The organism is Vibrio ruber DSM 16370 (assembly GCF_900163965.1).
Classification (GTDB): Bacteria; Pseudomonadota; Gammaproteobacteria; order Enterobacterales; family Vibrionaceae; genus Vibrio; species Vibrio ruber.
Map to the genome: position 1 here is coordinate 57,672 of NZ_FULE01000047.1, position 56,455 is coordinate 114,126.

General features: G+C 47.7%; 49 protein-coding genes and 1 other RNA gene (1 of these 50 running past the window's edge). 26 read left to right on the forward strand and 24 right to left on the reverse strand.

Going from position 1 to position 56,455, the window contains the following annotated elements; all coding sequences use genetic code 11:
* The 5 genes from narH to nirB form a co-directional block, all read right to left on the reverse strand.
* Nucleotides 1-98: the beginning of a nitrate reductase subunit beta gene (gene narH / locus VR7878_RS16770; protein WP_077337187.1), read on the reverse strand. The gene continues 1,429 nt to the left of window position 1, outside the view; the window shows 98 of its 1,527 coding nt (coding positions 1-98); its start codon is at nt 96-98; its stop codon lies off the left edge, out of view.
* A gap of 10 nt (nt 99-108) precedes the next feature.
* Nucleotides 109-3,873, reverse strand: a complete 3,765-nt coding sequence (locus VR7878_RS16775; RefSeq protein WP_077337188.1) for a nitrate reductase subunit alpha — start codon at nt 3,871-3,873, stop codon at nt 109-111.
* Between the two features lie 136 nt (nt 3,874-4,009).
* A complete protein-coding gene (locus VR7878_RS16780; protein ID WP_077337189.1) occupies nt 4,010-5,431 on the reverse strand; it encodes a NarK family nitrate/nitrite MFS transporter in 1,422 nt (473 codons plus the stop codon).
* A 554-nt stretch (nt 5,432-5,985) separates the two neighbouring features.
* Complete coding sequence (gene nirD / locus VR7878_RS16785) at nt 5,986-6,315, reverse strand: nitrite reductase small subunit NirD (protein ID WP_059120388.1); 330 nt, start codon at nt 6,313-6,315, stop codon at nt 5,986-5,988.
* The gene (gene nirB, locus VR7878_RS16790; protein WP_077337190.1) at nt 6,315-8,879 is read right to left on the reverse strand and encodes a nitrite reductase large subunit NirB; all 2,565 of its coding nucleotides are present in this window, start codon (nt 8,877-8,879) and stop codon (nt 6,315-6,317) included. The genes nirD and nirB overlap by 1 nt, the downstream gene beginning before the upstream one ends.
* A 251-nt stretch (nt 8,880-9,130) precedes the next feature.
* Between nirB and VR7878_RS16795 the strand changes: the two genes are divergently transcribed.
* The 7 genes from VR7878_RS16795 to VR7878_RS16825 all read left to right on the forward strand — a co-directional run bounded on the left by VR7878_RS16795 (nt 9,131) and on the right by VR7878_RS16825 (nt 15,804).
* Entirely contained in the window at nt 9,131-9,796 is a 666-nt protein-coding gene (locus tag VR7878_RS16795) for a helix-turn-helix transcriptional regulator (protein ID WP_077337191.1), read from the forward strand.
* Nucleotides 9,797-9,988: 192 nt separating this feature from the next.
* Entirely contained in the window at nt 9,989-10,213 is a 225-nt protein-coding gene (locus tag VR7878_RS16800; RefSeq protein WP_077337192.1) for a tautomerase family protein, read from the forward strand.
* 60 nt (nt 10,214-10,273) lie between these two features.
* Nucleotides 10,274-11,167, forward strand: a complete 894-nt coding sequence (locus VR7878_RS16805) for a maleate cis-trans isomerase family protein (protein WP_077337193.1) — start codon at nt 10,274-10,276, stop codon at nt 11,165-11,167.
* 16 nt (nt 11,168-11,183) lie between these two features.
* Nucleotides 11,184-12,077 (forward strand): DMT family transporter, encoded by an 894-nt coding sequence (locus tag VR7878_RS16810; protein WP_077337194.1) that lies wholly within the window; start codon nt 11,184-11,186, stop codon nt 12,075-12,077.
* A 371-nt stretch (nt 12,078-12,448) separates the two neighbouring features.
* Nucleotides 12,449-13,768, forward strand: coding sequence for a PAAR domain-containing protein (locus tag VR7878_RS21430; protein ID WP_235862905.1), 1,320 nt, complete (start codon nt 12,449-12,451; stop codon nt 13,766-13,768).
* Nucleotides 13,752-14,192, forward strand: a complete 441-nt coding sequence (locus VR7878_RS16820; protein WP_077337195.1) for a DUF1240 domain-containing protein — start codon at nt 13,752-13,754, stop codon at nt 14,190-14,192. Before VR7878_RS21430 ends, VR7878_RS16820 begins: the two co-directional genes overlap by 17 nt.
* A gap of 718 nt (nt 14,193-14,910) precedes the next feature.
* The gene (locus VR7878_RS16825) at nt 14,911-15,804 is read left to right on the forward strand and encodes an alpha/beta hydrolase family protein (RefSeq protein ID WP_139344129.1); all 894 of its coding nucleotides are present in this window, start codon (nt 14,911-14,913) and stop codon (nt 15,802-15,804) included.
* 480 nt (nt 15,805-16,284) lie between these two features.
* On the opposite strand, the gene VR7878_RS16830 is transcribed toward VR7878_RS16825, so the two are convergent.
* The 4 genes from VR7878_RS16830 to VR7878_RS21125 form a co-directional block, all read right to left on the reverse strand.
* Nucleotides 16,285-16,920: a hypothetical protein gene (locus VR7878_RS16830; RefSeq protein WP_077337197.1), complete on the reverse strand. Its 636-nt coding sequence runs from the start codon at nt 16,918-16,920 to the stop codon at nt 16,285-16,287.
* A 101-nt stretch (nt 16,921-17,021) separates the two neighbouring features.
* Complete coding sequence (locus VR7878_RS16835) at nt 17,022-17,615, reverse strand: hypothetical protein (protein ID WP_139344130.1); 594 nt, start codon at nt 17,613-17,615, stop codon at nt 17,022-17,024.
* Between the two features lie 206 nt (nt 17,616-17,821).
* Nucleotides 17,822-17,998, reverse strand: coding sequence for a hypothetical protein (locus VR7878_RS21120; RefSeq protein ID WP_159440495.1), 177 nt, complete (start codon nt 17,996-17,998; stop codon nt 17,822-17,824).
* Between the two features lie 11 nt (nt 17,999-18,009).
* Entirely contained in the window at nt 18,010-18,159 is a 150-nt protein-coding gene (locus tag VR7878_RS21125; RefSeq protein ID WP_159440496.1) for a hypothetical protein, read from the reverse strand.
* Between the two features lie 202 nt (nt 18,160-18,361).
* On the opposite strand from VR7878_RS21125, the gene VR7878_RS16840 reads away from it, so the two are divergent.
* Nucleotides 18,362-19,240 (forward strand): HEPN domain-containing protein, encoded by an 879-nt coding sequence (locus tag VR7878_RS16840; protein ID WP_077337199.1) that lies wholly within the window; start codon nt 18,362-18,364, stop codon nt 19,238-19,240.
* A 25-nt stretch (nt 19,241-19,265) separates the two neighbouring features.
* Nucleotides 19,266-19,835: an RNA 2'-phosphotransferase gene (locus tag VR7878_RS16845; RefSeq protein ID WP_077337200.1), complete on the forward strand. Its 570-nt coding sequence runs from the start codon at nt 19,266-19,268 to the stop codon at nt 19,833-19,835.
* Between the two features lie 304 nt (nt 19,836-20,139).
* Here VR7878_RS16845 and ffs read toward each other — a convergent pair.
* Nucleotides 20,140-20,236: signal recognition particle sRNA small type (gene ffs / locus VR7878_RS16850), an RNA gene on the reverse strand.
* A 281-nt stretch (nt 20,237-20,517) separates the two neighbouring features.
* On the opposite strand from ffs, the gene VR7878_RS16855 reads away from it, so the two are divergent.
* Nucleotides 20,518-20,850: an MGMT family protein gene (locus VR7878_RS16855; protein ID WP_059120384.1), complete on the forward strand. Its 333-nt coding sequence runs from the start codon at nt 20,518-20,520 to the stop codon at nt 20,848-20,850.
* Here the strand turns inward: VR7878_RS16855 and VR7878_RS16860 are convergent.
* Nucleotides 20,839-21,243, reverse strand: a complete 405-nt coding sequence (locus VR7878_RS16860; RefSeq protein WP_159440497.1) for a YbaY family lipoprotein — start codon at nt 21,241-21,243, stop codon at nt 20,839-20,841. The genes VR7878_RS16855 and VR7878_RS16860 overlap by 12 nt on opposite strands.
* A gap of 158 nt (nt 21,244-21,401) precedes the next feature.
* Between VR7878_RS16860 and tesB the strand changes: the two genes are divergently transcribed.
* Nucleotides 21,402-22,292: an acyl-CoA thioesterase II gene (gene tesB, locus VR7878_RS16865; RefSeq protein WP_077337202.1), complete on the forward strand. Its 891-nt coding sequence runs from the start codon at nt 21,402-21,404 to the stop codon at nt 22,290-22,292.
* Nucleotides 22,293-22,672: 380 nt separating this feature from the next.
* On the opposite strand, the gene VR7878_RS16870 is transcribed toward tesB, so the two are convergent.
* The gene (locus VR7878_RS16870) at nt 22,673-23,134 is read right to left on the reverse strand and encodes an Lrp/AsnC family transcriptional regulator (protein WP_077337203.1); all 462 of its coding nucleotides are present in this window, start codon (nt 23,132-23,134) and stop codon (nt 22,673-22,675) included.
* Between the two features lie 141 nt (nt 23,135-23,275).
* On the opposite strand from VR7878_RS16870, the gene VR7878_RS16875 reads away from it, so the two are divergent.
* Nucleotides 23,276-24,394, forward strand: coding sequence for a PLP-dependent cysteine synthase family protein (locus tag VR7878_RS16875; RefSeq protein ID WP_077337204.1), 1,119 nt, complete (start codon nt 23,276-23,278; stop codon nt 24,392-24,394).
* Between the two features lie 32 nt (nt 24,395-24,426).
* Nucleotides 24,427-24,990 carry a hydrolase gene (locus VR7878_RS16880; RefSeq protein ID WP_077337205.1) on the forward strand — a complete coding sequence of 188 codons (564 nt, stop codon included), beginning with the start codon at nt 24,427-24,429 and terminating at the stop codon, nt 24,988-24,990.
* 121 nt (nt 24,991-25,111) lie between these two features.
* Here the strand turns inward: VR7878_RS16880 and VR7878_RS16885 are convergent, their stop codons facing one another.
* The gene (locus VR7878_RS16885; protein WP_077337206.1) at nt 25,112-25,978 is read right to left on the reverse strand and encodes a Tim44 domain-containing protein; all 867 of its coding nucleotides are present in this window, start codon (nt 25,976-25,978) and stop codon (nt 25,112-25,114) included.
* A gap of 158 nt (nt 25,979-26,136) precedes the next feature.
* Here VR7878_RS16885 and VR7878_RS16890 point away from each other — a divergent pair, with 158 nt between their 5' ends.
* The 3 genes from VR7878_RS16890 (at nt 26,137) to VR7878_RS16900 (ending at nt 29,837) form a co-directional block, all read left to right on the forward strand.
* Entirely contained in the window at nt 26,137-26,727 is a 591-nt protein-coding gene (locus VR7878_RS16890; RefSeq protein WP_077337207.1) for a TetR/AcrR family transcriptional regulator, read from the forward strand.
* A gap of 52 nt (nt 26,728-26,779) precedes the next feature.
* Nucleotides 26,780-28,651: an MFS transporter gene (locus tag VR7878_RS16895; RefSeq protein WP_077337208.1), complete on the forward strand. Its 1,872-nt coding sequence runs from the start codon at nt 26,780-26,782 to the stop codon at nt 28,649-28,651.
* Nucleotides 28,652-28,844: 193 nt separating this feature from the next.
* Entirely contained in the window at nt 28,845-29,837 is a 993-nt protein-coding gene (locus VR7878_RS16900; RefSeq protein ID WP_077337209.1) for a YeiH family protein, read from the forward strand.
* Between the two features lie 28 nt (nt 29,838-29,865).
* On the opposite strand, the gene VR7878_RS21255 is transcribed toward VR7878_RS16900, so the two are convergent.
* The 7 genes from VR7878_RS21255 to VR7878_RS16930 form a co-directional block, all read right to left on the reverse strand.
* On the reverse strand, nt 29,866-30,033 hold the full coding sequence (locus VR7878_RS21255) for a hypothetical protein (protein ID WP_162841945.1): 168 nt from the start codon (nt 30,031-30,033) through the stop codon (nt 29,866-29,868).
* An 80-nt stretch (nt 30,034-30,113) separates the two neighbouring features.
* Nucleotides 30,114-31,547 (reverse strand): o-succinylbenzoate--CoA ligase, encoded by a 1,434-nt coding sequence (gene menE, locus VR7878_RS16905; RefSeq protein WP_077337210.1) that lies wholly within the window; start codon nt 31,545-31,547, stop codon nt 30,114-30,116.
* Nucleotides 31,547-32,530 (reverse strand): o-succinylbenzoate synthase, encoded by a 984-nt coding sequence (gene menC, locus VR7878_RS16910; RefSeq protein ID WP_077337211.1) that lies wholly within the window; start codon nt 32,528-32,530, stop codon nt 31,547-31,549. The genes menE and menC overlap by 1 nt, the downstream gene beginning before the upstream one ends.
* Before the next feature lie 86 nt (nt 32,531-32,616).
* Nucleotides 32,617-33,483, reverse strand: a complete 867-nt coding sequence (gene menB, locus VR7878_RS16915) for a 1,4-dihydroxy-2-naphthoyl-CoA synthase (protein ID WP_021018876.1) — start codon at nt 33,481-33,483, stop codon at nt 32,617-32,619.
* A gap of 24 nt (nt 33,484-33,507) precedes the next feature.
* On the reverse strand, nt 33,508-34,302 hold the full coding sequence (menH, locus tag VR7878_RS16920; RefSeq protein WP_059120374.1) for a 2-succinyl-6-hydroxy-2,4-cyclohexadiene-1-carboxylate synthase: 795 nt from the start codon (nt 34,300-34,302) through the stop codon (nt 33,508-33,510).
* Complete coding sequence (gene menD / locus VR7878_RS16925) at nt 34,286-36,061, reverse strand: 2-succinyl-5-enolpyruvyl-6-hydroxy-3-cyclohexene-1-carboxylic-acid synthase (RefSeq protein WP_077337212.1); 1,776 nt, start codon at nt 36,059-36,061, stop codon at nt 34,286-34,288. Before menD ends, menH begins: the two co-directional genes overlap by 17 nt.
* On the reverse strand, nt 36,058-37,362 hold the full coding sequence (locus VR7878_RS16930; RefSeq protein ID WP_077337213.1) for an isochorismate synthase: 1,305 nt from the start codon (nt 37,360-37,362) through the stop codon (nt 36,058-36,060). The genes menD and VR7878_RS16930 overlap by 4 nt, the downstream gene beginning before the upstream one ends.
* A 195-nt stretch (nt 37,363-37,557) precedes the next feature.
* Here VR7878_RS16930 and VR7878_RS16935 point away from each other — a divergent pair, with 195 nt between their 5' ends.
* Nucleotides 37,558-38,772, forward strand: coding sequence for a pyridoxal phosphate-dependent aminotransferase (locus VR7878_RS16935; RefSeq protein WP_077337214.1), 1,215 nt, complete (start codon nt 37,558-37,560; stop codon nt 38,770-38,772).
* A 99-nt stretch (nt 38,773-38,871) separates the two neighbouring features.
* Here the strand turns inward: VR7878_RS16935 and VR7878_RS16940 are convergent, their stop codons facing one another.
* From VR7878_RS16940 to VR7878_RS16955, 4 genes are read right to left on the reverse strand one after another with little or no spacing between them, the layout of a single operon-like run.
* On the reverse strand, nt 38,872-40,323 hold the full coding sequence (locus VR7878_RS16940) for an ABC transporter ATP-binding protein (RefSeq protein ID WP_077337215.1): 1,452 nt from the start codon (nt 40,321-40,323) through the stop codon (nt 38,872-38,874).
* Nucleotides 40,320-41,108: an ABC transporter permease gene (locus VR7878_RS16945; protein ID WP_077337216.1), complete on the reverse strand. Its 789-nt coding sequence runs from the start codon at nt 41,106-41,108 to the stop codon at nt 40,320-40,322. Before VR7878_RS16945 ends, VR7878_RS16940 begins: the two co-directional genes overlap by 4 nt.
* Nucleotides 41,105-42,058: an ABC transporter permease gene (locus VR7878_RS16950; protein ID WP_059120369.1), complete on the reverse strand. Its 954-nt coding sequence runs from the start codon at nt 42,056-42,058 to the stop codon at nt 41,105-41,107. The genes VR7878_RS16945 and VR7878_RS16950 overlap by 4 nt, the downstream gene beginning before the upstream one ends.
* Nucleotides 42,051-43,604: an ABC transporter substrate-binding protein gene (locus VR7878_RS16955; protein ID WP_077337217.1), complete on the reverse strand. Its 1,554-nt coding sequence runs from the start codon at nt 43,602-43,604 to the stop codon at nt 42,051-42,053. The genes VR7878_RS16950 and VR7878_RS16955 overlap by 8 nt, the downstream gene beginning before the upstream one ends.
* Before the next feature lie 299 nt (nt 43,605-43,903).
* Here VR7878_RS16955 and VR7878_RS16960 point away from each other — a divergent pair, with 299 nt between their 5' ends.
* The 9 genes from VR7878_RS16960 to VR7878_RS17015 all read left to right on the forward strand — a co-directional run bounded on the left by VR7878_RS16960 (nt 43,904) and on the right by VR7878_RS17015 (nt 55,886).
* Nucleotides 43,904-45,217 (forward strand): right-handed parallel beta-helix repeat-containing protein, encoded by a 1,314-nt coding sequence (locus tag VR7878_RS16960; RefSeq protein ID WP_162841946.1) that lies wholly within the window; start codon nt 43,904-43,906, stop codon nt 45,215-45,217.
* A 126-nt stretch (nt 45,218-45,343) separates the two neighbouring features.
* The gene (locus VR7878_RS16965; protein ID WP_077337218.1) at nt 45,344-45,709 is read left to right on the forward strand and encodes a hypothetical protein; all 366 of its coding nucleotides are present in this window, start codon (nt 45,344-45,346) and stop codon (nt 45,707-45,709) included.
* A gap of 161 nt (nt 45,710-45,870) precedes the next feature.
* On the forward strand, nt 45,871-47,502 hold the full coding sequence (locus VR7878_RS16970) for a methyl-accepting chemotaxis protein (RefSeq protein ID WP_077337219.1): 1,632 nt from the start codon (nt 45,871-45,873) through the stop codon (nt 47,500-47,502).
* A gap of 398 nt (nt 47,503-47,900) precedes the next feature.
* Nucleotides 47,901-49,031, forward strand: coding sequence for a linear amide C-N hydrolase (locus tag VR7878_RS16975; RefSeq protein ID WP_077337220.1), 1,131 nt, complete (start codon nt 47,901-47,903; stop codon nt 49,029-49,031).
* 165 nt (nt 49,032-49,196) lie between these two features.
* Nucleotides 49,197-50,261, forward strand: a complete 1,065-nt coding sequence (locus VR7878_RS16980; RefSeq protein WP_077337221.1) for a peptidase M42 — start codon at nt 49,197-49,199, stop codon at nt 50,259-50,261.
* A 2,244-nt stretch (nt 50,262-52,505) separates the two neighbouring features.
* Nucleotides 52,506-53,105 (forward strand): hypothetical protein, encoded by a 600-nt coding sequence (locus VR7878_RS16995; protein ID WP_077337224.1) that lies wholly within the window; start codon nt 52,506-52,508, stop codon nt 53,103-53,105.
* A 363-nt stretch (nt 53,106-53,468) separates the two neighbouring features.
* Nucleotides 53,469-54,878: a poly(ethylene terephthalate) hydrolase family protein gene (locus VR7878_RS17005; protein ID WP_077337226.1), complete on the forward strand. Its 1,410-nt coding sequence runs from the start codon at nt 53,469-53,471 to the stop codon at nt 54,876-54,878.
* Nucleotides 54,878-55,213: a hypothetical protein gene (locus tag VR7878_RS17010; RefSeq protein WP_077337227.1), complete on the forward strand. Its 336-nt coding sequence runs from the start codon at nt 54,878-54,880 to the stop codon at nt 55,211-55,213. Before VR7878_RS17005 ends, VR7878_RS17010 begins: the two co-directional genes overlap by 1 nt.
* Nucleotides 55,214-55,586: 373 nt before the next feature.
* Nucleotides 55,587-55,886 carry a hypothetical protein gene (locus VR7878_RS17015; protein WP_077337228.1) on the forward strand — a complete coding sequence of 100 codons (300 nt, stop codon included), beginning with the start codon at nt 55,587-55,589 and terminating at the stop codon, nt 55,884-55,886.
* Nucleotides 55,887-56,455: the final 569 nt, after the last annotated feature.

Consider the following 56,455-nt stretch of genomic DNA (forward strand, 5'->3'; position numbering starts at 1 on the left):
CGACTCGTCCAGATGTTTTTACAAGTGACGGAGCAGGTATGGCAGCCAATACATTTATCCAGGTTCAGCACCATGGCAACTTGCGAACGAATTTTCATACCCTTTCTCCTACTGACTGATTGGCTGAGTTGTGGCGTGATTTGATGTCTGTTCATCATCGAGCCAATCGACACGATCCATCCGCCGAATCACGACGAATTCATCCCGGTTAGAACCGACGGTTCCGTAATAATTGAAGCCATACGCCTGCTGGGCGTATCCGCCGATCATATGGGTCGGTTTAGGGCAGATACGTGTCACTGAATTGTGGATACCACCACGTTGTCCTGTCACCTCTGAGCCGGGCAGATTGATTAACCGCTCTTGTGCGTGATACATCATCACCATGCCTTGAGGTACACGTTGACTGACTACGGCACGTGCCGTTAATGCGCCATTGGCGTTGTAGGCTTCAATCCAGTCGTTATCTTTGATGTTCAGGGTTTGCGCATCGGCTTCACTGAGCCAGACAATCGGCCCGCCCCGTGATAACGTCAGCATGAGTAAGTTGTCACTGTAGGTTGAGTGAATCCCCCATTTTTGGTGCGGGGTAATGAAATTCAGCGCCAGTTCGGGCTGACCGTTATGATGGCGTTGCTCGATTTGCTGAACCGCCCGGGTATCAATCGGAGGCCGATAAACGACCAGGCTTTCACCGAAATCTCTCATCCAGGCATGATCTTGATAAAGCTGCTGACGCCCGGTCAGCGTGCGCCACGGAATCAGCTCATGAACATTGGTGTAACAGGCATTGTATGACACATGTTCATCTTCAATACCTGACCATGTCGGGCTGGAAATGATCTTGCGCGGTTGTGCCTGAATATCGCGAAAGCGTATTTTCTCATCGGCTTTGCTCCGGGCTAAATGGGTATGATCCCGCCCGGTGACTTGGCTTAACGCCTGCCATGCTTTGACTGCGACTTCACCATTGGTTTCCGGGGCGAGGGTCAGAATCATTTCTGCCGCATCAATTGCAGACGCCAGTTTTGGCCGGCCTTGGGTCGCACCGGATTGATGCACCTGATTTAATTTCTTGAGAAGCGTGAGCTCCGACTCGGTATTCCAGGCGATCCCTTTGCCGCCGTTGCCTAATTCTTCAAGCTTCGGACCAATTGAAGAGAAACGGGCACCGGTGTTCGGATAATCACGCTCAACCGGAATAATTTTGGGTGCTGTTTTACCCGGGATCAGCTCACACTCGCCATGACGCCAGTCTTTGCCACCGAATGCCTGCGCAATTTCGCTGTCACTGTCGTGTTGATTGGCTAGGGTTACGATATCCGTTTCAACGCCTAAGTGGCCGGGACAAACTTGCGAGAAGCTTTGCGCGATATCCCGGAAAATATCCCAGTCCGATTTGGCCTCCCAAGCGGGATCAACGGCCTTCGAAAACGGATGAATAAACGGGTGCATGTCTGACGTATTCATGTCGTTTTTTTCATACCATGTTGCCGTCGGTAACACGATATCGGAATACAAACAGGTGCTCGACATGCGAAAGTCTAAGGTCACCACCAAATCAAGCTTGCCTTCCGTGGGTTGGTCTTCCCAATCCAGCTCTTGGGGTTTGGTCTTGGCGTAACTGCCTAAATCTTTCCCTTGAATGCCATGCTCGGTTCCCAGCAGGTACTTCAGCATATACTCATGCCCTTTGCCGGATGAACCCAGTAAATTGCTCCGCCAGATAAACATATTGCGCGGATAATGTTGTTCCGGTTGCTCACAGGCAAAACGAATCGAGCCCTCTTTTAACGCAGAAACCGTATAATCCACCGGATCCATATTGTGCTGCTTGGCCATGCTGGCAATGGTCAACGGGTTGACATTTAATTGCGGTGCCGATGGCAACCATCCCATCCGTTCCGCTTTAATATTTAAATCAATCAGATGGGCGCTATAGCGCTCTTTTTTCGCCAATGGGGACAATAGATCATGGGTTTGCACGGTCTCATAGCGCCATTGGCTGGAATGATTATAAAAATAAGATGTGGTATTCATTTGCCGTGGCGGGCGTTGCCAGTCTAGTGCAAAGCTCAGCGGTAACCACCCTGTCTGCGGACGCAACTTTTCTTGTCCGACATAGTGAGACCAACCGCCACCGCTTTGTCCGACACAGCCACAAAATACCAGCATATTAATCATTGCCCGATACGACATATCCATGTGATACCAGTGGTTCACCCCGGCACCGACAATGATCATTGAACGGCCCCGCGTTTTTTCTGCATTGTGTGCAAACTCTCGGGCAATCTGGATAATCCGATGACGATCCACCCCGGTGATCGCTTCAGCCCATGCCGGAGAGTATGCTTTCACTTCATCATAAGATGCCGCGGCAGACCCATCACTCAACCCACGATCACCCCCGCGACGATCAACCCCATAGTTGGCCAGCATTAAGTCATAGACCGTCGTCACTTTAGCAATGTTACCGTTGGCTAAAGTGACCGATTTGACCGGCAAGGTGTGCTCAATAATGTCGGACAACGGCACAGAATCAAAATGCTCTGACTCAATCCCGCCAAAATAAGGAAACTGAACACATGCGTATTCATCCGTATCGGCAATGCCCAGCGCCAAGGTTGTTTCTTGCCGGTGTTCGCCAGCTACAGATTCTAAATTCCAGCGGCCCTTCTCACCCCAGCGGAATCCAATCGATCCCTGCGGAACGACCATCTGATTGGTTTTGCTGTCAATCGCGATGGTTTTCCATTCAGGATTGTTATGTTCGCCTAAATCATCAACCAGATCAGCGGCGCGTAAAAAGCGCCCGGCGGTATATGTGCCGGATTGGGTTTCTTCCAGCATGACCAGCATTGGCATATCGGAATAACGACGCAGATATTCCTGAAAGTATTCAACTTTTCTCTGCTGATGGAACTCAGTTAAAATCACATGACCCATGGCCAGTGCCAGTGCACTGTCGGTGCCCTGTTTCGGATGAAGCCATTCATCACTCAGTTTGGCGACTTCTGAATAATCAGGGCTTACGGCAACGGTTTTGGTGCCTTTGTAACGCACCTCAGTGAAGAAATGGGCATCCGGTGTGCGTGTCTGAGGGACATTCGATCCCCATGCCATGATATAGCCAGCGTTGTACCAGTCCGCCGATTCCGGAACATCGGTCTGCTCACCCCAAGTCATCGGAGAGGCCGGCGGTAAGTCACAATACCAGTCATAGAAACTTAAGGCGGTGCCGCCAATCAATGATAAATAGCGGGCTCCTGAAGAATAGGACACCATCGACATCGCCGGAATCGGAGAAAACCCGACAATCCGATCCGGGCCGTGCGTTTTGGTGGTATACACGTTTGCTGCCGCAATCAATTCGTTAAGCTCTTGCCACGTTGAGCGGATCATGCCGCCGCGCCCCCGGGCTTTTTTATACCGTTCGGTTTGCTGTTTATCTTCAACAATCGATGCCCATGCCGCGACCGGATCAGTCTGTTGCGTTTTTGCCTGACGCCAGAGCTCTAATAATTCTTGGCGAATCATCGGGTATTTCACCCGGTTCGCACTGTAGAGATACCATGAATAACTGGCACCACGCGGACACCCGCGCGGCTCATGATTCGGCATGTCCGGACGAGTACGGGGATAATCCGTTTGCTGCATTTCCCATGTCACGAGCCCGTTTTTGACAAAAATCTGCCAGCTACATGAACCGGTGCAGTTGACACCATGCGTTGAACGGACAACTTTATCGTGCTGCCACCGATTGCGATATGCACTTTCCCAGTCTCGGTTCACGTCATATGACTGCCCGTGCCCATCTGAAAAGGTTTCGCCTCGCTGTTTAAAATAACGGAAACGGTCCAGAAATTTACTCATTGAGCTTTCTCCTTTGCTTTTGATAGCCTGACGCTATCTCACGTTGCTTATTGGTGATGACTGATTCGTCATTCCTTATTGGTATTAACTTCTTATTGGTATTAACTTACTGGCATAAGCTTATTGCTATCGGGCGTCAGACTTTCGCTGCGGCTTTTTTCGTGGCTAACCGATCAAGATTACGGCCGTAAACAAACCAAGTAATGAATACGCAACCCACATAAAAAATGAGAAATACTTTCATCGCCGTGAGCGGCGAACCGGTTAATGACAGCGACAGACCAAACGCTCTGGGAATGAAAAATCCGCCGATAGCGCCGATTGCAGAAATAAATCCCAAAGCGGCAGCCGTATCGGTCGAGGCTTTTCTCAGCGAAATTTCAGGAGTCATGCCTTGCTTGGCGGCTTTACTCAGTGAAATTTTGCGGAAAATCACAGCAATCATCTGAAACGTAGAACCACTGCCTAACCCGGAAGCAGCAAAGAGCCCCATAAAGGTGGCGAAGAACAGATAAAAGGATCCTTGGCTTGATGCCGATGGCAGGGTGACAAACACGGCACCGGTCAGTATCGCCATGACAACAAAGTTGACCAGTGTTACCCGAATCCCGCCGAGCCGGTCAGAAAGGGCGCCGCCTAACGGACGGGCCAGTGCGCCGACCAAAGGCCCGAAGAACATATAAGATAAGATGTCATGTGCCGGAAACTGTGTTTTAGACAGCATAGAAAAACCGGCAGAGAAACCGATAAAAGAGCCGAATGTAGCTAAGTAAAGAATACTTAACCCCCACAAGTGCGGTTCTTTTAACACCGGTAGCTGTGCTTTGATCGATGTCTGTGCGGACTTGAGGTCATTCATGCCAAACCAGGCAACCACAGACAAAATGCACAGTAAAGGAACCCAGACTAACGCTGCATTGGCGAGATAAAGCACTTTCCCCGAAGGTTGAATCACCCCCGTAGAAAGACCACCGAACACCCCGGCTGACACCACCAGCGGTACAACGAGCTGCATGACACTCACGCCGAGGTTGCCCAGTCCGCCATTTAATCCAAGCGCTTTGCCCTGTTGTTCTTTGGGATAAAAAAAGCTGATATTCGCCATACTGGACGCAAAATTAGCACCGGCAATCCCGCACAGCAGCGCAATCATGACGAACTGTTCGAATGGTGTATCCGGATGCTCAACGGCATATGCCAGCCATAAGCATGGAATGGTCAAAATCAACGTACTGAACACCGTCCACTTACGCCCTCCGACAACCGGGACAATAAATGCATACGGAATCCGGCCAATCGCCCCTGACACGGCGGGTAAAGCCGTTAATAAAAACAGCTGATCCGTTGAAAAGTGGAATCCGACTTGATTGAGGTTGACCGCAACGGCAGAAAATAGCATCCAAACACAAAATGAGAGTAATAAGCATGGAATGGATATCCATAAGTTGCGATTCGCAATGGTTTTACCACTTTCGGCCCAAAACTGAGGATCTTCCGGATGCCATTGCGTGAGCATTTTCGATTTCACATCACAAGCGTTAGAGTTGGCATGAGACATGTTTACGTCCTTCATATTGATGAATAGGCGTTCACTTTTACCGATTGCGCAGGCGTGCTTGTTGACCGATATCAATATCAAATAGGAACTCTATCAATACGAATCAGGGTTATACTCCCAAAGGAGTAGGACAAAAATAAAATATAATCTATAATTATCAATTAGTTAAAAAACCATATTATTAATATGGTATAAAAATCTTGTATCGGGACTATTTAGGAGTACACCCCATCGTCTCGCATCATCAACCCGAAAAATCCGCACAAAAATGCAGTCAACCGGGATGTTGCTCAACCCGGCATCGGTCTAAATCATTGGATTGGACGGATACGCAAGAGATGCATCTGATAAGCAGGTCGTCCGGCTCAGCGTCTATAGCTCTGTCCGCATCCGTGTTGAGGAGAAAGATAGGAATGAGGAGAAATACAGCAGCGTTTGTTGGTTGTATTTTGGGGCTGAATTTTTACTTCACGCTTTTATTGCCAGCCTTTACTTCAAGGAACGGGCAGGCATCAGAAACAGCAACGGGATGCTGCCTCCGATGCTGACGGATATCAGGTTGTTAATACCTCAATGGTATGGTCAACAACCCGGACATCATAAGCGCGAATATTGAATTGCTCATCTTCCAGACAGCGCCCATCGCTGAGATTAAACCGCTGCTTTTTAACCGGGCTTGCGACCCAAAGCTCGGCCAGATGTTCACAGATGATCCCCCGGGATAAGACATTGGCTTGTGCAATCGGATCATAATTATCGATAGCAAATACTCGCTCATCCGCATAGGGGCGGAAAAGTGCCACTTGTGTCTGATTGACTAAGGCACAAACACCGGTACCGGGAATAATTGCGTTGACCTCACATATTTTCTGCCACTGGCTCATCACTCAACCTCCCGTTCAATATGTAAAATTTCACCTTTAATGTGCGGATGCTTCTCCAGATAAGTCGCAGGACGATGTTGCTGACGTTGCGAGACAAACTGGATATTGTCATCCCGTAAATCGCTATTCACGAAATGGGAGAATCGTGGTAACAACTCAGGCTCATCCAGCGTTTGTTGCCATTCACAACGATAATTTTCAATCAGTCTGGCCATGTCAGCTTCGAGTTGTTGGTTGAGCCCCAACTTGTCATCAATAATCACCGCCTGCAGATATTCGATACCGCCTTCAAGATTCTCCAGCCAGACGGATGTGCGCTGTTGTTTGTCCGCAGTCCGAATATAAAACATCATAAAGCGGTCAATATATTTGAATAAGGTTGGCTCATCTAAACCGGCTGCAAATAAATCAGCGTGTCTCGGCTTCATTCCCCCATTCCCACAGATGTACATATTCCAGCCGGAATCGGTGGCAATAATCCCGAGATCTTTTCCCTGCGCTTCCGAGCATTCCCGGGTACACCCGGAAACCCCCATTTTCATCTTATGGGGTGTCCGAATCCCTTTATAGCGATTTTCAATCCGGACTCCGAGTCCAAGGCTATCTTTCACCCCGAAGCGGCACCAAGTGCTCCCGACGCAGCTTTTCACCATTCGCAACGCTTTGGCATAAGCCTGACCGGTTTCAAACCCTGCGGCGATCAGTTGTCGCCATATTGCCGGCAGGTCATCTTTCTGCGCACCAAATAATGCAATGCGTTGTGCACCGGTAATTTTGGTGTAGAGCCCATACTGTTGTGCCACCGTTGCTAACGCGTGTAATGCCGCCGGTGTCACCTCTCCTCCCGCCATTCTCGGAATGACGGAATATGTGCCGTCTTTTTGCATATTGCCGAGGAAGTTGTCGTTGGTATCATGTAGTCCGACTCGCTGAGGATTTAAAATATGCTCCCCCCAGCAAGACGCGAGAATCGAACCGACTGTCGGCTTACAAATTTCACAACCATAACCATGGCCGTATGTCTCGATTAATTGCTCAAAGCTTTTGATGCCGTGTGTTCTGATGATGTGGAACAGCTCCTGCCGCGAGTAGGCAAAATGTTCACACAGATGATGACTGACCGCGATGCCCGCTTTTGCCAGTTCAGCATTGAGCACAGAGCTGATCAGGGGGAGACAGCCGCCACAGCCGTTGCCGGCATTGGTCGCAGCCTTCACTTCAGCCAGTGTATGTTTACCCTCACTAATTGCGGTGATGATCTGCCCTTTGGTCACATCAAAACATGAACACAGCACCGCCGAATCAGGTAACGCATCCGCACCGAGGGCGGGCTTTTCGGCTCCCGCGTAAGCAGGAAGAATCAGGCTATCCGGATGTTCAGGCAGTTCGATACGATTCAGTTTGAGTTGTAACAGATGACCATAATCCGCGGTATCACCGACGAGTACAGCCCCCAGTAAGTGTTTCTCATCCTGTGACACAATGACGCGCTTATAAATCCCCTCAGCTTCATTGAGATACACATAACTTTTGCTGCCCGGAGTCTGACCGTTTGCATCCCCGATACTGCCGACATCGACCCCCAACAACTTCAATTTGGCACTCATATCGGCACCTTCAAACTGACTACGCTCTCCCAGTAAGTGGTCAACCGCGATGGTCGCCATTTTATAACCCGGCGCAACGAGCCCGAAGAAATGCCCTTGCCATGAGGCACATTCACCAATCGCGTAAATATTGGGGTTTGAGGTCTGACAATGATCATTAATCACCACGCCACCGCGTGGTGCAATTGCCAGCCCGGCTGCTTTCGCCACACTGTCTTGCGGCCGGATACCGGTTGAAAAGACAATAAAATCAACCTCCAGTGCCGTGCCGTCTGCAAAATTGAGTGTATGACGGGCTGAGGTGCCTGAATCGACAATTCCGAGGGTATTCTTACTGGTATGCACCTGAACGCCGATACTTTCTATTTTCCGGCGAAGGAGTTCACCGCCTTGTTTATCCAGCTGTTCCGCCATTAATACCGGTGCAAACTCAACCACGTGGGTTTCAACACCCAACGCTCTTAAGGCTCCCGCAGCTTCGAGGCCCAGTAATCCACCGCCAATCACAGCACCTTTCTTACTGTGGTCTGCACACGCTTTGATCGCATCGAGATCGTCGATTGTCCGATACACAAAACAATCGGGGTTATCGGCACCCGGAATGGGGGGAACCCAAGGATATGACCCGGTCGCAAGAATTAACTTGTCAAAAGCAATCTGTTCCCCGCTTGCAGCCACTACAAATTGCTTTTCACAATCAATCCTGACGGCCCGATCTCCGAGCAATACCTGAATTTGATGTTCGCGATAAAAACCCGTAGAAACTAACGTTAATGCATCTGCATTGTTGTTTTCAAAGTAAGAAGACAGATGGACACGGTCATAAGCAAGGCGGGGTTCTTCACTCAGAACCGTCATCTCGATGTGATTCGCACCATCTCTGCGCATCAGGTCTTCAATAAATCGATGCCCCACCATCCCATTACCAATGACCACCAGTTTGTTCTTTTGCTGCATAAATATGCTCTGCCTGTAATCCATAACTTGCCGCCAGTCTAATGAAATAAATCCAGTTATTTTTTGATATAAAACAAGGTTGGTATTTAGCTACTCCTAAGGGAGTAGACCGTCGGACACTTGCATTTTATACCGTCAGTGAATGGTTATTTTTTGCATAAAAAATGGTAAAGACTCAGATAGAGACGCCTCAGACCATTGCGCAACATGAGGCATAATGGTAGGGTATTTTATACTTAAGAGAGGTTGATATGATTTTATCTTCAGACTTAATTTCATTCTGGGACAGTTTGGATTGGCCATGTGGATTGAAAGATACGTCCTCCAGATTTATTTATGTAAATGAGGCTTACCGACGCATACAAAACCTACCCAAATCATATGATATAGTAGGGCGAGATCACGGTGAATTACCGACTGAAAGCAGTCAATACAGAGATGAATTCCAAAATCACGACCGGTTAGTATTAGAAACAAAAGAAATCAAAAGCTCTATCGAGATTCATCCTGTTGGAAAAGAAAAAATATTAGAAGGTTGGATTCTCCACAAAAGACCCTTTTTTTATAACAATGAAATTATCGGAGTTTATTTTTGGGGAGAGCCTGCCCAAAAACTAGATCTCGAGGTTTATACAATATTTGGTAAAAAACCAGGCAGTATAACGTTAACCCCTCCCAATTCGACCCTCTCCAAAAGAGAGTGGGAAGTCCTGTACTTTTTACTGAATGGGGCGAACATTAAAAGAATATCAAAAGAGATAGGATTAGAAATCAATACCATCAGGAAATATATAGATAATATAAAACACAAATTCGGACTCTATTCACAGAGTCAAATTGTAGATTATTGCAAATCAAATAACTGGGACAGATATGTACCTTTAAATTATTTGGTTCGGCATAGAATCATCAATTAAACCGATACTTCAATTATATTTACCTTTCTAACATCAAATTTTTCATAAATATAAACATTCCTTTCAATAAAAACATAAACATAATATTGTTCATATTTCTACACCCATAATGACAAGAGTATAAAATAAAATACAACTCACGATTAATATTGATATTTATAAATATTAATATGCCAATTAAGGAAGAACGTCATGCCGCATGTATTGATTAAACATTTCCCCTCTCACCTGACCAAAGAGGATAAAGAAAAAATTGCAAGTCAAATTTCTTCAATTATTTCTGTCGGATTTTCTTGCCCGGATAATGTTGTTTCTGTTTCAATGCAAGACGTTGAAAAAGAGTGCTGGCACAAAGATGTTTACCAGCCAGAGATAGAAAACAGGCAAGACATACTTATTAAACGTCCTGTTTACTAATCTATCCATATATTAATTTAGCGTGGGAATACCCACGCTATCAAATCATAAGAGCCAATTATGAATGTATTAAAAGTCAGCAAGGAAAAAATCACAAAACCAATATTCTCCGCAAATGGTGTTTATTTTAACGGTGAGTTAATTAACAATTATGGAGATATTGATAGAAATAACTATCACGAAGACCCATTACACTTGCATAAAAAGTTCGGTCTGATTGTGCCTGCAACCAATACGACAATGGAGAAGGAAATCTGGAGTATATTAATCAATAATCATCATGTCGCATCTCTGCGTAACATAGGATTTCACACTTCAAATGTTGTCACCCCCAAGCCAGAAATCAAAAATGAGATAGATAGGGAGTTCTATAAAAAAAGCTTCTTGGCCGGCTTGAAAGATGCTGTCGATATTGTAAAACTCTCTGACCCTGACTATTTGATACTGGGTATGAGTTTAGAGCATATCCTATTGGGTATCGATGAAGTTGCAGCGCCCGTTAATGATGCGATAGCGACAACGGATCTTCACTGGTCAACATGCCATGCAGCAATCGATAGCGCACTTCGCAAATATCAGGCAAAAAACATCGGCATTATTACCCCCTTCGAGGCACACGGAAACGCATCCGCAAGAAAGATGTTTTGCGACCTTGGTTACAATGTCGTCGCAGATGTCGGATTAGCTTGTGGTAATACTCAGCACATTGCTCATATTCCGGACGACTTAAAGAAAAAGGCAATTCTGGATCTGTTGGATGCCGAAGGAAATAAGCTGGACGCGATCGTACAATGCGGCACAAACATGAGTTTTGTAAACCTCGCGGAGGCTCTGGAGCCTCGTCTGGGCATTCCTCTGTTGAGTATCAACGCTGTCGTACTTTGGCACGCACTCAGAACCAATGGCATTTCAGACAAACTGGTCAGTGCCACCCGCATTTTCCGCGATCATTAACGAGGAGGAATTGAAGATGAAAAATAAATATCTGCTGCTTGCATTAATCGGTTTGATTTGGGGCTCCCAGTTTATATTTCAAAAAATCGCGCTCACCGCTTTATCACCACAGTTAATCGGCGTCGGTCGGGCTGTGGTCGGCTTCTTAACCCTGTTTATCATTTGTAAAGTGCTGAAGGTTCGATCTCAGGGGAATACATCCTGGGTTATCTATATGCTTATCGGACTGCTGGAAGCATCGATCCCCTTTACGCTTGTGCCATGGGGACAACAGTATGTGCCTTCCTCCATCGCTTCGGTATTAATCGGTACCATCCCGTTTTTTGTCATCTTATTTACCCCACTTTTAAGCAGCGGGCGAATCTCACGTGCAAGCATTATGAGTGTTGTGATTGGATTTCTCGGTCTCTTGTCGCTCTTTGCTCCGGGCATCCTCGAAGGTGAAGGAACCATTAATTTTTGGGGGCCGGTCGCGATTCTTATCGGTGCTGCTTCTTTCGGTATCGCGCTGTTGCTTCTGTCTAAATGCGGTGATGAGCATCCGCTGATTGTGGCAAGAAATGTCTTGGGTTCGGCCAGCCTGCAAATATTACTGATCACGCTAGTTACCGGCGTTAAACTGCCAAGCAGCGTGACCTCAGATGCGATACTGTCAGTCGCTTATCTGGGCGTGATGTGTGCCGGGTTCGTCTACTTCTTATACATGATTTTGATTACCGAAGCCGGTCCGATATTTACATCACTGACAAATTACCTCGTCCCCACCTTCGGTGTACTGATTGGGTTTGTGTTTGCGCAAGAACATGTCGGACTGAACACATGGGTCGCCCTGTTATTGATTCTGGTAGCCGTGGCATTTAATCAGGGGAAAAAGACGGATAAAGCGGATAGTCGCCAAGAATACAGTTAATCAAAAACAAGATGTTCCGTCCGGTGCAATGCCAGTCAGTTTATCTGGCTGGCATTTTTGGAAACGGGTATACCTTGGGTTTTGCCATGACCCACTTTGGATATGAACTATTTTCTCGTCTGGGTGGAAACTTAGAGTAATTTATTTGTTCTGGCTGAGCGCTCCTGCTCAGCCCACCATAGTACAGATATACCGAAACTGTGGTGCGGGAGATTTATTTTCCCTGTATTACTGTTTCCTCTATTGATAAAGCACACCGTTATTTCGGTCAGCCTCTCACTCTCATCAATAGCGTCTTTCCCTTTCTTCTGCTAATTGAGCAATCCTTTTAGAATACACACAGCAAATCAATGAGATAGGTTAAAAGTGTCATGAGTCAGGATGTGATCACCTTGGACTGTGGAACCACGACAGGGGGCAAAGTCATTACTGGCAGCGGTAACATGAAAGTGAACGGTAAATTAGTTGCATTGGTTGGCGATATGGCAACCTGCTCCTGTGGCAGCCGAAGCTGTAGCGGTACAGGGCCGATTGTGGCGACATCGCCAAGAAATGCCAATATTTACGGGCAAAAACTGGCACGTGCCGGAGATTTTGTTGATACAGGCTGTGGGAGTTGTTATGTAAAAGCGAGTCCGTATCAGGTCAGTCTCGGCACGGATACATCCGGCTCAGTCAATATCGGGGCGGGGATCAATGTCGGTCAAGGGGTGAATATCAATACCGTTGGTATCAACATGGGCAGCGGGGTGAATATCGGTCGAGGGATGAGCATGACCCAAACGTCACAGCCACAGGCAGGCTTAACGACGACCAATGCTGCCGGAATATCGCAGCCGATCCTTTTACCCCCACAGCCGGGTGAGCCGCTTTTTTCGCTCGACGGGAAAAAGCCCGAGGCAACCGGTGTCACACCGGAAAATCGCTGTGAGATTTTTTGGGATACTTCACAGCAAAAAACCGTCTCGATTGCCGTGTGTACCTTGGATGAGGCTATTGAGTATCTGCATTTGCTGAAAGTGGAAACACAGCGGCAGATCACCATGATGAGCGGAGAGGTACAAGCCTACCTGTCAAGCGTGACAAAAGACAGTTACAATGACCTCTCAGGCGGAAAAGATTATGCCGGGCTGGGGTCGGGCATGAAGGCGGCTTATGAAGCGGCCAAAGATTTAGGCGCGTTCGGTGCCACGGCCAAAGCGATCGATATCAACGGTAAAGCACATATTGTGATTGAGAATTATAAGCCCCGTTATCTGGATTTGGGGATCACATGGAAAGAAGCCACACCGCAAATGCTCAAAGTCGGTTACGGTTTGAATACATTCAAAGGCAATGCGGCCTTCTTTAAAGGGAATGTGTTTGTTGAGATTGTATTTAGTGGTGCAGTCAACGGTGTTGATTATATGATGCATCATGAGCAAACCTTAAGTCATGTCGTCGGTCGCTGGCTTGGTGGAGATGTAATCAGAGGCATTACGGCTGCGGCAGTAGCACAGGGGTTGGTATTGCTAATCGAGGGTGGTTTATTACTCGTCGGATCAGCATTACCCGTAGCGGCCGCCCTTGGTATATTTGCTGTTGGGTCGTTTGTTATTGGCAACTATATCAGTAGTCTTGATAAACAATATCACTATACACAGTCGATGAAGGACGAGATTGAGAAACTAATTCATGAATACACGGATTAAATTGAGATTAAAGGCGTTAGGAGCAATCATCATTTCAGTTGCTTTGACTGGTTTTGGGATTTATAGAGTTCATGATTTTATGGATGGATATCATGCAGTCGGAGGCAACCCCATCATCACTGTTTATGGCATGTTGAACAATGTCTCTAATTTTGTGTGGGTGGGAATTTGTTTTCCTCTTGGTCTCTTTGGATTATTTACACTAATCACCGCCTGTCAGCTGTCCCGTTTAATCCTTCCCTCGATGGGGGTATTGGCGGCTATCGGTTTTGTGATCGGCTTTGTCTACCACACCAAACTCACGCACAAAGTTGAAGAATACGGTTATATCGAATGTACCCGGCTGCATCATATTGCTCTGCGTGAATCCCATCGAGTTTATGTGCTGCCGCCAACGACTTGCAAAGAGGCAGCAAAACATTGAGGGTGAGAAGGCATGTATCTTAACGGCAGAGATTTTGGTGATGACGTGGTTGCTGACACTCCTATATTTCTAATGCTCACTCAACTTATCTTCTCTTTCTTACTGTAACAACACCACTTGTTTAAACCTTGTTGAATCAGTTCTGGAGACCATAACTTTGCATATTTTTCAAATGTATAGAATGTATTGCAGAACTTGCAGGCTGTTTCTAGGGGCTGCTGATATTTCGTGGTTGAATTTTGTTCAATCTGAACGAGTATTGATCGCGGCGCGGGTCATGCCGCTTAGCCATCCTAGGTCAATGACCCGCAACAAAGAGCAAGCCCCTATCTTACTTTCGAAACGTATAAAGAATTCGATACCAAGTAACCGATTTTGGATTCTTACACATTGATAGGATCGTTCCATGGATCCTGTAATTCATGCTGATCGACATTCCCCCCTTTAGTACAGCGATTCCTTTCTCATTTTTCTATACCTTGCCATACGTGCCACACTGACTATCTGCCTTACTTTTTATTTATAAAAATCTTAATATTTTGCCATTTATTTCCCATTAGATATCAAATAAATCATATATAAACTGGACGTGCCAATATTTAATTGTTGAAAAAATGAACAACTCCCCTAGCTTTTGTAGTAGACCACATATGCACCAATGCGCATTATTGGTGGTGCCAATGTGATGTTAATGCTCAAAACACATAATGGAGTGATTATGAATGTTTTAACGAAAGGTAAGCTAGCATTGGGAATCATAGTCGTATTTTTTTCCTCGCCAATTTTTGCGTTGCCATGTTCGGACTGTGCCAATGGGTTTGAACGTGGCCCGGTTCCTCGAATGGATCAGTTAGAAGCCAGCCGGGGACCTTATTCGGTCAACACTATCAATGTTTCCAGACTCGCCAGAGGATTTGGTGGAGGAACGATTCATTACTCGACGGAATCGGGAGGACAGCAAGGAATTATTGCGGTAGTTCCGGGCTATGTTTCATTTGAAAGTAGTATTCAATGGTGGGGATCGCGTCTGGCATCCTGGGGCTTTACCGTAATTACCATAGATACGAATACAATTTATGATCAACCCGATAACCGGGCAAATCAGCTCAGTGCGGCAATCGACTATGTGATTGATAAAAATAATGACCGAAGCTCTCCGATATATGGATTAGTGGATCCAAACCGAGTGGGTGTCATTGGATGGTCTATGGGTGGTGGTGGAGCCCTCAAACTGGCAACAGACAGAAAGATTGATGCAGTGATCCCTCAAGCACCTTGGTATGTCGGATTAAGCCGTTTTTCCAGTATTACTTCACCGACCATGATCATTGCATGTCAAGCCGATGCTGTAGCACCAGTGGGTATACATGCTTCCCGATTTTATAATCAAATCCCGGAAACCACGCCAAAAGCATTTTTTGAAATTGCCTTAGGCAGTCATTTTTGTGCGAATACCGGGTACCCTAACGAAGATATTTTAGGGCGCAATGGTGTTGCATGGATGAAGCGCTTTATTGATAAAGATAAACGCTATAATCAATTTTTATGCGGACAAAACTTTGACCGCAGTTACAGAGTGAGTGAATATCGAGATAACTGCGATTACAACTAGCAGTGTATATAACTCATTGTAAATAGATGATTATTTAAAGTCAGAACACGTATGTTCTGACTTTTTTATGCGCTGAATAAGCAGAATTTTACGCCCTGCCGTTTTTGAACATTTGGTAAACACTTCAACCATACATGTCGATATTTCATTTGACGGGAAGTGGACAACAGATGATGGGTTTTAGGACAGTTTATCTTTGGTACTCATCAAAAAGTTACTGTTGTACGAAAATTTCATTCTGTCAGAGGCACTGTGCACCTTCTTCTCGACTCAGAACTGAATACCAGGTCTCTCGATAGCGTTTAAGAGCATGATTGGTTCGCGGCTCCCTTTATTCCAGAGCTATATTGGTGATCACAATGTTGATGCATCAACACACGCAACTCATCTTTGGACAGAAATGAGGTAGAACTATTACTCTAACTCGTTTCTGTCAGATTAGGAAAAGTAGGTTGATTCCTTGATCGTTTATTACAAATTTTATATCGACGCATAGTTCGAGTGCAGACGCACTTTTTTACCAAATTCGTCACTGACTATATCCAAGAAAAATTCAATCAGTACTTTGCAGATTCTGACTGTAACTTTTGGCACAACTTTACCAGTATGAGGAGTCAAAATACCATGAGCAAATACGTGTCGAATAGCAGAGAACAAATAGCTTACGTCATAGCTACCTAGTGGATTGGCTAAATAGTCACTGATGGCTAATTGATGTGAGCTGTTTACATGTAACTTTAGTTCTGTGAAAAACTTAAAGCACTGTTGATTATTCAGTTTGCTCTTAAGTGATGTCAATTTTACAACGTCATAATGTGGTACTAGGTGAAGATTTCTTTGGATAGGGTGACCAATCTTAATGTTGTGCAGACTAAAATATGACTCTACGACACCCCACGCCATCACGGTTTTCATCAATTGCGCGTAACCATCTGATGTATTCTGAGTTCTACCATTAATTGCAACAGTAGATAGATCAGCAGTCAATGAGTACCTTGCACCAAAGCGATAAGCATCCCCATGTGTAGCAGATGGATGAAATCCAAAGCTAGCAAAACCGTATGAACTTTCTAACTTACAGAATTTAGACCACTCTGATACTTCTGTCGGTGTCATATGTACTCCAATCAAAATTTATAACGCCGCCATAAACGGCGCGAGCTTGCGAGCGTCCGACGATCATAGGGAGCGAATTTAATGGCCTTGTTACAAGGCATTTACTTAAAACCCATATATGCAGCGACAGCAAGAAACACCAAGCCACCGACAACGCGCACCACCCAAGGATGCTTAATGAACTCAGCCGCTACCGTGAAAGCAGTACCAACTCCAGGGCCAGTGGAAATATATGAGTTGGTCACATCTTTCCCGCATTCATTTATTTCGTAGTCACTATATCCATGCCCTGTACTTATTAGAACAACGCTGGAGCTTGTACGATTAAACTCTTGAACTTCTTTGTAGCTCTCATCTTGTACAATTTTCAGTTCTTCTTCATGCATTTTTTCTGTTTCATTTATCTTAATCTGCGTGATTTCATTTGGCGGCAATATATTTCCATCGTAATAGATGGGCTTGCCAAGCTTATATGGTTTAACAAGTTTCTTCTTAAGGTCGGAAGCTGACAGATCTTTGAATATGCAGAACCAGCCTTTTGAACTTCTAGTTTTTATCGTTACGTGAAAATAGCTCATTGTTGACTTGCCTTGTAACAGTGTCTTTTCAGCAGACATTGTCTTTATAATATTTCCATAAAATACAGACGTCATAGCAGCAACATACTGTTCTATAGGTCTTATTCTTCCTTCCACTCATAAATTGCAGAACATGTCTGTATAATTATAAGTGCTCAACTAGGCTCATAATCTGCTATTAGTATAAGTAGGTCAAGAACTGACATGAGAATGTGGTCAGGAATCCTGAGCTAAAGAGTTTTGGGGCAAAAACATTTTAAGTACACACCATACTTCGAACCGCCCTTGCATTGCCAACAATACTACAAGCCATCACACTACCGTTAAAAGCTCTCCAGATACCGTTTAAGGGCACGATATTGGCTGTAAGTAGTTCGATAAGGCGCACCAAGGCATGCTGTAAATGCCAGCAACGATAAGAAGTTGGTAGCCCAACCGCCCCCTTTCACTCGCTCATACTGAACCAATAGCGCAATCAGTTGGGGGCATACTAAATCCATAACCTTATGCCTCAACGATAGGTCGATGGTTGCCAAGGCTGTACCTGCGCTACAATTGGCTCCACCTCCACATTGTACTCTTCAATTTTTGCTTTTAACTGAGCAATATCAAAGCAACCACCATAGGTATCATCGGTGATATTGCCGTTCTTATGTCCCACCAACTGCAGTGCTTATCAGGACACACACCTTAAAGTGCGTCATATTTCGGAGCCGGAGGCTGCAACAAGACAAACCACTAAAACCGAACCCCGTCGCATTTCCCCTAGACAACGCCACTAATACCATGACAAACAGTGTTTTTTGCCGCTCGCTTCTTTTATCCTATGAGCCATTCAATCCACACAGACCGAATATTGCTTTATGAAAACATCTCTCGACCATTTGCCTGAATCCAAACAGCAGGAGCTTGCTACCATATCGGCCATTCTGCGCGATACGCTGGAAGACTATCTTCAGGGCAAAACAGCGAGTAAAAGCGAGTTTCGGATTGTGAAAATCATTCTGTTCGGCAGCCACGCCAAAGGCACTTGGGTCAACGATCCGATCAATGGCTATATCAGTGACTACGATATTCTGGTGATTGTGAATAAAGCCGCGCTGGTTGAAGAAGATGTCGTCTGGCAACGCGCCAAAGAGCAGATCGACCGTAAAGTCACTTCGGCACCGCTGGGATTGATTGTCCATGATTTGCAGGAAGTCAACGAGCGGCTACAACAGGGGCATTATTTCTTCAAAGATATCCGCGAAGAAGGGATTGAACTGTTTGCCGCCACCCCAAAACCGCTGGCAGAACCGGGGGATCTAACCGAAGCAGAAAAGCAGGAAATTGCCCGTAAGCATTATGAACAGTGGTTTACGAGTGCCAACGAGTTTTTCCTTTATTTTCATCCGATGGTTAAAAATGGTCATTTAAAAACAGCATCCTTTCAGCTTCACCAAGTCACGGAAAAATTGTTTGCCTGTACCCTACTCACCTGCACCAATTATTTACCCAAATCCCACAATATCGAAAAACTGGGGAAACTATGCGCCCAAATCGATGCTGAATTTGCAACGATTTTCCCGCTCGACAACAAATTCCACCGCCGCTGCTTCCGCCGCCTGCAACGCGCCTATATCGAAGCCCGCTACTCGGAGCATTATGAGATCACCGAGGAAGAATTGGCATATCTGGAAACAGAAGTGCAGCGGTTGAAAGGATTGGTGGAACGGGTTTGTTTGAAAAGAATAATTCACTAACTTGAATATGTAATAGAGAAAATATATGACTTCCCAAAATAAACTCAAGCAGATCAGTAAATTTTTAAGCTTTGTGTTACGCCACAAACCAGAAGCGATTGACCTAACGCTTGACCCACATGGATGGGCTAATATTGATGAGCTGATTGATAAAGCCTCTGCTTCAAATGAAATCGAAGATATTGACAGAAATTTAATTCAAGACGTTGTAGATACCAACGATAAAAAACGTTTCATTATTTCTGAAGATGGTCAGCATATTCGAGCTAACCAAGGACATTCGATTCATGTCGATTTACAACTACAATCTTCTGTTCCGCCAGAATTTTTATATCATGGTACTGCGACCCGATTTTTAGATAGTATTCTCGAAGAAGGATTAAAACCACAGCAACGCCAGCATGTCCATTTATCTGCAGATAAGGAAACAGCTGTCACTGTTGGCCAGCGATACGGTAAGCCTGTTATTTTAAAAATAAAATCCCAACTCATGTATGAGCAAGGTTTTGAATTCTATATTTCTGAGAATGGTGTTTGGTTAACGAGTTATGTGCCTTCGAAGTTTATAATCGACAAATGTCTGACCGAAGTTTGAAGTTTGTCTGTTGTAGACGACGGCACCCATGCGTTCGCGAAACTCTATTTCATGTTCCAACGCAAGCAAGCTAGCAGAGCTCTTATCGATACACCTGAAATTTCGTTTCGCATTTATGATCCAGTCGTGCACGAAACTGCGCCGGAACCTGAAATCTAAACGGCCAAGAGCCATTTTTTAATTGGGATCAATAGCGCATTTTAGTATCTGAGGTCAGTACCTGCGCAAACAAATATAACCAACTAAAATGTAAGGGATTGATTTTCTCAGGAAAGAGACGATTGGGAAAGAGACAATTGGGTGGAAGCCCCAGCCACATCCCGGCACACACGTCATTCGCTGTGGCTGCTACCTTCCGGTCCTGACCAGGTTCACGAATTAGTGTTGCGGGAGGACCAGGGCCTCCATAGATAAGGGCTTTGATGATAAGCATCGAAAGCGGGGTGATTATCAGGGATTGAGATCCGCATTGCAAGTCCCTTTCTGATAAAAGTGGCCTGATGCTAACTGAGTGGATAGGGATTAAGCAGATTCCCTTGTTTTTGCACTATTAAACCGCTTCCGTTCAACCGTTCACTTACAGTGCAAAGACCTGACAGAACGCTGTTTTGATCATACACTGATCAACATCAGTTCAGACTCTCAACCTATTGCATAAATTTTTCTGACGGATTCAATTGAGATGACTCACTCCGATGATAAAAAGCAATTTCTTGCTCAGGTGTTTACCGTGATTCACCAAATCCCGGCCGGTAAAGTCAGCACCTATGGCGATATTGCCAAAATGGCAGGTTATCCGGGCTATGCACGTCATGTCGGTAAAGCATTGGGGCAACTCCCGAAAGGCTCGACACTCCCTTGGTTTCGGGTGATTAACAGCAAGGGAGAAATCTCCCTGTCCGGCCCGGACTTTGATCGCCAGCGAGCCGAATTAGTCGCAGAAGGGATACCCATCAGCAGTCGTGGCAGAATTTCACTCCGCCACTATCGCTGGCAACCCGACTCAGTGGGATGATGCGCTTTTCACGGAGGTCATGCGGATTTGACCATCATATACGGAAGGTTCGAGCGCAAGTTCTGTGGCACTCCCTGCCCCCGTATACCGGACATGTCCCCGTTCAAAAATCTCGGCCTGAATACGATAGCGATGATTTTGTCGGATGTTCGACTGAGCATAAGAGAGTTGAAAGTCAATCGGCAACGTTAAACCATCACCATAAAATTGATATTTTGCAACCACCTGATTGTGTTGGGTCTGGTCATTGAGCGTCACCACCACAAACACTTTTTTCGGTAATGGATAATCACCGAGCAATGTGCCGGTTAGGTTATGAATCGGTGACTCTATCGGCTGAGCTTGCGTTTGTGCCAGTCCCCCTCTGCTAAGAAAAACACAGATAAGGGTCAAAAAAAGGCACCATTGATTGTTATATTTCATCATTATAAATTTTATATATCTTCCAGTTTGAGCCGATAATTATAGAGATAAATATCAATTGAACAAAACTTGATTTTTGATTTCTGACAGTGTTCGATGTCGGAGTGTAGATAACATAGTGAGGTAGTATGAGCGAGGCTCTCAATAATTTACTTGAACTTTTACAGTTAGAAAAACTAGAGGAAGGACTCTACCGGGGAGACAGTGAACACCTTGGCTTACCTCAGGTTTATGGGGGGCAAGTGATCGGTCAGGCACTCTCAGCCGCCCGCTATACCGTCGATTCCGAGCGAACGGTTCATTCATTTCATAGCTACTTTCTTCACCCGGGCGATCCGGAAAAACCGATTATTTACGATATAGAAAATCTCAGAGACGGGCGTAATTTCAGTACCCGACGGGTAAAAGCGATCCAAAATGGTCGGCCGATTTTTTATCTGACCGCGTCATACCACGGTGAAGGCACCGGCTTTGAGCACCAAAATACCATGCCAGACATCCCCGGTCCGGAAAATTATGCCTCTGAAACTGAGTTAATGAATCAAATTTCCCACCGTCTCTCTGAACCGGTCAAAAAAATGTTTTGTCGGGAGAAGCCGATTGAAATTCGTCCGGTGCATGTGGTCAATCCGTTCCAACCGGAAAAAATTGCACCCAAGCAGTATCTGTGGATCCGGGCCAACGGCAAGTTACCGAACGATCAGTTGATCCATCAATACCTGCTCGGCTATGCCTCTGACTGGGGATTTTTGATCACGGCATTGCATCCCCATGCAGTCACACTGATGACCCCGGGATTTCAGGTCGCAACCATTGATCACTCGATGTGGTATCACCGGCCATTCAGTATGGATGAATGGCTGCTGTTTGCGATTGAGAGCCCGAGTGCCACCTATGGCCGCGGACTGGTACGGGGAGAAATCTACAATCAACAAGGTGATTTGATTGCCAGTGCGGTACAGGAAGGTGTGATGCGTTTTCCTGATCACGCCGCGCCAAAGCCATCAGATGATGCTTAGTTGCGGCCATAACTTTTGTGATGACTGCAGGCTTTACTTTCCCCCAAGGGGAAGCTTTATGATACCGATGTAGTCATCATCAACACCGGAGGTCAGTATGGGATGTTGTAATACCCCCCCACCGGGCGGGAGTAAAAATATAGGTCTCTTCTTGAAATATATTGGGGTTTTATTTGCTGTCATTGTTTTCATTACATTGGTATTTGGTTAACCGGGCTCACTGATTAACCTTGAGTAAGTTCAGTAAGTCAGCTGACAGCTCTTAGCTCTTAGCTCTTAGCTCTTATACTTAAGTTCAAGTTCAAGTTCAAGTTCAAGTGGCCTGTCGGGACATTTTTCTGTGTCGGCAGGCCGAGGTGCATACTCAGTATTAACAACCGTTATGACAATGGCAGCTCCGTGGTATATTTCAGTGATTCCATTGCGAAGGTCGAAGTCACATCACTCAATCCTTCGACACGATTGACCAGTTGCTTGTAAAACTCGTCAAAGCAGCGCATATCTTTAACGACGACTTTCATCATATAGTCGTACTCCCCCGCCATTCGGTAGAACTCCATCACTTCTGGAAATTCTGAAGCGATTTCAACAAAACGAACGTACCACTCATGAGAATGATTACTGGTTTTGAGCATCACATAAGCGGTGAAGTTTAATCCCAATTTTTCCGGATCCAGCAACGCAACTCGTTTGTGGATCACGCCCATTTCTTCGAGCTTCTTTAACCGCTTCCAGCATGGTGTCGTGGTCAGATGAACCGCGTCAGCCAGCTCATTCAAAGACCACTCCGCATTCTGTTGTAATAATCGCAGTAATTGTTTATCGGTTTTATCCAATTTCATTCCACCACACTCCAATAAAAGAGAAATATTTTCTACCATTTAGCCAATAAACAGTAAAAAAAGAAACCTTTTTCTCAGTGAATCCGGTTATTTTTATTCTATTCGTTCGTTCACCTTCTCCGCTTTATAGGAAGTATTCATATGACCAGTCATCATAGTTGGATTAAGCAGGCAATTCATCAAATCATGGCCGAAGAAGCACATCATCCGGAAACGCCGCTGATCAAACTAACCGTACCCGGTTTACAGAACATCGATATTTACCTTAAAGATGAAAGTCGCCACCCGACAGGTTCACTGAAACACCGCTTGGCCCGATCACTGTTTTTATATGCGTTAACCAATGGTTTGATTGGACCGGACACCCCGATTATCGAGTCTTCTTCCGGCAGCACGGCAATCTCTGAAGCCTATTTTGCTCAAATGCTGGGCCTGCCTTTTTATGCGGTCATGCCGCGGACGACCGCGCGCAAGAAAATTGAGTTGATCGAACAATATGGCGGCACAGCACACTTTGTTGACCGTTCTTGTGATATTTACCCGGCAGCCCGGCAACTGGCTGAAACCCTCAACGGACACTATATTGATCAGTTCACTTATGCAGAACGTGCCTCAGACTGGCGCGGAACAGATAATGTCGCTCATGCGATTTTTGCCCAGATGGCACAAGAACGTTTTCCGCTGCCACGCTGGCTGGTGATGTCAGCCGGTACCGGTGGCACCTCCGCCACGCTGGGGCGGCATATTCATTATCGCCAGTACCCAACCCAATTATGTGTTGCAGATTGTGATAACTCAGTCTTTTACGATGCGTTTCTTCACAATAATTCTCAACTGACTTGTCAACAAAGTAGCCGGATTGAGGGGATTGGTCGTCCCAGAGTTGAGCCCAGTTTTATACCGGGTGTGATTGACACCATGATCGCCGTCCCTGACGCAGCCAGTATCGCGACCATTTACTGGCTGGAGCAGCAAACCGGGCGTAAAGCCGGCCCCTCAACCGGAACCAACCTCTATGCCACACTCCAGCTCGCCCGGCAGATGCAACGCAACGGTGAAACGGGCTCGCTGGTGACATTATGGTGCGATGATGGGGAACGCTATCTGGACTGCTACTACAATCCGGCTTGGGTAGAGCAACACATCGGTTCGATCGCGCCTTATCTGGCACAACTGGATTCATTTGAATTGAATGGGAATTTTTTTGAAGAACAGCAATCCAAGATCACATCTGTGCCTGAATATCAGGTAGAGATTTAATCTTCGATTCTCATCAATTCAAGGAAATCACGATGCTGACATTAAACCCGCATGAAACCGCATTGATTCTGATCGATTTACAACAGGGTATACTCGCTCCGCAGCGCTATCCGTATCCCTCAGATGAAATACTGGCAAGGTGCCAGTCGCTGGCAGCACGTTTTCGCCGGCATGGTGCAACCGTCGTCGGTGTGAATGTCGGTTGGTCAGCCGATCTGCAGGATTACCCACCCGGCGTAGTTGATGAACCGACACCAGCACCGGAAGCAATGGAACAGTGGATGACATTGGCTGATGGTGTGGTTGAAGACGGGGATGTCTTGATCACCAAACGGCAATGGGGTGCATTTACAGGAACAGCACTCGACATGCAGTTACGCAGACGCGGAATTCGTCATCTCGTTGTCGTCGGGATTGCCACCAATATGGGCGTGGAATCAACCCTGCGCCATGGCTGGGAACTGGGATATAACATGATCACCATCGAAAATGCTTGTAGTTCTTTCTCATCCGAATTTCACCACATGGCCTTTGAGAATATTTTCCCGCGGCTGGCTCGCGTGCTGCCACATGGTGATGACTTGCATTTTGTTTAGAGAGCATTTTGTTCAGGGCGCTATCGACGGCATATTGTGAATTCGGTGTCAGGATATCAAATCAATAAACAGAAAAATGCCTCCGCAAGCGGAGGCATTTTCATATAGTCAGTGAAAATAACTAACCTTGAATCCCGACAATCAGCCAGGGTGCATTCGGTACGGTTAAATCCCGTTCAAGATGCCAGATATCGTGGATCTCTTCTTCAATCCCTTCAACAGCATCACGATAACGCCCTGAAAATTGCAAGCTCAACTGGGCACGGTTCGCATCATAGTCAGCACGGACAAACTCAGCATCAACATACATAACATCGGTATGCTGCTCACCGGTCAGTTTCTCCCGCTCGGCTTGCAAATCTTCAAACAGGCTTGCAGAAACATACTCACGAATCGTATCTAACTCATTATGATTCCATGCGCCTTGCAAGATGCGATAGTGCTCCCGGGCTCCATTGAGAAAGGCAACCCGGTCAAACTCCGGCGGATAACGGTGCGGCACGTCACTGGCTGCGTTGGTGCCAAAACCGCTTCCCCCGGCAGAAGAATAGTCAGACTCTTCGAAATTATGCACGTGAGACTGGCGATGGGCATTCCCGCCAAATGCCGGTTGCTGCTGATTCATACTGCCCTGCTTGGCTGCCAACATGCCGCGCAATAATTTGAAGATAAAATACGCCACTAACCCGATAATCAGAATATCCATGAACTGGATACCTTCAAAAGCGCCACCAAAGAAGGCTGCCAACAGCCCACCGGCGAGCAAACCCCCCATCAGCCCGCCCATCAGTCCTTTACGTCCGGCATTTTGGGTCTGACCGGCTTTCGTATCCTGTGTTTTAGTGTTGCTGTACTGTTGCTTCGGTGCCGGCGCTGTTTTGAAACTATTGCCCAAAGAGCGACCACCGCCAAATTTTTTCGCATCAGCAACCGGCATCACCGCTACTGAAACAATGAGTAGAGTCATTAACGATAAAAAGCGTTTCATGTCTATCCTTCGTCTTGTTAAAAGGGATCAGAAGTATCATAGACACTCCTACTGACCAAAGAAACACTTTACATGTATCAGAATATTGCAGGCTTTGATTGACGCTCAGACAAGGGGACAATAATATATTGAACGTTGTTCATTAACGATTACAGACCATGGCCAGAAGAAACGACCACACGCGAGAAGAACTCATTCAGCTGACATTGGAACATGTCAAAAAATTCCTTACCAGTCACTCCTATCATGAACTGAGCTTACGTAAGGTCGCAGCCATGATTGGTTATGTCCCCAGCACATTAGTCAATGTATTTGGCAGCTACAACCTGCTGTTATTACATGCGGTCGCACAAACACTCGATGAACTGATTGAGGAGGCGCGACAAGCCGTCAGTCACAGTCGCGATCAGCGGGACGCTTTATTTCAGTTAGCCTACTGTTATCATGATTTTGCCCAGCGCCACACCTTCCGCTGGCAGCTCATTTTTGAACACAATATGAATGGTGAAGATCTGCCCGAATGGCAGACACAGCGCATCGATCACATGACAGATATTCTGGAAACGCTGCTCAAACAGTTAGCACCACAACGTTCGGCAGAAGAAATCACCACCACCAGCCGGGTTTTGTGGGCCGGTGTTCACGGTATCACTTTACTGAGTGTTGATGATAAATTCTTTGCATCATCCCCGATTGACGGTAATGAACTGATTCATAATTTACTGACCCATTATCTGCAAGCTTGGTAATCAAACTTGCTCAAACCGCTTTGTGATCACTCTGGGTAAAAAGGATGTTCCCATGTCTAACACGACTTCATCTCTGCTCTCATCCCGGCGCTTTTTGCCCTATTTCATTACCCAGTTTTTCGGGGCATTTAACGACAATGTGTTTAAAAACATCCTGTTGCTGTTTGTTGCGTTTAGCAGTGCCGATCAACTGGCGATTTCAAGCACACTGTTTATTAACCTCGCGGCCGGCTTATTTATTCTGCCTTTCTTTCTGTTTTCAGCCTCTTCCGGCGTCCTTGCGGATCAACTGGAAAAAAGCGGGCTGATCCGCAAAATCAAGTTATTAGAAATTGTCATCATGAGTCTGGCTGCCATTGGCTTTATTACTCACAGTTATCTGATGTTACTGCTGCTGTTGTTTTTGATGGGCACCCAGTCCGCTTTATTCGGTCCGGTTAAATATGCCTTGCTGCCACAGCAGCTCAAACCGGATGAACTGATGAGCGGCAATGCACTGGTTGAAACCGGAACATTTCTGGCCATTTTGCTCGGCACCTTACTGGCAGGCGTCATCGCCTCAATCCCGAGTGCAGAATACATCGCCGCAGGTGCCATCTTGGTGTTTGCACTCTGTGGCTATCTGGCAAGCCGCTACATTCCCCATGCTCCGGCAACGGCTCCAAGCCAGCGTTTTCACTGGCGTCCTGTCTCACAAACCCGTCAAACGCTGCGGATTGCCAAGCAGGATCCCGTGATCTACCGAACCATCCTGATCATCAGCTGGTTCTGGTTTATGGGAGCAACTTATCTGACACAGTTTCCAAATTTCACCCGTGATTTCCTTTACGGCAATGAAGGAGCGGTCTCTTGGCTACTGACGCTGTTTTCGGTCGGTATTGCACTCGGCTCTTTACTGTGCGACCGCCTGTCGCGCCACCGGGTTGAACTCGGGCTTGTGCCACTGGCTTGTCTGGGGATCTCGTTTTGTGGTTACGGGCTGGTCAACAGCATACCGGACGCATTACCTCAAGCAATGGGCTTTACAGCCTTTGTCACCAACACCGAACTATGGCCACTATTTTTTAGCTTATTATGCCTGGGGGGCTTCGGGGGAATGTTTATCGTCCCTTTGTATACGTTATTACAACAACGCGCCCACCCGGAACAACGTGCACAAGTGATTGCAGCCCTTAATATTTACAACGCACTGTTTATGGTGATCAGCGCAATCGTCGCAATCATCGTCCTGTCGTTGTTGCAATGGTCGATCCCCGACCTGTTTTTGCTACTCGCATTAATCAATCTGGGCGTCGCGGTTTATTTACTGTATCAGCGACCGATTGAGACGCTGCGTTTCGTATTGGCCTGTCTGGCAAGGCTGTGCTATCGCACGCATTATCGTAATCTCCACCATCTGCCGTCTCAAGGCGGTGCCCTGCTCATCTGTAATCACGTCTCATATCTCGATGCACTGATACTCAGTGCCGCCTCACCACGATTGATCCGTTTCGTGATGGAAGCCGACTACACCACCCTTCCTCTGATTCGGCCGGTTTTGAACCGCGCGGGCGTCATCCCGATCTGTGCTTCGCACGCGAAGACAATTCGCAAAGCATTTGTGCAGATTGAGCGGGCACTTCAACAAGGTGAACTGGTCTGTATCTTTCCTGAAGGGCGGCTCACACCAGACGGTGAAATCGGGCCATTTCTCCGCGGTCTCGACCGCATCATTCAGCACACCAGCGCCCCGGTCATTCCGATGGCACTCAAAGGGATGTGGGGCAGTTATTTCAGTCGCTATCGCGGCCGGGCTTGCCGGGGGCTGCCGCAACGTTTCAGAGCCAAAATTGAAGTAGAAGCGGCACCACCGATCATGGCAGCGGACACTGACAGCACCCAGTTGCGGCAACATGTGGCTGAGTTAAGAGGCTCATGGCGCTAGGGGGTCATTTGCTTAGGATAGCGAAGCGGCATGCGCCGCGATCAATACCCGTTCAGATTGAACAAAATTCAACCACGAAAGGTCAACAGCCCCTAATTGTTCAATTTTAATGAATGAAAGTTAAAAACATTCAGACTGACTGATCGCCGGTTTCGGTTAGAATAGCGATATCTTCTCTGATCGTGGTATCGACATGGCTCCTTTATTCAGTCGTTTGTTCAGTAATACTTTTGCCTTCAAAAAGGCTGACTCGCTCAAACATGCTTGCCAGTTCAAAAACATCCCGTTCGTACTGGGGGTGCTGGTTTGTACGACATCTTATATCACCTCACCTTCAGCACTGGTCATCGGATTTTTTCTGACTACTTTAGGGCTGGTACCACAAGGGCTTCCTTTAGCAAAGATCACCAAAAAACTACTCGCCTACTCGATTATCGGCCTCGGATTCGGCATTCCGCTGCAAACGGCACTCACCGTCACCGCTCATGGCTTGGGGCTGATTGTCGCCACCATATTCAGTACCTTATTGATCGGCTGGTTTGTCAGTGTCCGGGTCGGGCTGAAGCGTAAAACAGGTTACCTGATCGCTTCCGGGACGGCGATTTGCGGTGGTAGCGCCATTGCAGCCGTTGCTCCGGCCATCGATGCAGATGATGAACAGATTGGTCTGGCACTGGGCACAATTTTTGTCCTCAATTCACTGGCTTTATTTATATTTCCGGCGGTTGGTCACCTGCTCAATATGAGTCAGACAACATTCGGCACTTGGGCAGCGATTGCCATTCATGACACATCGTCGGTGGTCGGTGCAGCTTCAGCCTACGGAGAAACCGCACTCAAAACGGCCACCACGTTAAAACTGGCGCGAGCCCTCTGGATTATCCCGGTAGCACTGCTCAGCACATTTTTATTTCGCAGCCAATCAAGAAAAATCACCATTCCCTATTTCATCTTGTTCTACTGCGCTGCGATTATTGGTCATGACCAATTACCCCGGTTTTCTGAGATTTATCAGGGGATCTTTACGCTGGCGAAACAGACCCTGGTTATCTGCCTGTTTTTGATTGGCTGTAGTTTGTCGTTCGATAAGTTGCGTCAGGCAGGGCCGCGGCCGTTACTGTTCGGTGTCGGTTTGTGGATCCTCGTCTCGGTGTCATCACTGAGCTGGATTATGCTGACTCAGTGAATCGATGCAGCACGGCACCGATCCGGATTCACAGTGAAGACGTTTGGCGAGAGGATTGGCGGGGAGAACGTTCTAAAAACAGCACCACAATTAACAAAAATGCGGTCAGCTCCGCCAATGAGCGGGTAGCGCCACTATTGAGCACGGCCACAAAAAGCTGAATGATAATGGTCGCAATCATGAGCCCTTTTTTCATTGGATATGCCTTTCAGTTAGTTAAACTAGGCTAATTATGACCAAAAGACATATCAAACCAAAATTCAGTTTTGGACTAACTCATAACTGCTTGTCAGGATCGAGACCTTGCTCGATTGCAGCGTTTAACCACGTTTTGACCGCTGCACGGGAGATTTTAATCCCTTGGGGACGGCAGTGCTCAGGCAAACGATAATAACTGTCCGGCCATTTGAATTTCTCCAGGCGCCCTTCAAGCCACGCGCTGATATCCGCACTCATCGATTGCCAGTCCTGTTCACAGTCAATCACAGCGACCGGACGCATCCCATAGGTTGCATCGGCAACCGGAACTATCACCGCTGTCTCAATCTGTGGATGTCGCACTAAAACCGCTTCAATTTCTTCGCAATGAATATTTTCCCCGCCGGAGATAAACAGATTGTCCGCCCGCCCGGTGACATGCAGTTCCTGATCGTGCCAGTACCCCATATCCTTGCTGTCAAACCACCCTGTTTCATCACACAAGGGGGTCAGTTCTCCCTGACGATAATAGCCACAAGCCAACGTATCACCGCTGATATAAATTCGTTCGTCAGCAATTTTCACCTGACGAAAAGGCAGCACCCGGCCACAACTCTCAAGGCCACCGACCTGCTTTGCCGTCACCGTTGACGCAGCTTCTGTCATGCCATACCCGAGCCAGGTTTCGATACCGAGCGCAGCCGCTTGCCGGGCAAGTTCCGCCGGAATATGACTGCCCCCGAGCAACACATGGGTCAGTGCAAGCGGGATTGGCTGCGCCAGCAAACGCTGTAACTGGGTCGGCACCAAAGATGCGTGGGTCACATCTGCGAGTTCACCGGCTGCGACACGCCCGATACGCAGACAAGCCCCGGCTTGCAACCAGCGATAAATAATCGACAAGCCGGACACATGATAGACAGGCAGACTCAGTAACCACGTATCACCGGCCGAGAAATGAAACTGAGATAACAACCCTTGCGCTGAAGCAAAATGCTGATGAGAGGTATGGGCAACCGCCTTCGCGTCTCCGGTCGAACCGGACGTAAAGATTAAGCTACTCAACTGCTCAGCATGATAATGCGGGGGCAGGACGGCATCAGCGGTCTGCTGACACTCAACCATACGACAGTCCGGTAACTGCATCTGCAATGCCGCGGCATCGCTTGGATCGGTACAGAACAACCATCGGGTTTGATGCGGACGGTAAATTGTCGCCAGTTTGCGTTGCAGCATGACAACCGGCTGTGGTGGCACAAAAGCCGTCAACGCCCCGGCATATAATCGCGCCAGAAACAACCAGACCATATCGGGATGATTTTTGCCGACCAGCGTCACCACATCGTCAGTTCCGACCCCCTGTTGTTGCAAGGCCGCGGCAATGGCAGCAACCCGCTCGGCCACCGCCTGCCAACAATAACTCTGCTGCCCCACTTTCAGCGCAACAGCCGTCGGCCGCGCCTTTGCCCAACGCAGCCAGGGAACGTCACCGCTTTCCTCACCGTTCGTCATCAGGATGTCCAGATTAATTCCTGACTTTCCAGTGCCACAACGGGTAAATCACAGCCCGGCCACGCCACAGCCAGCTGCTGCTGAAACAGACCGACAGTATCCAGCCCCGGCACTTCATCCGGCATCAACCAGCGAGACAGCCGTGCCAGCTGGCACAACCCGAAACTCGATTCAATACTGGAACTGATCACCGGCTGCATTCCCAGCGTTCTGGCTTTTTCGATCAGGTAACGACACCGTTCAATTGAACCAATCAGGGTTGGCTTAATGATCAGTGCTTTCACGCCGGTCAGATCCTCCAGACTGAACGCCGGATCATGTAATGACTCTTGTAGGGTTTCATCCCACGCAATCGCAATACCGGTATTGATCGCAAACGCGATACTGTCACTCGGTGCCGCACAGGGTTCTTCAATATAAGCAATTCGCTGCCGGTAGGAGTGGGAAATCTTACTGGCAAACTTGGCCGCCTGTTCTGGAGTCCAGCCACGGTTAACATCCAGCCGCAGTGATAAATCAGGGATGCTTTCCAGCAACAGATTGACAATCATCCCGTCACGAACCGGCTCATACCAGCCCACTTTCACTTTGGCGACTTTTTTCGGCAATACTTGGAGACGTTCGATCAATTCATCCGGGTCACCAATACACAAAGGTGCCGCAAAGTAATGCCCTGCTTGTGGCAGTTCACCGGATAACTCGGCTTCTGCGGCAGATAAGCCAAATGCCACGGAAGGATATAACGTCTGATAGTCAATCACCTCTCCACGACACCAGCGTGCCAGTTGTTCTTGCAGTTGCACCCCCGCTTCAGTCACTGATTCGAGACTGAAACCGATTAATGGCGCGACTTCACCCCGCCCCACCTGATTCTGCTCATGCATTTCTACGATGAAGCCTTCGCGTTCCAGTAGCTTCTCGTTGCGAAGAATCACGCCACTATCCATCGGTAACCGATAGCGATACAGTTTTGCACTACGCATGTTAGCTGATCCTCTTAACCGATGTCCGATGGTTCGATTGCCACCAGACACCTTATTCCAATCATTTATTTCAATCGTTGCCGAGCCTACGGGTTCCGAGGAAACTTGTGAAAATCAGGGCGACGTTTTTCGTTGAATGCATTGCGTCCTTCCTGACCTTCTTCAGTCATATAAAACATCATCGTCGCATTACCTGCCAGCTCTTGTAACCCGGCCTGACCATCACAGTCTGCATTCAGGGCGGCTTTCAGACAACGCAGCGCCATCGGGCTGTGTTGTAATACCTCCCGACACCAGCGGACGGTTTCTTTTTCCAGATCCGCCAAGGGTACGACGGTATTCACCAGCCCCATATCAACGGCTTCCTGCGCATCATAAAAGCGACATAAGAACCAGATTTCACGCGCTTTTTTCTGGCCGACAATTCGTGACATGTAAGACGCGCCCCAACCACCGTCAAACGATCCGACTTTCGGCCCGGTCTGACCAAACTTGGCATTGTCAGCCGCGATGGTTAAATCACACATCATATGTAAAACATGACCACCGCCAACGGCCCAGCCCGCCACGGCTGCAATTACCGGCTTCGGACAAGTCCGGATTTGACGCTGAAAGTCTAGTACATTGAGGTGATGTGTGCCTTCGTCATCACGATAACCGCCGTAATCACCGCGAATTTTCTGATCACCGCCGGAACAGAATGCATCCTCTCCCAGTCCGGTCAGAACAATCACACCGACACCAGAGTCATAGCGGGCATCAGCCAACGCTTGAATCATTTCTTTGACCGTCTGGGGACGAAAAGCATTGCGAACCTGCGGCCGGGCAATGGTAATTCTGGCAATACCATCATCCGATTTGTGATAGTGGATATCTTGATACTCACCGCTACAATCGTTCCAATTGACCGGTGCATAAAGTTCTTCTTCACTGATACCTACAGTAATTGTCATAATCTACCTATCTTGTTTGAGCTGTCATCTCTGATGAGCGAGCAGTGTCCGAAGACACCGGGCAAACGCCGCGGGTCGCTCCTGATGGACATTATGTCCTGCCTGCAAAACAATCTCTATTGGCAACCCGCTTGGTTCAGCAAGTTGACGAAATTTTTGATCGCGCTCCCCGCAGATATACTGAACGGGAATTGGTTGTGCTTTCAGTGCCGGCAGCAAATCCGGCTGCAAAGCCAACGATGTCGCACGCATCATCGCTGCAATGTTGACGCCAAGATTATCACTACGCCGGGTGATCAAATCTTGTCTTTGCTCATGGTTGAGTGAGGAAAATACCGGCTGCTGATACCAACTGACTAAAACATCAGCAATCGGCTCAGATGCAAAGCGAGCGGCCCATGCCTGATCCTGTAGCCAGCGGGTCTGACGGGCTGACTCATCCTGTAAGCCAAAGTTGCCCCCTTCAATCACCAAAGAGGTTACATTCAGCCCCGACCAGGCACCATGAACGGCACCATACATGGCTAACCGCCCCCCCAGTGAATAGCCTATCAGTACCAACGGTTGTGCCGGTGGTAACCGCCGGGCTATCGTCTGAGCAATCTGAGCACAACAGTCGTCAAAATCGGTACAGCGTTGCGTGCGACTGTTCCCATGCCCGCACAAATCGATAGTCAAACGGGGAAAATCACACAGTTGTGCCAGCGTTTCCGACCAATCTTTACCACTGCCCAGTAAACCATGTAACCACACCAGCACTGGTCGATCCTGCGTGAGGTCTGACGCCGCCGGGGTGTAATCACTATAAAGTACAGACATGCTGAATAACCTGCTGAATGTGCTGTGCTGCCTGTCCGGCCGGGACACTGACTTCAACCACCAAACCATGCTGCCCGCGCTCAATATGCTGTGTGACACAATCCGTCAGTGCGCTGACACTTTCAGGCTTGGCATACTGCAAACCAAACTGGGCGGCTGCATGTCGGAAATCATAGCCATGTGGCATCTGATACAAGTCAGTTTTCTGTTGTTTTGGGACGGGCAGTAAGTCAAAAATTGCACCGCCGTCATTATTGGTCACCACAATCACAAACGGCTGCGGAGTATTGCTCAACAACGCGAGCGAATTGAGGTCATACAGCAGAGAAGTATCGCCCAGCAGTAATAACATCGGATGCTGCCGTTCGTGCTGAACTCCGACAGCCGTTGCCACCAGACCATCAATACCCGACGCACCGCGGTTGGAGTACACGTTCTGATGATTGATAGTCCCGAACATATCCACTAAACGAACAATCAAACTATTGCCGATAAATAAATCCGCAGTGGGAGCCAGTGTCGCCACTGAGCGCGCAACATCCAGCTCAGAAAGGGTCGTCGTTGTTGCTGCTACTTGCTCTATCACTGCCGGGATACCCTGAATCATCGTCAGCAATTGATCCGCCCAATTGGCTGATGAGCGATCCGTTGACGAGCAATCCGTTGACGAGCAATCCGTTAATGAGCAACCGGCTGATAAATTGTCTGCCTGAACCGATTCAAGTTGCACATCAACCCAATTTGCAACCGGAGCCACGATCTGCTGTTGGGGCAGATGAGACGGGTTATTGCATTTCTCATCCGCAGCGACCAGCACATAATGACTCCCATGCTGGGTGACTTGCTGCTGCAACCACTGATTGAGCCGTTTGGAAACCACTTGTCCCCCAAACTGAATGATCAGCTCACATGCTGATAAAATCTGCCGCGATAGTGGATGATGAAGCCAGAGATCGAAATATGCCCAGTCACTTGATACGCCCGATTGGGGGTCGCAGAACACAGGCCAGCCCAACCGCTGTGCAAATGCTTTGGCTTTTTCTGCATCAGCCAACGACAAAGAGCCGATAATCACAACCCCGCGCTGACGCAACAGTGTCGGCTCCGGCCGGACAGGTGCATATTGACCGCCACATTTGCGGCTGTACGGCAAACCTTGTGTCAGCCAGTGCTGCACACGGCTCAGATAAGCCGCATCATCAATGACTTCATCATGCTGGATATACAGCGGTTCAGGAAACGGACAATTGATATGGACTGCGCCACCACGACGCTCCTGCACCGCAAGTGCCTGATCAAGTGTCGTGAGCAACCAGTTGGGCGCAATCGCGGTGGTCGGGCTGGGTAAGTTGATCGCCTGAACCACATGCGCGGCAAAAATACCCGGTTGCTCAATCGCCTGATTCGCACCGCAGTCAATCAACTCTACCGGGCGGTCTGCGGTTAACAAAACCAGTTTTTCGCCCGTCAAATTAGCTTCAACCACACACGGGAGTAAATTCGCCACCGCAGTCCCCGATGTCACAATCACGGCGACCGGTTGATGACTGGCTTTTGCCAGACCCAGCGCCAGATAACCCAGCCCTCTTTCATCAAAATGGCGATGGAGCTGCAACGCCGGATGCGCATCGGCCTCGAGTGTCAATGGTGTAGAACGCGAGCCCGGAGCAACACACACATCACGCACGCCCAGACGCGACAATTCCTCCAGAATCAAGCGACTCCAGATCCGGTTCAAAACCGCTTGTTGAGATTTCACGATACTACTTCCTCCGGCGATATCTCCGTGATCAGACTGAGTAAGGTTGACATCTTACGATTCAACTCTAACCACTCATGCTCAGCAACCGAGCCACTTACAATCCCGGCACCGGCAAACAGTTTGACCTGCTTGTCCATCACCAGTGCGCTGCGAATCGCGACACAGAATTCAGCACGCTGATGACTGATATAGCCAATCGACCCGGCATACCAGCCTCTGGGGAACGGTTCATAGCGTTCAATAAAAGTTTTAGCGGCTTGTCTCGGTAACCCCGCTACCGCGGCAGTCGGTTGCAACGCACCCAGTAACTGGACGCCATTGATGGTCGGATTGAGTTCAGCGGTAATATGACGTTTCAGATGTTGTACACGCCGGAGTTTCACCAATTGTGTTTCCGCCCCGACCTCAACCGACCGCGCCAAAGGCGTTAAACGCTCGACAATATCATCGACGACATACTGATTCTCGGTCATATTTTTCTCATCATGGATCAGCCAGTCGGATAATGCCTGATCCTGCCGGGCATCCTCACTCCGGCCAATCGTTCCGGCCAGCGCTTCAGTGACCAGCGCCTCACCGTGACGCTGATACAAACGTTCCGGTGTTGAACCGACGAAACTATGCCGCTGATCAATCGCCAGTAAGAAGTGAAAACTCTGATCGTTGCAACGGCGACTTTCTTTTAATAACTGGGCGGCCTGAATCGACTGCGTCAGTTCAAATGTGGACTGCCGTGCTAACACGACTTTATCAAACTGCTGCTGTGTCATCGCAGACAATGCCTGCTCAACCAGTTGGCACCATTGGGCTCGCGAAGGCGCGTGATCAACGCAAAGCACTTCAGTTTCTATCGGGGGTAACACCGGAATGTCCGACTGAAGCTGCTGTAATGCCTGAATCGTCTCATCACGCGCTGTCAAATTGGCACATAAAAACCATGCATCCCCTTCGCGAATCAACTCAATTTGCGGCAGAAAGAAAAATGCTTCTTTACAGTAAGGATTTTTGGCCGTTCCGCCATCAAAGGAGCGCCCGCCCCAAATGCGCTGAGAGGCAGAGATCGCTTGATAGGCCGGTGCCGGATCCGAAAAAGTCATACAAGCCCCCAACGCCACGACTTCTTCCCGGTCTTCCCGGTCTTGCCAGTAAAATTTAGGGAACAAGGTTTGTACGGCAAGCCAGTCAGGTAAAGAAAAATGAGGAGGGAAATCAAGCGCCTGTCGGCATCGGCTCACTTGTGGATCAGCCTGATGAATTTGGTGAATAAGTTGGTTTACTGCTTGGTAGAAATAAGACAAAGCGACCTCAGCTGGGGGTGTCGTAACGACTCTATTGATTGATTTATCTGTTCCTGTCAAAGGATGTAGAGCATTTTATGTCAGATGCTCCCGAAGCTCTAGCCCAGAAATCAGATAATTTTAGATTTTTATTCTTTTAAAACATGATTTAGTGTAACTTAATAAAAAAATTCAATTATTTCCGGGGGAGCTGCCATGCAAAATATTGGGATGTCATCAAAACTTGATAATGTCTGCTACGACATCCGGGGTCCGGTACTCAAACATGCTAAACGTATGGAAGAAGAAGGACATAAAATCCTAAAACTCAATATCGGTAATCCGGCCCCTTTTGGCTTTGATGCCCCCGATGAAATTCTGGTTGATGTGATCCGTAATCTGCCGACATCGCAAGGTTATTGTGATTCCAAAGGGATCTATTCTGCCCGCAAAGCCGTGGTTCAGCATTATCAGAAAAAAGGATTACGCGCCCTCGATATCGAAGATGTGTATATCGGTAACGGCGCTTCCGAGCTGATCGTGATGTCGATGCAGGCGCTGTTGAACAATGGCGATGAAATGCTGGTGCCGGCACCGGATTACCCACTGTGGACAGCTTCTATCTCACTCTCCGGCGGTAAAGCGGTACATTATCTGTGTGATGAAGCATCAGACTGGTATCCCGATTTAGACGACATCAAGAAGAAAATCACCCCGAACACGCGCGGTATTGTATTGATCAATCCGAATAATCCGACCGGTGCAGTCTACAGCCGTGACTTTTTGCTGGAGTTTATTGAAATCGCCCGCCAGCACAATCTGATTATTTTCGCCGATGAAATCTACGACAAGATTTTATACGACGGTGCAACCCATACCCCGATTTCAACTCTGGCCGACGATGTTCTCATGGCGACGTTCAACGGCCTGTCAAAAGCGTATCGTGTCTGTGGGTTCCGAGGGGGCTGGATGTTCCTGACCGGTCCGAAACACCTCGCGGAGGGTTACGTCTCCGGGCTGGATATACTGGCATCGATGCGTTTGTGTGCCAATGTGCCGATGCAACATGCGATTCAGACTGCACTGGGCGGCTATCAGAGTATCAATGAACTTATTTTGCCCGGTGGCAGATTATTGGAACAGCGTGATCGCGCATGGGAGATGATTAATCAGATTCCGGGCGTGTCCTGCGTCAAACCCAAAGGTGCGATGTATTTGTTCCCGAAAATTGATACCAAGATGTACAACATTCATGACGACCAGAAAATGGTGCTCGATTTTCTGATTCAGGAAAAAGTGCTGCTGGTTCAGGGCAGCGGCTTTAACTGGCCGAAACCCGACCATTTCCGCATCGTCACGCTGCCGCATGTTGAAGATCTGGAAATTGCTATCAGTCGTTTCGAACGGTTCCTCTCAACTTACCGACAGTAGCAAATCTATCTCGATAACACGTGTGAGAGATGAAAACAAACAGCAGGCCCGAGTCAGACTCGGGCCTTTTTGATGCTCTCAATCAACTTTTATCCGGAATTAACCGGTAACCATCACCGGCTGAGCGGCCAGCGGATCATCTTCATCACTGACCGTCGACTCCGGTGCTAATTCGATCACCCGGTGACACACCTTCTCTAACAGACTCTGCTCATGGCTGACCAGTAACAGCGCACAATTTATCTCGCGGGTCGCCTCTAAGATCAGCGCCAGCGTTTCCTGAGCGGTGGACGGGTCTAACCGCGTGGTCGGCTCATCCGCAATGAGTAACTTCGGTTTGAGCAACAAGACCCGCAAAATCGCAAACCGCTGTAATTCACCGCCGGAAACCTGACTGGCGGACTGCTGCAATAATTTCGGATCTAAATGGAGCCGCTTCATCAGCGCCTGCGGCACCGCATCAGCAATCTGATAACGACGACAAATATCATCTATCAGCGTGCCTAAACTGACATGCGAGGCAAATGCACCGGGCGGGTCCTGATAGAGTTTGAGTTTCTGTCCGACACCCAGCGGTTGCAGATATTCAATCTCCCCCGCAAGCGGTGTCCGTAAACCAAGCACAGCCTGACACAAAGTTGATTTACCGCATCCGCTCGGCCCGCGGATCCCCAGCACTTCCCCGGCATGGAGTTCAAAAGACAAATCCTCAAACAACACCCGGTTCTCAACCGCCATTTTTAACTGATGAACGCGCAATAACACCGCCCCCGTCTGATGGCGGTTCATGACCGGCCAGTGACGCGGATGGGCAGTGATCAACTGACGGGTGTAAGCATGTTGCGGGTCACAAAGTACCGTGCTTGCCTGCCCCTGCTCAACCACATGACCTTGCTGAATGACAATGATGGTGCCGCCGAGTTGTTCCGCAACTTCGATATCATGTGTCACCGTCAGTAACGCCCCTTGCTGACGGTACTGTTGTAACATTCCAATCAGACGTTCACGGTTGTGATCATCCAGCCCTTTGGTCGGCTCATCGGCAATCAGAATTTCACCACCGCCACTGACGGCACAGACATAAGCCCCACGCTGTGCCATTCCGCCCGAAAGCTGAACCGGAAACTTCTGCTCATGGCCGGAAAGCCCGACAGCGTCAAATAATTGTGCTGTCTGAGTGCGGCATGTTGCCGCATCCTGATTGCGTAACAACGCGGGCACTTCTTCTGCTTGCCGGGACAGCGGCATTAACGGATCAAGGGCTAACGAGGGCTCCTGAGGCAAAATAGAAAATACCCGTCCCCATAAGTTTTCCCGTTCATCGGCAGACATCGTGTGCAAAGCCTGCCCTGACCACCACACTTCTCCCTGACTGGAAAAAGATGCCGGCAACGCACCGATAATCGCCTTCAACAACAAACTCTTGCCTGCCCCGGTTTCCCCGAGAATGGTCAGAGATTCTGCATGAGCCAGTGTCAATGAGACCGGCCCGACGACACGGTGCTCCCCCAGCCAGACCGACAGTTGCCGCACTTCAAGTAATGGTGTCATGTCCGTGAACCTCCCTGTGCCAGCAGGTGAAAAGAGAAAATCAGCAACGAAACCACCACAATCGGCTGAAGCAATACCCAAAAACCCTGATCATAGTAACGAAACAGTTCCACCATCATCATGCCTAACTCGGCATGGGGCGGACGCAGCCCGACATACAAAAAGCCGAGTGCTGCCAGTGATAAAATCGCATGACCGGCTCCGAAACAGGACAAGGTGTACACATCACTGCGTATTTCCGGCCAGATGTGACGATAAAACAGATACCAGCGGCTGAAGCCGAACAGACGAGAAGACTCAAACGCATCGGAGAGCACAACTGCCTGTGTCTGGCTGCGGATAACCCGGAAGTAATCAGCCCACATCGTGATTGAGATAGCAATGAAGAGAAAGAAAAACGACCCCGGGAAAATCGCGCCGAATAGCAAAACCAGAATCAACCCCGGCAGTGCCATTACAATATTGACCCACAGCGAAAAAACACGGTCAACCCAGCCTTTGTACCATCCGGCCCAGACACCGGAAAGCGTGCCGAGCAATGATGCAGTCGTGACACATAAGCCAGCCATCAGCAACGAGTTCATAATTGCATCGGCAAGCCGTGCCGCGTTACTGCGCCCGTAATGATCGGTGCCGAGAATCTCTTGCCAGTTTGGTCCGGCAAAAGCAAGCTCAAGCTGCTGACGGGCAATATCCCCGTTGAGCCAGAGCTTTTCAATCAAAACAAAAACCAACAACGTCGTCAGGATCGACAGGCCGATCCACTGCGTCCGATAAAGTTTCATGCGATCCCTCCTGCAACCGAGCGACGATAACGCGGATCAAAGTGGTACTGAACCAAATCAACCCCGGTATTAATCACCACAAACAGTAACCCCATAACCAATGCAGCCCCTTGAATCACCGGAATATCACGGCCGAAAATCGCATGAGACAATGCATGACCGATACCCGGCCAGGAAAACAGTGATTCAATCATCACAATCCCTTCAACCAGCCCTACGGCTTGCACACCAATAAATGCCAGTAGCGGTAACGTAATATTGCGCTGACCGTGATGCGCATAAGCCTGTGTTTCACTCAGGCCTTTCAGTCGCGCAAATTGATAAAACGGTGCCTCAAAAATACGCTTGGCAGTATTGCGAATCATGCGATTCGATAAGGCAGCCAGAGATAAAGCCAGCGCCAAAGCCGGGAGTAACACATGTTCAAACCGGCCGAACCCTGCCACAGGTAATAAATCAAGCTTTAGGGCAAAACATAAGATCAGTACCAACCCGATCAAAAATACCGGCTGAGCCCGCATAAAACTGGAAATCAGTAACGTGACCCTGTCATGCCACTGTCCGGCACGACGCGCACAGTAGAGGCCGACAGGAAAAGCGATCAATAGCGATAATCCCAGCGCAACGGCTGCCAGCCATAATGAATAGCCCAAGTGGTGCATAATTTTCTCAGTCACCGACTCACCGCTGATCATCGACTGCCCCAGATTAAAGTGGGCTAAGTCCCACATCCAGCTCAGATACTGTTCCCACACCGGACGATTCAGGCCGAGATCTGCTGCCACGCGCTGCGCGGCCTGTAAATTGACATAGTCATAACCATAACGAGCCGCAGCAATGCGAAATGCCATATCTCCCGGCAGGCATTTCATCATCACAAACGTCACCGTGCCGACTGACCAACCGACAAAGATCAGCTGGCAAAAGCGGCGCAATAATAAATTAATCATGAAGTTGCATTTCCTTGAGACGATAATCAATTTCATACGGGTCAAACGAGAATCCGGACACCCGATTGTTGACCGCAATCAATTGCTGGCTGTACGCAATCGGAATCACCGGCAGTTGATCCGCCATGATTCGGGCAACCTGCTGAGACAACTGCCGGGCGACATGTGGATCAGACTCACTCAGAAGTTGAGTCAGAATGGCGCGAATTTGCGGAGAATCCCAGTTCATATGGCCCCAGTCACTGCCCTGCGGTGAAGAGAAATCATCATAAAGAATCGGCAGCGGAGTGCCCATCATACCGAAGTTGCGCGCAATCAGCGCCATATCGAGCGTATTGTCATGATGCTTGGCCGGAATCGCACTGGCATTATCAATACTGACATTGACCTGAATCCCCAGCAGTGCCAGCTGGTTCTGAATACTGGTTGCCAAAACGGGTAATTCAGGGCGATTGGCATAGGTCGTTAACGTTAGCGTGAATGGTTGACCATCACGCACTAACCAGCCTTGATTATCGTAAGACCACCCTTGCTGCATCATCAGTGTTTTGGCCTTTTGCAGGTTACGTTGCTCATGCAGGTTGTCGAGATACCAGTCAGACTGTGAAGGTGAGAAAAGCTGATAAGCGGCTGACCCCGGCAAACGCAGTACCGTTGATGCCATTCCTTCACGATCCAGTGCCAGACTAATCGCCTGCCGAACTGCCAGATGACGTAACTGCGGGTGACCGAGGTTCAGTTTCAGCAACACTGTCCGGGGCAACGCAAGTGACTGAACACTCACCTGCTCCGATTGCTTCAGTCCTTCACGGCTGATCGGATCAACTGAATAAGCAATATCTGCCTGGCCACTACGCACCAACAGCGCCCGGCTTTCACTCCGGTGCCCCGCCAGATAACTGACCGACTGAATATGCGCCGGCTCGCCCCAATAGTCTGGGTTTTGCGTCACTTCGATCTTATGTGGCGGATGAGCCATAGCCACCTGATATGCCCCGGTCCCAATCACGGCTGACGGTGCCTGTCCTTTATCTGTTTCATCACCTTGCGCTATTTTCCCCAGCGTCGCAGGGGAAACCATTCCCAGACTGTAATGCGCCAGTACACTCAAGAGCGGACTGTAAGGCCGGGACAACGCAATCACTAATGTCCCGTTTTCAACCGTAATGGCCTGAATCGGCACCTGACGAATCACTCCCGGTTGCGTACGCGCATAAGCTAAATTCTGCCGCACCGCTTCGGCATTCAGTTGCGAGCCATCATGAAAAACGACCCCGGGACGAATGCTAAACCGCCATATCAACCCATCGGCGGATGGCGTCCACTCAGTGGCTAACAAGGGTTGCACGCTTCCATCGGGCATGAGGCGCGTTAAAGACTCGGTGACCCCGAGACGGCTGTAGAGAAATCCGTCACGCGACAGCTCCGTGCCGTTAAATTCAAACGGGCCGGAAATGGTAAGTTGGGTATTATTCTGAGACTGACGATGTTGATAGATCGCGATGGCAATGATGCCAACCACGATGATAAGCAATATTTTTTTCATATTCAAGTGAGTGAATTATCATTAATTGATACGTTATAACATATCAATATACATATCTTATTGCAATCATTCCTCATCCAACCATTGATGAAAATATTGATTTTTTTAAGGTGCTGTGAACTTGGTTCAATGGGCGCTAGCGTGGTTTTCGTGTGTTGCAGTGGGCAGGATGGATGATCGTCAATCTTGACACAACAGTGACAACGATTCAGAAAAATGAAACACCGTTTCTTAATTGATCGATTTTATTGATCAATCCATATATTTTAGATATGCAATTTATAACGTATGGATCAATTATGAAATTCAAAATCATTTCTTTATCAATGCTAATCGCTGTCAGCAATCTAGGTTTTGCCAAAAACCTCTATATTGCACCTTACGGTTCAGACAGCAATTCAGGCACGCTCTCATCACCATTAAAAACCATTATGGCGGCACAATCGGCGGCTTCAGCAGGTGATATTGTCTATATCCGCGGGGGGACTTACTATCTAAATGATTCGAATATTACTCAACATCAGGATATTCGTGCCATCGTTAACAATATCACCAAAGACGACATCAGCTATATTAACTATGGCTCCGAGCGCCCGGTGTTTGATTTTTCGAATGTTAAACCGGCTAACTATCGCAACACGGCATTCATGGTGCGGGCGGATAACTGCGTGTTTAAAGGTTTCGATGTGGTTGGTGTACAGGTCACCATCGCTGATCATCGCACACAATCTGAAGCGTTTATGATCAATAAGGGCAATGGTAACCGTTTCGAAAACCTAGCCATTCATGACGGCATGGCTATCGGCTGGTACTTGGTTGCCGGCAGTAACAACTATGTTCTCAATGTCGATGCATACAACAACCGCGGATTAAACCATTACTCGGACGGTAACGTCGATGGCTTTGGGGCCCACCCGACCTCAGCGTCTTACACCGGGAATGTCATCAGCCATTCACGCGCTTGGTTTAACAGTGACGACGGGTTTGACTTAATCAACGCAGACGCTGCTGTCACCATTGAATATAGCTGGGCTTTTTACAACGGTTACGGGCAAGACTTTACCAGACTGGGCGATGGTAATGGTTTTAAAGCCGGTGGCTATGGGCGTAACGGCAGTGCAACGCCTAGTGTGATCCCGCGTCACACGATCCGCTACAACTTAGCGGTACGTAACCGCTCTGCTGGCTTTTACGCCAATCACCATATCGGTGGTCAAAACTGGATCAATAACACCTCAATCCGTAACCAAAGCGCAAATTACAACATGTTATCAACGCTTGATGACAACCGCACCGATGTCAAAGGCTACGGCCATTACATGCGCAATAACTTAGGATTTGACGGTCACAACGAAGTGATCAATCTGGGTAACAGCACTGAGAATGACCTCATTTACAACTACTTCAACCTCCCCGTCACCATCACCTCAAAAGATTTTGTCCGTCTGGATGAACGTGAGTTGATGTATCCTCGCCAAGCCGACGGCTCTCTGCCGAGGATCAAATATGCGCTGCTGAAAAAAGGCAGTGATTTAATTGATGCCGGTATCTATGCCGGTGACGGTTATAAAGGCGCCGCACCTGATTTAGGTGCCTTTGAATCTGATTATTAATGATTTTGCTTACCACGAAAAATGCAGCCTGAGTGCTGCATTTTTTTGGTTCCTGCCAGCATATCCTTACGAGGACACACGCCCTACCCCTTTCGGCGCCGGAGGCTGGGAAGGTAAAATGTTGAATTGAAGTTTGGGACGCTCCGGCTTGATTCGCATCCTGCTCAGGCAATCCTGAAAATTCGTCCTGAATTTCCCCCTGAGATCATCGCTCAATTTGGCTTCATTGATTCAGTGTTTCACCCCATTCAAATCAACCGCCAAACCAAGAAAACCATTCCGGGAGAATGGTTAGGCTTTTCCGGGCAGGACGCCTGTAAAAGCCGGTTCTGGACAACATGCACCCAAGCCAAACAAACAAGATTTTCTGGTTACGCTTGCATCTTGGCAAGAGTAACTGGCGCACTGGACACCGATGTCACTGAAATTGAAAAACGCGATTGTGCGTCATATTTCGGCGCCGGAGGCTGGAAAGGTAAAATGTTGAATTGAAGTTTGGGACGCTCCGGCTTGATCAAAGGCTACCTTACAAGGACACACACCCCACCATTGATAGGAAAGCTCTATTGATTTAATTCATACAATGTAATTTATTTATTGAAATAAATTCTTGATAATCGCTCTCATTATCAGTCTATGGGGGAGAAATAGACATGTTATCAAGAATATCAATTGCCAGAGCGATGCAATGGGGCTTTGGCATCGCCATCACTATGGTCTTTGCTTTGGGGATCTATCTGATTGTCGTCATCAGTAATGTGCGCGATCACTTCAATACCCTTGTCACCCATAACTTACAAGTGCAATCCGTGCTTTCGGATTTGCGCTTCTATACGGTCACCTACCGTCGTTTTGCCTTGGATTACGGCCTGACCACCAGCGCAAGTGCTCACCAAGACATTCAAAAAACCATCGATGAAAACGACAAAAAAGTAGCCGCATCGTTGAAACGTTTTCGTGAAGTAGCCGATACCGCAGACATGAAACGCTTTATGGAAACCGTGCAAACTCGGATTAATGCCTATCGTGACATGCAAAACCACTACCTCTCTTTGATCGATCAAGGTGAAATCGATAAAGCTCGCGTGGAGATGCTAGGGCCGATGCTCGCTCCTTTTAATACCATCGTTGATTCTCTGAGTGACTTACAAGAAACATTATTAAAGCAAGGCATCACGATGAAAGATGAAGAATCTAAAGCCATGGGGCGCGCCATTGTGATTGAGGCCATTGTTGGGGCGGTTTTACTGCTATTTTTGGTCATTTTCGGTGTCTTACTGACTCGCAAGGTCAATAAGCCATTAGGGGTGCTGATTGAGCAAATGAATACGGTAGAAAAAGGTGATTTGCGCACTCGCTTAGCATTAACCCAGTTCGCTGACGATGAATTAGGACGCGCCGCACATTCATTTGATCAAATGCAACAAGGGATCTATCGCTTGGCAGAAGGCGTGCAGCGAAACACTCAGATTGTTGAGAATGCCAGTCAAACCATGTTGGAGAGAATGGCCAATACGACACTGCGCCTCGATCAGCAGAAAAGCGAAATCAGTACAGTGGCATCGGCGATGTCGCAATTGCAAGCGAGCTTTGCCGACGTCGCTCAGCATACGGTAACAGCCGCCCAAAGCGCAGCGGATGTCAAAGGCCATGCGACCAACAGCCAAGAAGTGATCCAAGCGTCGCTCAACCAGACAGAATCGCTTTCGGGTGCCATTTCTGAAGCATCAGTCGTGACTCAAGCGCTGAAAAATGACAGTGCGGGCATTGAAATGATTTCTCAGGTCATTAGCAACATCACAGAGCAGACCAATTTACTGGCGCTCAATGCTGCTATCGAGGCAGCCCGGGCTGGAGAAGCAGGACGCGGTTTCGCAGTGGTTGCCAATGAAATTCGCTCCTTAGCGCAAAAAACGCAAGACTCTATCGATGAAATCAATCAGACCATTGATGTCATTCAAAACCATGCTGATCAAGCTGTGAGTACCATGGAAATCAGCCAAACACAGATGCAATCAGGGCTTGAAAAAGCCCGCAGCAGCCAAGAAAGTATCGGGCATGTCATGACCTCTGCAACAACCATTGATGGTATGAGCCACATGATTGCCGCAGCGACCGAGCAACAACTGGATGTGGCGAAAGAGCTGGCGCACAGTATTCATGAAATTCACCAAATGTCTCAGGATATTCACCGCAGTGTACACGACACAGAAAAACTCAGTGAGGAGCTCAAATCTACGAGCCGAAGCCTAAGCGAGGTGTCTGCACGCTTTCAGCTTGCATAAAGGCGTTCAATGCTGGCAAGAGGCGTGCTTATCGGGACACACGCCCTAAAAATCTATCGCGATACCACCTTGAATCACGCTCTGATGACGCTTGCATCTGCGCAAGCGTCTCTCTTCATGCGTTACTGGCGCACAGATACTCAGTACAATCGAAAAACCCAAAATGCATCGTGTTTTATATTGAAAATCTGAAAATCCCGACGGTATACCCCATCCAACAACAATCATTCTCCCAAAAAGCACCGAGCCTATTATTCAACAGATTTAATAGCGATCTGCAAAATTGTGTCATAACCTCATTTTAGGCGTCATAGAAAAGCAGTCATGCCCCTAACCCGACTCACCCACGGTGGTACATCCCATTTTCTTAAACAGCATATTTATTAAGGATATTTCATATGAGATTTCGCTTAGTTTTTCCACTCACCAGCTTGGTTCTTGCTCTCACTCCTCCCGCGGATGCCTGTACTCGAATCCTTTATCACAATGCGGTGAGCACCAATCCACCTGAAACAGTACAGAACAAAGCGGGCTTCTTTACCGCCCGTAGCATGGATTGGTACATCGATACACAAACCGATTTATGGATATTTCCTAAAGGCATGCAACGCACCGGCGGGGATATACCCGGAGCAATCAAGTGGAAATCAAAATACGGCTCTGTTGTCGCGTCTGCCTTTCATGGAGCCACCGCAGATGGCATCAATGAAAAAGGCTTGGTTGCCAACTTCCTATATCTCAATGAAGCGAATTATGGCACACGAGAGGTGCAACAACCTGAGCTGGCGGTAACCGCTTGGGCACAATATGTACTGGATAACTATGAGACCGTTAATCAGGCAGTAGAAGACTTGCGCAAACAGCCTTTTCATATAGCCGATGCCATGGTGCCTCCTGGAGATCATAAAGCCACCGGCCACTTATCCATTTCTGACCCCAGTGGCGACTCGGCCATCTTTGAATACATTCAAGGTAAGCTCCATATTCACCATGGCAGTGAATATACCGTGATGACCAACTCCCCAACCTTCGACCAACAACTCGCCATTAATCGCTATTGGGAACAGGGAGACGGCTGGAAAATGTTACCGGGCACAAGCCGCTCAGCGGACCGCTTCGCGCGCGCGGATTTCTATCTGAAAAACGCTCAGGCAGCGAGTGACCCTGACGATGCTTCAGCGGCAGCGACCACGCTGTCCATCTTGCGCAATACATCAGCTCCGCTCAATATCAAAAACCCCGATCCGAATAAACCCAACGAAGCCTCGACCATATGGCGCACCGTGGCTGATCAAAAAAATTTACGCTACTACTTCGATTCGGCCCTCAGCCCAAATGTCTTTTGGATCGATCTGAACAAAGTAAATTTATCTGACACGGGCGTGGTGAAAAAACTAAATTTGCAGCCAGAAAAGATAGAAGTAGACGGTCATGAACAAGAAAGAAGGAAAGTCTATGCTGGCGAAGTCTCGGATAAATTCCAACCCGCAGAGCCTTTTGCATGGATTGTCGGCGAGACCAAGAGCTAACTAACATCGCTGAGTCCTCAAGACGATGTTTTTCTTTAAAGCCCCCAATAGTCGGTCACTATTTTAAGGAATGGTTAAAAAATGGTTACAAAATCATAAAAAGAGTATGTTATTTGGTGAATTCAGTTTATAAGACAAAAGACTCTCTCTTGATTGGAGCGCTATATGCCCAGTGATCATTTTATCGACCTGCTTAAACTGCTGATTCGTGCCCCGAGCGTTGTGGGTGCAGAGCATTCTTTTTTTCGTGTCCTGCAACGTGAGCTGGAAGAGCGCGGTGCAAAAGTGACTTGGTATGAAGGTCTGTTGGTCGCTCAGGGCAGTGACCCGTTCAGCACCATGTTTTCCGCCCATATTGACCGGCATGGTTTGGTCTGTACCGGCCCCAATGAGTTCCAGTACGCCGCATTTGTATCAGCGAACCGCACAGATTTGCTGAACAACTCAGTATCGGAAGAACTCATGACAAAGGTGACAGAGCGTTTCAACCATGAAGAAGTCTACGCCTATGAGCCTTGGTCAGGAATGTACTGTGGCAAAGGCATCATCAACAGCGCTTATGTGTGTGAATTCCGTAACAACTTAATTTTTGAGACCAAAGGTTTAGAGAGCGTCGTGGCCGGTACCCCGATTGCATTCAATGATCAATTACATCAGGTCGATAATCGCTTAGAAGGCCAGCTCGATAATGTCATTTCAGCCGCTGCGCTGGTTCACCTTTTCGATCATGGCTTTAAAGGCACCGCCTTTTTCACCGCCCAAGAGGAATCGGGTAAAAGCTGGCGCTACTTACTGGAGTGGTTCCGTCGCTTTGGTGGCTCCACGAACCGCTTATTTGTGGTCGATACCAGCCCATACCCGAATGTTGAAGCCGCCAATCAACAACTGCTGGTTTTAAGAGAAAAAGACGCCAACGCGACATTCAATCAAGAAAGTACTCAGCTACTTGAAAGCCTATGTGTGGAAAACAAGATTAGCTACCAGTATAAAAACCGTTATGTCGCAGAAGAAAATGCCAAACGTGCCGAGCAAGGCTTACCACCGACATCATTAGGCAGTACCGAGCTTGGCCGGATTATCGCCGCATCCAATGGCTTGGTAGACGGCACCACCATCCAGATACCGACCATTGGTTATCACACCATGCATGAGTCAGCATCAGTGGCGTCCGTGGATGCTTTTATCGACATGCTGAAAATAGTCGCCAATATTGAAGTAACGACGACATGAAACAAAATAAGGAATTGATTCTCGTGCTGTTCAAGCTTTTTTGTTAGGGAATAGCTGATTGTGCGGCATATTTGGGAGCCGGTGCTGGAAAGGTAAAACTTGTGATGCCGGTGTTTAGGGGGAGAAATGGGGGCTCTGTGGTTTGGGACGCAATTACTTTTCCGATCTCATTGCCATCTCCACCTGCGCCCCAGGTACTTTTTCACAGCAGAAAAAGTACCCCAAAATGCTTAGGGGTTTGAGTTCAGCGCTCGTTATCAGGGTCGGATTGATTCGCATCCTGCTCAGGCAATCCTGAAAATTCGTCCTGAATTTTCCCCCTAAGATCATCGATCAATTTGGCTTCATTGATTCAGTGTTTCACCCCATTCAAATCAACCACCCAACCAAGAAAACCATTCCGGGAGAATGGTTAGGCTTTTCCGGGCAGGACGCCCGTAAAAGCCGGTTCTGGACAACATGCACCCAAGCCAAACAAAAAAGATGTTCTGGTTCGTCTTTCATCTCTGAAAGATGAACTGGCGCACTGAGCACCGATGTCACTGAAATTGAAAAACGCAATTGTGCGTCAAATCTGGGAGCCGAAGGCTAAGAAGAGAACACTTGTAATGCAGGTGTTTGGGGGGAGAAATGGTGGCACTGTGGTTTGGGACGCAATTACTTTTCCGATCTCATTAGCATCTCCGACTGCGCCCCAGGTACTTTTTCACAGCAGAAAAAGTACCCCAAAATGCTTAGGATTTGAGTTCAGTGCTCGTTATCAGGGTCGGATTGATTCGCATCCTGCTCAGGCAATCCTGAAAATTCGTCCTGAATTTTCCCCCTGAGATCGTCGATCAATTTAGTTTCATTGATTCAGTGTTTCACCCAATTCTAATCAACTGCCAAACGAGGAAAACCATTCAAGGATGAATGGTTAGGCTTTTCCGGGCAGGACGCCCGTAAAAGCCGGTTCTGGACAACATGCACCCAAGCCAAACAAAGATCTTCTGGTTACTCTTGCATCTTGGCAAGAGTAACTGGCGCACTGAGCACCGGTGCCTCTGAAATCGAACAACGGGACTGTGCGTCAAATCTGGGAGCCGGAGGCCAAGAAGATAAAATTATAATGCAGGTGTTTGGGACGCAATTACTTCTCCGATCTCATTGCCATCTCCGCCTGCGCCCCAGGTACTTTTTCACAGCAGAAAAAGTACCCCAAAATGCTTAGGGTTTGAGTTCAGTGCTCGTTATCAGGGTCGGATTGATTCGCATCCTGCTCAAGCAATCCTGAAAATTCGTCCTGAATTTTCCCCTTGAGATCATCGGTCAATTTGGCTTCGCTTTTAAAATGTTTCACTCCATTCAAATCAACCGCCAAACGAGGAAAACCATTCAAGGACGAATGGTTAGGCTTTTCCGGGCAGGAGGCCCGTAAAAGCCGGTTCTGGACAACGTGCGACGCCGCCAAACAAAAAAGATTTTCTGGTTACGCTTGCATCTCTGCAAGAGTAACTGGCGCACAGAGCACCGGTGCCTCTGAAATCGAACAACGGGACTGTGCGTCAAATCTGGGAGCCGGAGGCTAAGAAGAGAAAACTTGTAATGCAAGTGTTTAGGGGGAGAAATGGTGGCTCTGTGGTTTGGTGCGCAATGACTTCTCCGATCTCATTGCCATCTCCGCCTGCGCCCCAGGTACTTTTTCACAGCAGAAAAAGTACCCCAAAATGCTTAGGGTTTGAGTCCAGTGCACATAATCAGGGACGCTTTTATTCGCTCCTGCTCACGAAAAGCTTAAAATTCATCCATGAATTTTACCCTGAGAGCATCGATCAATTTAGTTTTATTGATTCAGTGTTTCACCCAATTCAAATCAACCACCCGACCAAGAAAACCATTCAAGGATGAATGGTTAGGCTTTTCCGGGCAGGAGGCCCGTAAAAGCCGGTTCTGGACAACGTGCGACGCCGCCAAACAAAAAAGATTTTCTGGTTCATCTTTCATCTCTGAAAGATGAACTGGCGCACTGAGCACCGATGTCACTGAAATTGAAAAACGCAATTGTGCGTCAAATCTGAGAGATGAGATGTTGAGGTTTGGGAAGCAATCAATTTCTCAATTTCACAACCACTACACGTTCAAGTGCGAAAGTTCTATCGCGGCCAATCAGCACAGAATTGATACTAAAATCCGGCATGTTTTTTATAGACTACAATGATAAATGCAACTAGTTGCATTTCGTAATCAAATAAGGAAACGGAAAAAATGAAAAAACAATTACAACTCATGATGGCAGGTACAATTCTTTGCATGTCGATGAACACATTTGCAGGCGAGAGTCAGGAAGGTTATGAAGATTTCCCCAGTACAGTGGACTATTTTTCTTCTCCTTCTATCGACAGTAAATCTGGCCAAAAAACATCTTCATCTTGGAAACAAATGAATGGCAAAGGAACCGGTTGGTATGGGGTAAACGGTGGCATTAATGCCGTATACGGCGCTGGAGACACTGACCGGAGTATCGAAAGATTTCATTATGAAAAACCAAGCTGGGGATGGGCAACGTATAAAACTACAACAAAACAAATGGATGGCAACGGCTCAAAAGACTATTTTTGCCCCAACAATAGTATTATCACTGAATTATATTACGAAGATTCAGGTGATGACAGTATCGAGGCTTTTCGCTGCCTAGAAGTCGCTCAACATACCGTGGAAGGTGTTGGCTGGAAACATGTAAAATATACAGGGGAAACCTATTGCCCGAAAGGAAGCTACCTATCCGGGATGAGCTATAAAGATTATGGCGATGATTATGTAGAACAAATCTATTGCTCGAAACTGGTTAAAAAAAATGATAACTAGACTTTTAATAACCACCGCTAAAATGCGGTGGTTTGAGTTTAATTAGTCGCTTATCAGGACACACACCTTAAAGTGCTCGGTATCATCGCTGTTGTGTGTGTCCTCGATACGCACCTTCAAAAACAGACCTGCCCCGCGAATTTCATCGCATTCAAATATGTACAGTGACACACACTTCATTCATCTTTTGCTACAAATATGCAACTGTTTGCTATTCTTGCTTTAGCTATTGTACATTTTTTAACCAAATATATTTTCATACCTGTGTCAATAGCGTGAAAAATGACTCTTTTAAAAAAGTCAAAACTCAGTTGGTTTACCAAAAAATTGTTTACTTGGAATAAGAAACAATAAGGAGACACCATGAAAGACAATCATAAAATCAAAGTCACCTCCATCATGTATATGATAGTACTGATGCTAATGACTTTCGTTGTCAAAGGGGCCTTTGCTGAAAATGCTATTATCAACGGCACGTATTCTTTGATCGTTACCCAAAGTGGCAAGGCGCTGGACACCTCGCAGTGGGGCACCATAGACGGTACGAACATTACTCTGAATGACTATTGGGGCGGTGAATCCCAGAAATTCATCATTACTCCCGTCGACGGAATCTGGCACCGGATCACACCAGTTATCGCGCCAGACCAAGCGTTCGACGTATCCAAATGCAGTCCGAATGTCGGTGCCAATATCCAGACATGGCGCTATGAGGGTGGCGTCTGCCAACAGTTCCGATTTGCTGAAACTGGAAACGGCAATTATCAGATTATTACCCGCGGCACAGACATGAGCCTGAATGTTAATAATTTATCCGAAGAAAACGATACCAACGTCATGCAATCGACCAGCACTGGCAAGGAAAATCAGATATTTACACTGCGCCGTCACGCCGAGAACCACATTAGTGGCAGTTGTCCGGATGGAGCCATCTGTCGTGATGAAGAAGCCCCCGGCCTATACGACGAAAAAGGCCCCTATGATGTCAGCTCATACGAGCTTCCCGGTGCCTATGTCAACTTACCGGCAAGAGCCAGAGTATATTATCCCGCCAATGCAGAACCACCATATTCAGGCATTGTGTTCTGCCCACCGTTTATGTCCAAACAGATCGCTTTTGCAGCCTGGGGGCCTTGGTTTGCATCTCACGGTATAGTTCTTGTCACGATGGATACCACCACCATTTTTGACCAAGTGACAGCCCGAGACAATCAGCAATGGCGAGTCGTTAAGGCCCTTAGAAGCGAAAACACCCGTTTGGGCAGCCCTCTCAGAGGTAAGCTGGATACAGACAAAGTCGGAATCATGGGATGGTCTATGGGCGGAGGAGCCTCTTGGATTAATGCGGGCAAACACAGAGACGAACTCGCAACAGTTCTAAGTCTTGCTGGCCACAACATGACCGCCTGGTATAACACTGACATCTATTCCTGGTATTCACCGAAGGAGCTTCTTGATGCCGCTTATGCCAGTGGCCGGTTAATCAAAATTCCAGCCTTGTTACTTAACGGTGCTCTGGATACCACCGTTCTCGGCGGCCTCGGTCAATCAGATGGCGTTTACCGATCAATTTCAAACACCCCCAAAATTCTAGCCGTATTAGGTCTTGGTGGTCATTTTGACTGGGCTTATCCTACTCAGGCAGGTCGAGGTGTGGCAGCGCTCGTGCTCGCGTTTGAAAAAACCTTTTTGGACGGTGATACACGGTGGGCACCTTATATCCAAAAACCCTCAGCCCTCATGGCAAAATGGCAAACATCGGATCTGCCATAATGTCTACTGTTAAACCAAAGCATAACAATCAAGACTATCAGGCCATCATGCCAAATGGTGGCTCTGTTGTTTGGGACGCAATGACTTCTCCGATCTCATTACCACCTCCGCCTGCGCCCCAGATACTTTTTCAAGGCCGAAAAAGTACCCCAAAAGGCCTAAAGTTTAAGTTCAGCGCACTGAATCAGGGTCACTTTTATTCGCTCCTGCTCACAAAAAGCTTAAAATTCATCCATGAATTTTACCCTGAGATCATCGATCAATTTGGCTTCATTGATTCAATGTTTCACCCAACTAGAATCAACCACTCAACAAAGAAAACCATTCAAGGATGAATGGTTAGGCTTTTCCGGGCAGGATGCCCGTAAAAGCCGGTTCTGGACAACGTGCGACACCGCCAAACAAAAAAGATCTTCTGGTTCGTCTTTCATCTTTGAAAGATGAACTGGCGCACGGAGCACTGATGCCTCTGAAACCGAAAAACGCAATTGTGCGTCAAATCTGGGAGCCGGAGGCCAAGAAGATAAAATTGTAATGCGGGTGTTTGGTGCGCAATGACTTCTCCGATCTCATTGCCATCTCCGAATGCGCCCCAGATACTTTTTCAAGGCCGAAAAAGTACCCCAAAAGGCCTAAAGTTTAAGTTCAGCGCACTGAATCAGGGGCGCTTTTATTCGCTCCTGCTCACAAAAAGCTTAAAATTCATCCATGAATTTTACCCTGAGATCATCGATCAATTTGGCTTCGTTGATTCAATGTTTCACCCGACTAGAATCAACCACTCAACAAAGAAAACCATTCAAGGATGAATGGTTAGGCTTTTCCGGGCAGGACGCCCGTAAAAGCCGGTTCTGGAAAGCACACGCCCAAGCCAACAAAAAAGATTTTCTGGTTCGTCTTTCATCTCTGAAAGATGAACTGGCGCACGGAGCACTGATGCCTCTGAAACCGAAAAACGTAATTGTGCGTCAAATCTGGGAGCCGGAGGCCAAGAAGATAAAATTGTAATGCGGGTGTTTGGTGCGCAATGACTTCTCCGATCTCATTACCACCTCCGCCTGCGCCCCAGGTACTTTTTCACAGCAGAAAAAGTACCCCAAAATGCTTAGGGTTTGAGTTCAGTGCACATAATCAGGGTCACTTTTATTCGCTCCTGCTCACAAAAAGCTTAAAATTCATCCATGAATTTTACCCTGAGATCATCGATCAATTTGGCTTCATTGATTCAATGTTTCACCCAACTAGAATCAACCACTCAACAAAGAAAACCATTCAAGGATGAATGGTTAGGCTTTTCCGGGCAGGACGCCCGTAAAAGCCGGTTCTGGACAACGTGCGACACCGCCAAACAAAAAAGATCTTCTGATGGGATGGTCACTCCATCACTCGGCATCGTGATGTGCCATGATTGAAGTGATATCAACAATCGAAATCAGGAGTGACCACCATGAAATGTAGCGTAATCAGTATCGACTTGGCAAAAAACGTTTTCCAAATCTGTGCATTAGATGACAAACGTCTGGTTCTTTTGAACAAAAAAGTTAGACGAAACGACTTGCTCGATCAACTCAGACAAT

Excerpts from the sequence above, each read along its gene's own strand:
- VR7878_RS16775 (WP_077337188.1), bottom strand. The coding sequence starts at position 3,873 with ATGAGTAAATTTCTGGACCGTTTCCGTTATTTTAAACAGCGAGGCGAA.
- VR7878_RS16780 (WP_077337189.1), bottom strand. The coding sequence starts at position 5,431 with ATGTCTCATGCCAACTCTAACGCTTGTGATGTGAAATCGAAAATGCTC.
- nirD (WP_059120388.1), bottom strand. The coding sequence starts at position 6,315 with ATGAGCCAGTGGCAGAAAATATGTGAGGTCAACGCAATTATTCCCGGT.
- nirB (WP_077337190.1), bottom strand. The coding sequence starts at position 8,879 with ATGCAGCAAAAGAACAAACTGGTGGTCATTGGTAATGGGATGGTGGGG.
- VR7878_RS16795 (WP_077337191.1), top strand. The coding sequence starts at position 9,131 with ATGATTTTATCTTCAGACTTAATTTCATTCTGGGACAGTTTGGATTGG.
- VR7878_RS16800 (WP_077337192.1), top strand. The coding sequence starts at position 9,989 with ATGCCGCATGTATTGATTAAACATTTCCCCTCTCACCTGACCAAAGAG.
- VR7878_RS16805 (WP_077337193.1), top strand. The coding sequence starts at position 10,274 with ATGAATGTATTAAAAGTCAGCAAGGAAAAAATCACAAAACCAATATTC.
- VR7878_RS16810 (WP_077337194.1), top strand. The coding sequence starts at position 11,184 with ATGAAAAATAAATATCTGCTGCTTGCATTAATCGGTTTGATTTGGGGC.
- VR7878_RS21430 (WP_235862905.1), top strand. The coding sequence starts at position 12,449 with ATGAGTCAGGATGTGATCACCTTGGACTGTGGAACCACGACAGGGGGC.
- VR7878_RS16820 (WP_077337195.1), top strand. The coding sequence starts at position 13,752 with ATGAATACACGGATTAAATTGAGATTAAAGGCGTTAGGAGCAATCATC.
- VR7878_RS16825 (WP_139344129.1), top strand. The coding sequence starts at position 14,911 with ATGAATGTTTTAACGAAAGGTAAGCTAGCATTGGGAATCATAGTCGTA.
- VR7878_RS16830 (WP_077337197.1), bottom strand. The coding sequence starts at position 16,920 with ATGACACCGACAGAAGTATCAGAGTGGTCTAAATTCTGTAAGTTAGAA.
- VR7878_RS21120 (WP_159440495.1), bottom strand. The coding sequence starts at position 17,998 with ATGGATTTAGTATGCCCCCAACTGATTGCGCTATTGGTTCAGTATGAG.
- VR7878_RS16840 (WP_077337199.1), top strand. The coding sequence starts at position 18,362 with ATGAAAACATCTCTCGACCATTTGCCTGAATCCAAACAGCAGGAGCTT.
- VR7878_RS16845 (WP_077337200.1), top strand. The coding sequence starts at position 19,266 with ATGACTTCCCAAAATAAACTCAAGCAGATCAGTAAATTTTTAAGCTTT.
- VR7878_RS16855 (WP_059120384.1), top strand. The coding sequence starts at position 20,518 with ATGACTCACTCCGATGATAAAAAGCAATTTCTTGCTCAGGTGTTTACC.
- tesB (WP_077337202.1), top strand. The coding sequence starts at position 21,402 with ATGAGCGAGGCTCTCAATAATTTACTTGAACTTTTACAGTTAGAAAAA.
- VR7878_RS16870 (WP_077337203.1), bottom strand. The coding sequence starts at position 23,134 with ATGAAATTGGATAAAACCGATAAACAATTACTGCGATTATTACAACAG.
- VR7878_RS16875 (WP_077337204.1), top strand. The coding sequence starts at position 23,276 with ATGACCAGTCATCATAGTTGGATTAAGCAGGCAATTCATCAAATCATG.
- VR7878_RS16880 (WP_077337205.1), top strand. The coding sequence starts at position 24,427 with ATGCTGACATTAAACCCGCATGAAACCGCATTGATTCTGATCGATTTA.
- VR7878_RS16885 (WP_077337206.1), bottom strand. The coding sequence starts at position 25,978 with ATGAAACGCTTTTTATCGTTAATGACTCTACTCATTGTTTCAGTAGCG.
- VR7878_RS16890 (WP_077337207.1), top strand. The coding sequence starts at position 26,137 with ATGGCCAGAAGAAACGACCACACGCGAGAAGAACTCATTCAGCTGACA.
- VR7878_RS16895 (WP_077337208.1), top strand. The coding sequence starts at position 26,780 with ATGTCTAACACGACTTCATCTCTGCTCTCATCCCGGCGCTTTTTGCCC.
- VR7878_RS16900 (WP_077337209.1), top strand. The coding sequence starts at position 28,845 with ATGGCTCCTTTATTCAGTCGTTTGTTCAGTAATACTTTTGCCTTCAAA.
- VR7878_RS21255 (WP_162841945.1), bottom strand. The coding sequence starts at position 30,033 with ATGAAAAAAGGGCTCATGATTGCGACCATTATCATTCAGCTTTTTGTG.
- menE (WP_077337210.1), bottom strand. The coding sequence starts at position 31,547 with ATGACGAACGGTGAGGAAAGCGGTGACGTTCCCTGGCTGCGTTGGGCA.
- menC (WP_077337211.1), bottom strand. The coding sequence starts at position 32,530 with ATGCGTAGTGCAAAACTGTATCGCTATCGGTTACCGATGGATAGTGGC.
- menB (WP_021018876.1), bottom strand. The coding sequence starts at position 33,483 with ATGACAATTACTGTAGGTATCAGTGAAGAAGAACTTTATGCACCGGTC.
- menH (WP_059120374.1), bottom strand. The coding sequence starts at position 34,302 with ATGTCTGTACTTTATAGTGATTACACCCCGGCGGCGTCAGACCTCACG.
- VR7878_RS16935 (WP_077337214.1), top strand. The coding sequence starts at position 37,558 with ATGCAAAATATTGGGATGTCATCAAAACTTGATAATGTCTGCTACGAC.
- VR7878_RS16940 (WP_077337215.1), bottom strand. The coding sequence starts at position 40,323 with ATGACACCATTACTTGAAGTGCGGCAACTGTCGGTCTGGCTGGGGGAG.
- VR7878_RS16945 (WP_077337216.1), bottom strand. The coding sequence starts at position 41,108 with ATGAAACTTTATCGGACGCAGTGGATCGGCCTGTCGATCCTGACGACG.
- VR7878_RS16950 (WP_059120369.1), bottom strand. The coding sequence starts at position 42,058 with ATGATTAATTTATTATTGCGCCGCTTTTGCCAGCTGATCTTTGTCGGT.
- VR7878_RS16955 (WP_077337217.1), bottom strand. The coding sequence starts at position 43,604 with ATGAAAAAAATATTGCTTATCATCGTGGTTGGCATCATTGCCATCGCG.
- VR7878_RS16960 (WP_162841946.1), top strand. The coding sequence starts at position 43,904 with ATGAAATTCAAAATCATTTCTTTATCAATGCTAATCGCTGTCAGCAAT.
- VR7878_RS16970 (WP_077337219.1), top strand. The coding sequence starts at position 45,871 with ATGTTATCAAGAATATCAATTGCCAGAGCGATGCAATGGGGCTTTGGC.
- VR7878_RS16975 (WP_077337220.1), top strand. The coding sequence starts at position 47,901 with ATGAGATTTCGCTTAGTTTTTCCACTCACCAGCTTGGTTCTTGCTCTC.
- VR7878_RS16980 (WP_077337221.1), top strand. The coding sequence starts at position 49,197 with ATGCCCAGTGATCATTTTATCGACCTGCTTAAACTGCTGATTCGTGCC.
- VR7878_RS16995 (WP_077337224.1), top strand. The coding sequence starts at position 52,506 with ATGAAAAAACAATTACAACTCATGATGGCAGGTACAATTCTTTGCATG.
- VR7878_RS17005 (WP_077337226.1), top strand. The coding sequence starts at position 53,469 with ATGAAAGACAATCATAAAATCAAAGTCACCTCCATCATGTATATGATA.
- VR7878_RS17010 (WP_077337227.1), top strand. The coding sequence starts at position 54,878 with ATGTCTACTGTTAAACCAAAGCATAACAATCAAGACTATCAGGCCATC.
- VR7878_RS17015 (WP_077337228.1), top strand. The coding sequence starts at position 55,587 with ATGAATTTTACCCTGAGATCATCGATCAATTTGGCTTCGTTGATTCAA.